We start from the raw sequence: 57,671 nt of genomic DNA, 5'->3' as shown, positions 1-57,671 counted from the left end.
TTGGCGCTGCCGTGCTGCGGACTCGCCGCGGTGTCGGCGGCCGAGCTCCCCGCCGAGTCGTCCCCGGCACCGGCCCCGACACCGCCCTGCACGACGAGCCAGCCCATGCCCACGACGACCGTGGCGGCCGCGGCGGCGACGAGGCCGCGCAGGGCCAGGGAGAGGGGCCGGGGGCGGTTGCGGCGCGCGGCCAGCGAACGGACTCCGGCCTCCTGCCCGGGCAGCGAACCGGTACCAGTCGCCTGGCCATGCCGCGAACGGACATCAGTCCCCGGCCCAGGCTTCGGCCCGTCCTCCTGGCCCCGCACGGGCAGCGCCTTCACCGACGCGTCGGCGGCCGCCCCCGGCCCGGCGCCGTGCGCGGCAGCCCGCGGGCCTGCTGTGGGCCCGGCCGCCACGGTTCGCCCCGCCGGGTCTGCCGCTTCCCCCGGAGTCTCAAGCCGGGCCTCGTCGCCGTGCGCCAGCGTGTCCCCCAGCAGCGTGAGCTGCTCCCGCAGCAGGGCGACGTCGGTCGCGGCCGCGCGGTGGGCCGCCATGTAGTCGGCGTCCCGGCGGGCGCCCTCCGGCACGGGGTCGCCGACGATCGCCGCCATCAGCGCGTCCATGCCGTCGTACTCGGCACCGCCACAACCGTCACTGCCGTCACGCCCGGCGGCATCGTTCTCGTTGTTCTCGTTGTTCTCGTTGGTCTCGTTCCGGGCGGTCATGTCACACCACCTCGTCCTCGTGCAGGCGGACGCGCAGAGCCCGTACCGCCGTGTGCAACCTGCTCTTGACCGTGCCCTCCGGGACGCCGAGCTGCTCGGCGATGGACCGCACCGGCAGATCGGCGTAGAAGCGCAGGACGACGACCTGACGCTGGGCGTCGGGCAGCTCGTCCAGGCCCTGGGCGACGGCGACGGACAGCACGCTGGTGTCCTCGCCGGAGGGGTGCGCCGCCGGCTGGCGCAGGGCGGCCAGCCGCTCCCCGAGCCGCTCCTGGCGGCGCTTGGCCCGGTGCCAGTCCATGGCCAGGTTGGAGGCGACGACCGCCGCCCACGCCGAGACGTCCCGCGGCGCCTCCCGCCCGCTCGCGGCCCGCTCCAGCAGCCGCAGGCGGACCTGCTGCACCCCGTCCGGCAGGTCCGCCTGCGGCACCCCGCCCAGCGCGAGCACCGCCCGCACCCGGCGTTCCTGTGCCGCGTCCAGCGGATCAGCCGCGCTCCGCGGATCGTCGCCGGTATCGGCCCGCGGTGTCTCCCGGCCCCGCCGGGCCCTTCCGCGCAGCAGCACAAGCCACCCCCTCGCCGTGTTTCTCCTACGACGCCGGCCCGGCCCGGAACGTTCGGTCGTCCTCCGAAGGATTTCCGGCAGGGCGACAGAGGTATACGTCACACTCCCGTGTGGCGGAGGAAGGGAGGGGCAGGTGAGCTTGCGGCGCACGACCCCTGTCGAACGAATTTCTCCAGCTCAGAGCGGTTGACACCGCAGGTCCGCAACCGAGGAGCGGGACATGTCGTCCCACTCACCGGACTGCCGGGGGAAAGAAGTGGACAGATGGGCCGTGGTCGGCCGCATGATGGAAAAGCCTCGGCCAAGCAACGAGCATGTGAAGAGACGCAGGAGAGGGAGTCACCGTGAGGGTCGGAATCGTCGGAGCCACCGGACAGGTCGGCACGGTCATGCGCAGGATCCTCAAGGAGCGGAACTTCCCGGTCACCGAGCTGCGCCTGTTCGCCTCGGCCCGCTCGGCGGGCTCGGAGCTGGACGGTGTGACGGTGGAGGACGCGGCGACCGCCGACTACACCGGCCTGGACATCGTGCTGTTCTCCGCGGGCGGTGCCACCTCCAAGGCGCTGGCCGAAAAGGTCGCCTCCCAGGGCGCCGTCGTGATCGACAACTCCTCCGCGTGGCGCAAGCACCCCGAGGTGCCCCTGGTCGTCTCCGAGGTGAACCCGCACGCGATCAAGGACCGCCCCAAGGGCATCATCGCCAACCCGAACTGCACGACGATGGCCGCGATGCCGGTCCTGCGTCCGCTGCACGACGAGGCGGGCCTGGAGGCCCTGGTCGTCGCCACGTACCAGGCGGTCTCCGGTTCCGGTCTCGCGGGCGTGGCCGAGCTGCACGGCCAGACGCAGAAGGTCGTCGCCGACGCCGACCAGCTCACCCATGACGGCGCGGCGGTCGACTTCCCCGAGCCGGGCGTCTACAAGCGCCCCATCGCCTTCAACGTGCTGCCCCTCGCGGGCAACATCGTCGACGACGGTCTGAACGAGACCGACGAGGAGCAGAAGCTCCGCAACGAGTCCCGCAAGATCCTGGAGATCCCCGAGCTGAAGGTCTCCGGCACCTGCGTGCGCGTCCCGGTCTTCTCCGGCCACTCCCTCCAGGTCAACGCCCGCTTCGCCCGGCCGATCTCCCCCGAGCGGGCGACGGAGCTGCTGGCGGACGCCCCGGGCGTCGTCGTCACCGACATCCCCACCCCCCTCCAGGCCGCCGGCCAGGACCCCTCCTACGTCGGCCGCATCCGGCGCGACGAGACGGTGGACAACGGCCTGGCCCTCTTCCTCTCCAACGACAACCTCCGCAAGGGCGCGGCCCTGAACGCGATCCAGATCGCGGAGCTGGTGGCGGCGGAGCTGAAGGGCTAGCTAGGGCCTGCGCACCTCGTAGTAGAAGCAGCCGTACTCGACGGCCCGGACGTGGACCAGCTCCACGGCCGGGTCGTCGAATGCTTCCCTGAAGGCCTCGTCGAAGGCGGCGGGGTCCCCGACGACCAGCCGACCGCCCAGGATGCGCCCCGCGGCCGAGTAGCGGCGGACCGTGCGGTGGCTGTTGGTGAAGGGCAGGGCGTCGGTGTCCGGCCCCCCGCACTCCTCGGCGTGGATGAAGACCGGGCCCTGTTCGTCGTAGGCGCCCGGGTCGACGTCCTGCTCCGACGCCCAGCGGCGCAGCGGGGCGTACGAGACCAGGGCGATGCGCTCGCCCGGTTCGGCGCGGCGCAGGCAGCAGCGGAGCGGTGCTCCGCCCTCGGCGTCGGTGAACGGGGTGGTGGGTCGGCCCGCGTCGTCCGTCGTGCGGAGGTCCTTGAGGGCGCGCGGGGTGATGGGCAGTGCGCTGTAGTTCGTCGTCGTCATACTCATCAGGCTCGCTCGCGCGGGCCCGGAGGACCGGCGGATTCCGGACGTCGCCCTCCCCCGGTGCGCCCGGCCCGTACGGCTGCCCGTGCGGCCGCCGGTTCGGTGCGGGACCGGGGCGGGGAGACGGCGGCGGTACGGGAGTTCGCCCGTACCCGCTCGAGGGGTTGTGAGCTGTTGGCGGTTGAGTGCATCGGAAGGCGCGCCCTCGGGCACCCGATCCGGCGACGGACGGCACCGCCCCATGACGACCGGAGCGATCGTCATGGGCATCGGACCGCCCAGGCCGGACCGGGCACCCAGGGGCGTGAGGAACCCCGCCCCCGCATTCCCGGACCACGGACACGATCCGACGACGCCGGGTGCGGAGCGAAAGCGGGGAACCAGTGTGCCCAACACCGTTCGGGGCACGTGGCTGAGCATGGGTTCTGGGAACAGGACTCACTCCCGCTCAGTCTCCAGGCACGGTATCCCTAGGAGACGCCCCAGTCGTCGCCCGATGCGAAGCTGCCGTGGAAGGATGGCGCAACCCACCCATGACGAGGAGATGACCGCGTGCCTGGCACAAACCTGACCCGCGAAGAGGCGCAGCAGCGGGCGCAGCTGCTCGCCGTTGACTCGTACGAGATCGAGCTCGATCTCTCCGGCGCGCAGGAGGGCGGCACCTACCGGTCCGTGACCACGGTGCGCTTCGATGTGACCGCCGAGAACGGTGCCGAGTCGTTCATCGACCTCGTCGCCCCGGCCGTGCACGAGGTGACCCTGAACGGGGACTCCCTCGACCCCGCCGAGGTCTTCGCGGACTCCCGGATCGCCCTGCCCGGGCTGCTCCAGGGCCGCAACATCCTCCGGGTGGTCGCCGACTGCGCGTACACCAACACCGGTGAGGGCCTGCACCGGTTCGTCGACCCGGTCGACGACCAGGCCTACCTCTACACCCAGTTCGAGGTTCCGGACGCCCGCAGGGTGTTCGCGAGCTTCGAGCAGCCGGACCTCAAGGCGACCTTCCAGTTCACCGTGAGGGCGCCGGAGGGCTGGACGGTCATCTCCAACTCGCCCACTCCGGAGCCCCAGGACAACGTCTGGGCGTTCGAGCCGACGCCGCGCATCTCGTCGTACATCACGGCGCTGATCGTCGGCCCGTACCACTCCGTGCACAGCGTGTACGAGAAGGACGGCCAGTCCGTCCCGCTCGGCATCTACTGCCGTCCCTCGCTCGCCGAGTACCTCGACTCGGACGCCATCTTCGAGGTGACCCGGCAGGGCTTCGAGTGGTTCCAGGAGAAGTTCGACTACACGTACCCGTTCGAGAAGTACGACCAGCTGTTCGTGCCGGAGTTCAACGCGGGCGCGATGGAGAACGCGGGCGCGGTGACCATCCGCGACCAGTACGTGTTCCGGTCGAAGGTGACGGACGCGGCGTACGAGGTGCGCGCGGAGACCATCCTGCACGAGCTGGCCCACATGTGGTTCGGCGACCTCGTGACGATGGAGTGGTGGAACGACCTGTGGCTGAACGAGTCGTTCGCCACGTACACGTCGATCGCCTGCCAGTCGGCCCACCCCGAGTCGCGCTGGCCGCACTCCTGGACCACCTTCGCCAACTCCATGAAGACGTGGGCGTACCGCCAGGACCAGCTGCCGTCGACGCACCCGATCATGGCCGAGATCAACGACCTGGACGACGTGCTCGTCAACTTCGACGGCATCACGTACGCCAAGGGCGCGAGCGTGCTGAAGCAGCTGGTCGCCTACGTCGGTGAGGACGAGTTCTTCCGGGGTGTGCAGGCGTACTTCAAGGCGCACGCGTTCGGCAACACGCGCCTTTCCGACCTGCTGGGCGCCCTGGAGGAGACCTCGGGGCGTGACCTGAAGGCCTGGTCGAAGGCGTGGCTGGAGACGGCCGGCATCAACGTTCTGCGCCCGCGGATCGAGACGGATGCCGACGGCGTCGTCACGTCCTTCGCCATCCGCCAGGAGGCCCCGGCCCTGCCCACGGGCGCGAAGGGCGAGCCGACCCTGCGGCCGCACCGCATCGCCGTCGGCCTGTACGAACTGGACGACGAGAGCGGCAAGCTGGTCCGCGAGGAGCGCATCGAGCTGGACGTGGACGGCGAGCTGACGGCCGTACCGCAGCTGGTGGGCAAGCGCCGCCCGGCCGTGATCCTGCTCAACGACGACGACCTGTCGTACGCGAAGGTCCGCCTGGACGAGCGGTCCCTGGCCGTCGTCACGGAGCACCTCGGCGACTTCCAGTCCTCCCTGCCGCGCGCCCTGTGCTGGGCGTCGGCCTGGGACATGACCCGCGACGCCGAACTCGCGACCCGTGACTACCTGGCCCTGGTGCTGTCCGGCATCGGCAAGGAGTCCGACATCGGCGTGGTGCAGTCGCTGCAGCGCCAGGTGAAGCTGGCGATCGACCTGTACGCCGACCCGGCCGCCCGCGAGGCGCTGCTGGCCCGCTGGACCGACGCGACGCTGGCCCATCTGCGGGCGGCGGCGCCGGGCAGCGACCACCAGCTGGCGTGGGCGCGCGCGTTCGCCGCGACGGCTCGCACGCCCGAGCAGCTGGACGTGCTGGACGCGCTGCTGGACGGCTCGCAGACCGTCGAGGGCCTGGTCGTCGACACGGAGCTGCGGTGGTCGTTCGTGCAGCGGCTCGCCGCGGTCGGCCGGTTCGACGAGGCGGAGATCGCGGGCGAGTACGACCGTGACCGTACGGCCGCCGGTGAGCGGCACGCCGCCACCGCCCGGGCGTCCCGCCCGACCGAGGAGGCCAAGGCGGAGGCGTGGGCGTCGGTCGTCGACTCCGACAAGCTGCCGAACGCCGTGCAGGAAGCGGTCATCGGCGGTTTCGTCCAGACCGACCAGCGTGAGGTGCTCGCCCCGTATGCGGACCGGTACTTCGAGGTGGTCAAGGACATCTGGGAGTCCCGCTCCCACGAGATGGCCCAGCAGATCGCCGTCGGCCTCTACCCGACCGTCCAGGTCTCCCAGGAGACCCTGGACAAGACGGACGCCTGGCTGACCGCGGCCGCCCCGAACGCGGCCCTCAGGCGCCTGGTCTCGGAGTCCCGCGCGGGCGTGGAACGCGCACTGCGGGCCCAGCAGGCGGACGCGGCGGCCGGCCAGTAGGCAGCGGGTACGGCTGAGGGGCGCCCGGCGATGTGCCGGGCGCCCCTTTTCATGTGCCGGGCGCCCGCACCCCCGTGCCGGACGCCCGCTCCCCGCCGTGCGCCGCTAGGGGCGTGCGCCAGGCTTGTTCACCACGCCCCAGGCGGCGCGGGCGCTGACCATCGCGGCGGAGTCGTAGCCGGACGGGCTGGGCAGCGTCTGCCCCCTGGTCGGTTCGATCGGCGCGGCGTGTTCGGCCTCGCCGAGGTAGGCGTAGGTCTTCGGGTCGAAGAGGATCTCTTGCGTGCCCTGGGCGCCCGACGCCGTGCGCTCGGCGTAGTGGACGCTGACGCTGATCGCCGCACGGCCGAGGGGATCCCTGACGCCCTTCGTGACGCGGGCGTCCGGGATCTTCGCCAGCGCCCGGAACAGCCCCGCCTGGACGTTGGACGGGATGAGCACGGAACGGTAGAGGACGTGGATCTCCCGCCAGTCGCGTTCCGCGGGCGTCTCGCCCTCGATGTCGCCGATGGCGTGCTCCTCACGGATGCGCCGCATCATGCGGTCCGGGTCGCCGGGCAGGGTGACGAGGAAGCGCCAGAACTGCCGCTGGGACCGGTCGTCGTAGCCCTCCTTCTTCCATTTCTCCTCCTGGTTGGGCCCGTACCAGACCTGAAGCTCGTTCGGGTCGAAGTCCGAGACGGGGCCCGACGGAGGAATGCCGGGCAGCCTGGCGTGGCCTGTGCCGTCCCAGCGGGTCCACGACTCCGCGCTCTGCGGTTTGCCCTGGACGAAGACCGTGGTCTCTTCGTACACCCACTGCTTCGGCTCGGGCTCGACGACCGGCGTCTTCTCCACGGTCGCCGCGGCCAGTTCGAGGGCGGCGGCGGAGGCCCGCGCCGACAGGAGCTGACGGCCGGCGGGGGCGTCTGCGGGGGTGTCGCCGGGGAAGGTCGCGACGATGCCGCCGGTCACGGAGAGGGCCGCGGTCGCCGCGACGCCCACCAGGACGACCCGGCGACGCGGGAGGGCATGCCGCACGCCGCCCGGGGCTTCCTCCCGGAACACCTCGGTGACCCGGACCCGAGCGGGGGCGAGGCGATCACTGTCGGGCAGAGGGGCGTCGGCGCGCAGTTCACCGAGCGCGGTCAGCTCGTTCATGCGGGGTCACCTTCGTGTACACGGGGTTCGAGGACCGGACCGTGCGCCTCCGTCACGGCGCGCAGCTTCCTGCGGGCCCGGTTGAGCCGGGACCGTACGGTTCCTACGGGGATGTCGAGGGCCTGGGCTATCTCCTGGTAGGTGAAGTCGGCCCAGGCGAACAGCAGCAGGGTGTGCCGGTCACCTGCGGACAGCTTGGCCAGGGCCTCGGCCAGGGGCCGGGACACGGCCTGTGCGGCGACGCGGTCGTCCGCGGAGTCGGTCCAGCTCTCGGCGACCGGGTCGCTGCCGGTGCGGGCAAGGATCTTCAGAGCCCTGACCTCCTCACGGCGGTGCCGACTGATCTGCTTGGCGGCGATTCCGTGCAGCCAGGGCCGCACACCGGCCCGCTCCGCGTCGAACCGCTCGCGTATCCGGAAGGCCGTCAGAAAGGTCTCCGCTGTGACGTCATCGGCCGCGTCCCGCCCGAGCCGCCGGGCGACGTACCGGTGGATGGCGGGCGCGTGCCGGTCGAAGAACACGGCGAAGCGCTCCGGTTCCTCGAGGGACGCCGCGATCAGAGCGGCGTCGTCGTCCGCGGTATCGCCTTCTGCTGAAGGGCGACACGGTGCATCAGTCATGGACGGTCCGTGGGGTGTCGTGGGTGAGAGGGTCAGCGTTCACCCGTACTTGCCCGGCGGACGGGAAAGGGTTCACGGTCCGCTCCGAGCGCATCGAGAGGCAGTGGGGGGTGTCCGGGTCGCTCAGCCCTCTTCCGCACCGCCGCGGCGACATGCCGCGGCGGCGTGGGCCGAGCCCCGATCTGCCCCGCCACCGTCGCCCCGAACGCCAGCCCCATGCCCACCAGCTGTACCGGCGTCAGCGCCTGACCGAGCGCCGCCCAGCCGACGACGGCCGCGGTCAGCGGGGAGAGCGGGCCGAGGAAGGTGACCTGGGTGGCGGTGAGGCGGCCGATGCCGCGGAACCACAGCCAGTAGGCGACCGCCGTGTTCGCGACGGCGAGGTAGAGGTAGCCGCCGGCCGCCCGGGCGTCCAGCACCGGCGGCGCGCCCTCGGCCAGGAAGGCGAGCGGTGCGATGAGCAGGCCTCCCGCGGTCAGCTGCCAGGCGGTGAGGGCGAGCGGGCCGACGCCGGCGGGGCGCCCCCACCGCTGGGTGAGGACGGTTCCGGCGGACATCGAGACGGTGGCGGCGAGGGCCGCGAGCAGGCCGAGCGCGTCCAGCGCCCCGGCCGCGCGCAGGACGACGAGGCTGACGCCGAACGCGGCCACGGCCCCGGTCAGCAGCGTGCGTACCGTCGGCCGCTGCCCGAGCAGCAGCGCCGCGAGGCCGGCCACGAAGAGCGGCCCGGCCGAGCCGACGACCGCCGCCATGCCACCGGGCAGCCGGTACGCCGAGAGGAACAGCAGCGGGAAGAAGGCGCCGATGTTCAGCGCGCCGAGCACCGCCGCCTTCCACCACCAGGCACCGCGCGGCAGCACCCGGGCGAGGGCGAGCAGCAGCAGTCCGGCGGGCAGGGCGCGCATCAGCCCGGTGAACAGGGGGCGGTCGGCCGGGAGGAACTCGGTGGTGACGGCGTAGGTCGTGCCCCAGGAGACGGGAGCGAGGGCGGTGAGGGCGATGAGCGCGGGGCGGGAGGAGGCCACGGGAGGCACCCTTCGAAGTAGGTCGGTAGAAAGTAGCTTAGCCCTAAGCAACTTTTCGTCAAGCAACTTCCCGCCAAGCTACTTTCTTGCGGGTGACCGAGCGGCGGCCGATACTCGTGCCATGAACGAACGCCCCGAGCAGCGCAGGGACCCTGTCGACGCGATCATCGACCAGTGGGGGACGGTCCGCCCCGAGCTCGACACCCGGGCGATGGAGGTCTTCGGCCGGGTCTCCCGGCTGGCCCGCGCGATGGCCGACCGCCTGGAGGACACCTACGCACGGTTCGGGGTCTCCCGCGGCGAGTTCGACGTCCTGGCGACCCTGCGCCGCTCCGGCGAGCCCTACACGCTCTCACCGCGCCGGCTGTCGGAGACGCTGATGCTCACCACGGGCGGGATGACCGGCCGCCTGGACAAGCTGGAGCGGGCCGGGTTCCTGCGCCGCTCCCCCGACCCGCACGACCGGAGGGGGCTTCAGGTGACGCTCACCGAGGAGGGGCTGCGCCTCATCGACGAGGCGGCCGTCGCGGGGCTGGCCGTCCAGACGGAGGCCCTGTCCGGCCTCGACGAGAAACAGGCCGGCCAACTGGCCGGCCTGCTGAGGGAACTGCTGGCGGGGACGGAGGGAGCAGCCGGGCGGTGACGCCCCCTCCACAACGCCCCTGATCAGGCCTTGGAGCCGGCCTCGGCCTCGGCTTTGGCCTTGGTGTTGATGTTGGAGCTGGTCGTGTCCTTCTTCTTGTGCGTCTTGTCGCCGATCACCACCAGACCGTGGATGACCAGGTACAGCACGAGGGGGGCCACGACGAAGAGGCCCAGCGTCTCGATGACGCTCAGGCCCGGGCCGGGGTCGTCACCGTCGTCGCGGCTGAGCGCGGAGGCGGGGGACGACATGAGCAGCATCATGAGCGTCGTACCGGCTGCCAGGGCGCCGGCGCGCAGGGCGTTCTTCTTGTCCACGGTGTCAAAAGTATCCAACGCCCCCGGGGGCCGCGCGCCCGGGGTGCCGTAAGAGTCGCCCTCAGCCGCCGGACGGGCCGGCCGGTTCCCGCAACACCTCGATGAGGGCGTGCAGTCGGGGCGAGGCCGCCAGTTCCTCCAGCGTCACGGGGCGTCCCCCCGCGTCCGCGATCGGGAGCCGCCAGTTCGGGTACTGGTCCCAGGTGCCCGGGAGGTTCTGCGGGCGGCGGTCGCCGACCCCGTCCGGGAGCCAGACGCCGACCATGCGGGCCGGGGTGCGCACCAGGAAGCGGTGGACGGCCTGGATCTCGGCCTCCTCCGAGGAGGTGTCGGTGCCACCGCCGGTGCCGTGCAGCAGGCCGAGGCGGGCGAGCAGGGACAGCCACTCGCCGGTGTCGGCGGCGGCCTCGGCGCGCTCCTCGTCGAGCGGGCGGGCGAGCAGGCCGAGGCTGTCGCGGAGTTCGACGTGCTCGCCGGTGAGGCGGGCTGCCGTGGACGGCAGGTCGTGGGTGGTGGCGGTGGCCAGGCAGTCGGCGCGCCAGTCATCGGGGGGCAGGGGGAGGCCGTCGCCCTCCCAGTCGCGTTCGAACCACAGCACCGACGTGCCGAGCACCCCGCGCTCGCGCAGCGCCTCGCGGACGCCGGGCTCCACGGTGCCCAGGTCCTCGCCGATCACCGGCGCCCCGGCCCGGGATGCCTCCAGGACGAGGACGGCGAGCATGGCCTCGGCGTCGTAGCGGACGTAGGTGCCCTCGGTGGGCGGCCGGCCCTGGGGGACCCACCACAGGCGGAACAGGCCCATGACGTGGTCGATGCGCAGCGCTCCGGCGTAGCGGAACAGGGCCCGCAGCAGCTCGCGGAACGGGGCGTAGCCCGAGTCGGCGAGGCGGTCGGGGCGCCACGGCGGCAGGCCCCAGTCTTGGCCGCGCGCGTTGAAGGCGTCCGGGGGCGCGCCCACCGACATGCCGGCGGCGAAGTACTCCTGCTGTGCCCAGGCGTCGGCGCCGCCGGGGTGGACGCCGACCGCGAGGTCGTGCACGATCCCGACCGGCATCCCGGCCTCGCGGCCTGCGCGCTGCGCCGCGGTCAGCTGGGTGTCGGTGAGCCAGGCGAGTCGGGACCAGAAGTCCACCCGGTCCATGAGGCCGCCCCGGGCTCGGTCGGTGTCGGCCGAGCGGGGGTCGCGCAGGCCGGTCGGCCAGCGGTGCCAGTCCGGGCCGTGCACCTCGGCGAGCGCGCACCAGGTGGCGTGGTCCTCCAGGGCCTGGCCCTGAGCGGCGAGGAAGTCGCAGTAGGCGGCGCGTCTGCCGGGGCCGAGCGGCACCTCGCACAGCAGCCCGAGCGCCTCCCGCTTGAGCTCCCACACGGCGTCCCGGTCGATCAGCGCGCCCTTCTCCAGCACGGCTTCGCGCAGCCGTCCGGATCTCTCCAGCAGCGCGCGCAGCCGCTGGGGGTCCTCGACGTAGGCGCACTCGGGGATGTCCTCGATCCTCAGGTGCACGGGGTCGGGGAAGCGGCGTGAGGAGGGGCGGTACGGGGAGGGGTCGGTGGGGACGCCGGGCACGGCCGCGTGCAGCGGGTTGACCTGGACGAACCCGGCGCCGAGCGACCGCCCGGCCCACCCGGCCAGTTCGGCGAGGTCGCCGAGGTCGCCCATGCCCCAGGAGCGGCGGGAGAGGAGGGAGTAGAGCTGGACGAGCAGTCCGTACGAGCGTCCCGGGGGCGTGGGCAGACGGGCCGGGGCGATGATCAGGTGGGCGTCCGCGGTGCGGCCGTCGGGGGCCGTGGCGGTCAGCCGGTGGACGCCGGGCGGGAGCTGCCCGGCCGAGTCGCGTGTCTCGCCCTGCTCGGTCTCGATGCGCAGCAGGGTCCCCTCGGGGAGCGCGGCCAGGGCGGTCGGGGGGCCGGTGCCCCAGCCGACCACCGTGGGCGGCAGCAGTCGTGCGCCCTGTTCCCGCTCCCGGGCGGCGAGCGCGGCGCGGACGGCGCCGGGCGTGCTCGCGTCCACGCCGAGAGCGGCCAGGGTCAGGGTGACCGCGGTGGCCGAGGCCGCGACCGTGCGGTCCGGGGACGGGCTGTAAGAGGTCGCGACGCCATGCAGCTCGGCGAGGCGGGACAAGTCCTCGGAGGGCGGTTCGGCCGGCCGCGGTGCGGTCATTGAGGCCCCTAGATCCCCGGGAAGTCCGGGATGAAGGCGGAGGGCTCGCTGGTCAGCGGGGCGGATTCGGCGAGCGGCGGCTCGCTGGTGAGGGGCTCGGCGTCAGGGAGCGGGGGCTCGCTGGTGAGCGGGGGCTCGGCGCAGGTGTTCTCAGAGCTGAAGACGCAGTAGTGGGGGTCTTCGTAGCGCGGATCGTCGTAGTGGGGGTCGAGGTCGGCGGACGTGTCCGCCACGGGTTTGGACGGGGCCGGGAGCGGAAGGAAAGTCATCGCAGCCACGGGGGCCTCCTAGTCGAGCTTGTCGGTTTCAACTTTCGATGGTTACCGCAGCCCTACCCAGTCGACGCGATGGCAGACGTCCCAGGCCGAACATCGTGCTCCTGCTCACATTCCACTCCCCTCCACTCTGTCAAGATTCCGGTAAATCGGTCACAACGGCCACTCTCGTTGACACCTTCACCAGGCGGGTGGTGGGCTCGTCGTCCCGGTCGGCACATCTGTCGGACAGCTGTCGGACACATCTGGAGGGGGCCTGTGGGACTGCGGCGTGGAAAGCGGGCAGTCGCCCTCGCGGTCGCCGTCGTCGCCGGAAGCCTCGGCGCCCCGCCCGCCGCGGTCGCGGCTCCGCCCGCCCCCGGCAAGGCCGCGACACCGACTCCCGACACGGCCGGAGCCGACCTCTCCGTCTGGCCGCGCCCGCAGTCGCTGCGCGCGAACGGCGCCCCGGTCGAGGTCACCGACGAGGTCGCGCTGCTCACGGACCCGTCGGCGGACCCCTACGCCGTAGAGGCCCTGCGCGAGCTGCTGCGGCGGGCCGGGGCCCGCCGCGTCACGGACTCCGCCGCGCCCGGCGCCCTGGTCGTGCGGGCGGGGACGGAGCCCGTCCGCCGGAACGACCGCCGCGCCCTCCCCTCCGGGGGCTACGAGCTGTCCGTCGGCCGGGGTGCCGTCTCCCTCACCGGAACAGGCGAGGACGGGCTGTTCCACGCCGTGCAGACGCTGCGGCAGCTGCTGCGTCCCGACGGCACGATCGCGGCGGCCGTCGTACGCGACTGGCCGGGCACCGCCGTACGCGGCATCACGGAGGGTTTCTACGGCACCGCCTGGACGCACCGGCAGCGGATGGCGCAGGTCGGCTTCATGGGGCGTACCAAGCAGAACCGTTACCTGTACGCCCCCGGCGACGACCTCTACCGGCAGGCCCGCTGGCGTGAGCCGTACCCGGCGAGGCAGCGGGCCGAGTTCCGGGAGCTGGCCGAGCGGGCCCGCGGCAACCACGTGAAGCTCGGCTGGGCGGTCGCCCCGGGCCAGGCGATGTGCTTCGCCTCGGACGCCGACGTGCGGGCGCTGACGCGCAAGCTCGACGCGATGTGGGCGCTGGGCTTCCGGGCCTTCCAGCTCCAGTTCCAGGACGTCAGCTACAGCGAGTGGCACTGCGAGGCGGACGCCGACCGGTTCGGCTCCGGCCCGCGGGCGGCGGCGGAGGCGCAGTCCCGGGTGGCGAACGCGGTGGCCCGGCATCTCGCGGAACGGCACCCCGGCGCCGCCGGTCTGTCGCTGATGCCGACGGAGTACTACGAGGACGGCACGACCGACTACCGGCGGGCGCTGGCGAGCGAGCTGGACAAGGCCGTCGAGGTCGCGTGGACGGGCGTCGGGGTGGTGCCCCGCACCATCACGGGCGGTGAACTGGCCGACGCGCGGGAGGCACTCGGGCACCCGCTGGTCACGATGGACAACTACCCGGTCAACGACTACGACCCCGGCCGTATCTTCCTCGGCCCCTACCAGGGCCGTGAGCCGGCCGTCGCGACCGGCTCCGCCGCCCTGCTCGCCAACGCGATGCAGCAGCCGGAGGCGTCCCGCATCCCGCTGTTCACCGCCGCCGACTACGCGTGGAACCCGCGTTCCTACAGCCCCCGGGAGTCCTGGCGCGCCGCGATCGCCGACCTGGCGGGCGGGGACCGGCGCCGCGAGCAGGCCCTGGCGGCGCTCGCCGGGAACGACGCGTCGTCGGTGCTGGACGACGAGGAGTCGGCGTATCTGCGCCCGCTGACCGAGGCGTACTGGCGTGACCGTACGTCGGGCGGTGACGCCGCGCGGCGGCTGCGCGAGGCCTTCACCGTGCTGCGCGAGCTGCCCCGGCGGCTCTCGGACACCGCCCTCGCCTCCGAGGTCACCCCCTGGTCCGAGCAGCTGGCCGGCTACGGCGAGGCGGGCACGGCCGCGCTCGACATGCTGGACGCGCAGCACGCCGGGGACACGTCGGCGGCCTGGACGGCGTACCGCAGACTGGGCGCCCTGCGGGCCGGGCTGGAGCAGGCCCGGGTCGAGGTCGGCACGGACGTCCTGGACCCCTTCCTGCGGCGGGCGCAGAAGTCGTACGCGTCCTGGGCCGGCATCGACCACGAGCCGCCCCGCAACCCCGGCGCCCCGTCGGACGACCGCACCCTGCGCTTCCCCCGCCCCCGTCCCCTGACAGCCGTGACGGTCCTCACCGACCCCGGCACCGAGGGCACGGTCGAGGCACACGTACCGGGCCGGGGCTGGCGCCCGATCGGCCGCCTGGCGGGTTCGGGCGCGACCGAGGTGCGGGTGCGGGGCCAGGGCGCCGACGGGACCGCCGGTCGGACGCCGGGACGGCAGGAGCGGGACTCCGGCTCGCCGGTGGATGCCGTCCGTGTCGCCGGCCCCGCTCCGGCCCGGGTGCGTCACCTCGTCCCCTGGTTCACGGACTCCCCCGCCACCTCGCTGGAGCTGAAGCGCGACGAGGTGGACGCGGAGACCGGGCGGGCCCTGCGGCTGACGGCCGGGCTGGGCTCGCTGCGGCCCGCCGACGCCCGGGGCAGGCTCACCGCCGAGGCGCCCGAGGGCGTGCGGGTCCGGGTGCCGAAGGGCGAGCTGACCGTGAAGCGCGGCTCGACCGTGGAAGTCCCGGTCGAGGTGACCGTCGAGCGCGGCACGCCGATCCGGTCGTACGACATCCGGCTGGGCTTCGCGGGAGCGACCCGCACGCTCACCGTCCACGCCTACCCGCCCACCGGCGGCCCCGACCTGGCCCGCACCGGCACGGCGCGTTCCTCGGCCGACGAGACGCCCGACTTCCCGGCGTCGGCGGCGAACGACGGCGACCCGGACACGCGCTGGTCGTCCCCCGTCGACGACGGCGCCTGGTGGCAGGTCGAGCTCCCCCGCCCGGCGCGGCTCGGGCAGGTCGCGCTGCGCTGGCAGGACGCCCACCCCTCGGCGTACCGCGTCCAGGTGTCGGCGGACGGCCGCCGCTGGCGCACGGCGGCGACGGTACGGGACAGCCGGGGCGGCCTGGAGAGCGTCCGCATGGACGAGCGGGACGTGCGTTTCGTACGGGTGCAGGGCGAGAAGCGGGCCACGCGGTTCGGGTATTCGCTGTGGTCGGCGGAGGCGTACGCCATCACCGAATGAGCAGCCGCGCACCCGCGGCACGCATCTTTTCGCCGAGCACTATTCACTCAGTACATGTACTCAGTACATAATGATCGGCATGAGCACCCGCCACATCCTGCTGGGCCTGCTCGCCTCGGGTCCGAGCCACGGCTACGACCTCAAGCGACGCCACGACGACCGCTTCCCGCAGGCCCGCCCCCTGGCCTACGGGCAGGTCTACACGACCCTCCAGCGCCTCGTCCGGGACGGCCTCGCCGAGGTCGAGGGCACCGACTCGGACGGCGGCCCGGAGCGGACGATGTACCGCGCGACGGACGAGGGGGCCGGTGAACTGGCCCGCTGGGCCGGGGAGATCGCACCGCCCGCCCCCTTCGTGGCGAACGAGATCTTCGCCAAGGTCGTCGTCGCGATCCTCTCGGGCGGCGACCCGGCCGGCTATCTGAGCGCCCAGCGTGCCGCCCACATGGAGCGGATGCGGGAACTGACGGCGCTCAAGGCCGCCAAGGGCGCGGACCTGGCGACCGTGCTCTCGGCGGACTACGCCGTCAACCACCTCGACGCCGACCTCCGCTGGATGACCACCACGGCGGCCCGGCTCACCACCCTGACCGCGGAGGTCGACGCATCATGAGCAGACCCGTGCCTCTCCTCACGGCCCGTGGCCTCACCAAGGCGCACGGCAGGACACCCGCCCTGCGCGGCGCGTCCGTCGAGCTGCACGCCGGCGAGATCCTCGCCGTGACCGGCGCGAGCGGCAGCGGGAAGTCGACGCTGCTGCACTGCCTCGCCGGGATCGTCCGCCCGGACGAGGGCTCGGTGACGTACGACGGACAGCGGCTGGAGGACCTGCCCGAGAAGCGGCTGAGCGAGCTGCGCCGCACCGAGTTCGGCGTGGTGTTCCAGTTCGGGCAGCTCATCCCCGAGCTGACGGTCCTGGACAACGTCGCCCTGCCGCTGCTGCTGGCCGGCACCGACCGCACCCGGGCGCGGGCCCGGGCCGGTGAGTGGCTGGAGCGGTTCGGGGTGCGCGGTCAGGAGGACCTGCGGCCGGGCGAGCTGAGCGGCGGCCAGGCACAGCGGGCCGCACTGGCCCGGGCCCTGGTCACCGGCCCGAAGGTGGTCTTCGCCGACGAACCGACGGGCGCGCTGGACTCCCTGGCGGGCGAGCAGGTCATGACGGCCCTGGTGCACACGGCCCGCGAGTCGGAGACGGCGGTCCTGCTGATCACCCACGACGCCCAGGTGGCGGCGTACGCGGACCGGGAAGTGCAGCTGCGGGACGGCAGCGTGGCGCCGACGGGGGTGGCGGCATGAGCTCCCCGCACTCACTGCGCGCCGATCTGCGCCTCGCCTGGGAGCTCACCCGTGGTTCCGACCGTGGGGAGTGGTGGCGGGTCGCGCTGACGGCGACGGGTGCGGCGCTCGCGACGGGTTTCGCGCTCGCCGCAGTCGCCCTGGCCTCGCTGCGGGGCTACCACGACGTGCCCTACGCCGCCGGCCTGCTGGACCAGCCCGGCACGCGCTCCGGCGTGATCGTCAGCCTGCTGCTCCTGCTCGTGCCGGTGCTCGGGTTCCTCGGGCAGTGCGCCCGGATCGGGGCGGTGCACCGCGACCGGCGGCTGGCCGGGCTGCGGCTGGCCGGGGCGACGCCCTGGCAGGTGCGGCGGATCGCCGCGCTGGAGACCGGGCTCGCCTGTCTGCTGGGCTCGGCGGTCGCCACCGTCTTCTCGGTGCTGCTCCTGCTGCGCCTGTGGGACCGGCCGACCGCCCTGGCCTGGGCGGGGATCGCCCTGGTCGCCGTCGGCGTACCGCTGCTGGGCGCGACGGCGGGCGCGCTGGCGCTGCGCCGGGTGGTGGCCTCGCCGCTCGGCTGGGTGCGCCGGTTCGGGCCGCGCTCCGGACGGGGGCCGGGGCTGCTGTTCCTGGGCGGCATGCTGCTCGTCGCGGCGCTGGCGCTGCTGGCCGTGTCCACCACCGCCACGCCCGCCGCCAACCGGCCGAACGGCGGACCGCCGCTGATGATGGCGGGCGCGGTCCTCGCGGTCGGCGCGGGCTCCGTGTGGCTCTCCGGGGCGGCCGCGAAGGCGACCGGGCGGCTCCTCGCGGTCCGGGCCCGGTCGGCGGCGACGCTGATCGCCGCCGAGCGGCTGCGCGACGACCCCTGGTCGGCCGCCCGCACCCACGCGGCGGTGCTGCTGGTCACGGTCGTCGGGACCGGCTTCATGGGCATCCGGCAGGTGCTGGGGGACGTGGTGCGCACCGAGAAGAACCTCGCCGAGTCCGTGTCCTACTACACCACCGGCCTCGACCTCACCGGCGCCGCCATCGCGGTCGCCTTCGCGATCACGCTGTCCGGGCTCGCCGTCGGCACCGCCGAGTCCCTGGCCACCCGCCGCCGCGGCCTCGCCGCACAGGCCGCCGCCGGAGTGCCCCGCACGGTGCTGGGCCGGGCCCTGCTGCTGGAGACCGCGCTGCCCCTGGCCCCCGCGGTGCTGCTCGCGGGCCTCGGCGGCCTGGCCATCGGCACCTGGTACGCCCTGCTCTCCGGCCGTCCGGTGCCCTGGGCGACCGCCCTGGTGCCCCTCGCCTTCTACGCCGCCTGCCTGCTGGCCGCCGCCACCTCGCTGCCCCTGCTGCGCCGCTCGGTGCGCCCGGGGGAGCTGCGGTACACGTAGGCGCCCTCCTCATGGCCGGCCCGGGGGAACGGGGGTTCCCCGGGCCGGTCGAGTCGGCCGCACGCGGCAATACGAAAGCCCGGATCGTCGTCAGGCAGGAATGCCGTCGATCCGGGCCATGGCGTCCTCCGCGCCGTACGGCTGCAAGTACGGCAGCCAGCGCGGGTCCCTGTGGCCGGTCCCGATGATGCGCCAGGCGAGACCGGAGGGCGGGGCGGGTTTGTGGCGCAGCCGCCAGCCGATCTCGAAGAGATGTCGGTCGGCCTTCACGTGGTTGCAGCGGCGGCAGGACGCCACCACGTTGTCCCAGACGTGTTTGCCCCCGCGGCTGCGCGGGATGACGTGGTCGACGCTGGTTGCGACGCCACCGCAGTACATGCACCGGCCCCCGTCACGGGCGAACAGCGCCCGGCGGGTCAGTGGAACGGGCCCCCGATAGGGAACCCGGACGAATCGCTTGAGCCGGACCACGCTGGGTGCGGGGACTGTGACGGTCGCGCTGTGCAGAAAGGCGCCGGACTCCTCGAGGCATACGGCCTTGTTCTCGAGGACGAGGACGAGCGCGCGGCGGAGCGGTACGACACCTAGCGGCTCGTACGACGCGTTGAGGACCAGGACATGCGGCACGGATGCCTCCTTGGACGCCGGCGGCGCGTGGCTCGCGCCGGGACGATTCGTAGTCAGTCTCTCCTCATGCCTGGTGGAAGCGCCACCATGTCCCGGTAACGGGCTGGGAGTGTTTTCGACCACATCTGATTCATCCCCCAGAGCATGGCCTGTTCAAGCCCAGGTGAGCACGGTCTCTCCTTCACACATTCCGAGGGAGCACACACAATGCCCCGTTAGTGTGGTGGTTCTGCCCCTTCGGTGACCCAGTCGTGACCTTGACCCCCCGAACACCCCCGAACCACCCCACCGGGGCAGACCGCTGCACCTGGAGGTACCCGCCGTGTCCATGTCCCCCGCGGACGCCGTTCTGATGGCCGCCGACCCTACGCCGTCGCCGACCCCCTCGGATACGCAGAGCCCGAGAGTGCCCTCGCTGCAGGACGCCCACGAGAGCGCGACGAACGCCGCCGGCTGGATCGAGCAGAACTGGTCGACATGGCTCGCGATCGGCCTGCGGGTGCTGCTCATCGTGGTGATAGCGGTGGTGCTGAGGGTCGTCGTACGGCGGGCGATCACCAAGCTGATTGACCGCATGAACCGGAACGTCCCGTCCCTGGACGGCGGCGCGATCGGCGGACTGCTGGTCAACGTCGAACGCCGCCGCCAGCGTTCACAGGCCATCGGCTCGGTGCTGCGCTCGGTGGCGTCGTTCCTGATCATCGGCACGGCCGCGCTGATGATCCTGGGCACCTTCCAGATCAACCTCGCCCCGCTGCTGGCCTCGGCCGGTGTCGCCGGTGTGGCGATCGGTTTCGGCGCCCGCAACCTCGTCACGGACTTCCTGTCCGGCGTCTTCATGATCCTGGAGGACCAGTACGGCGTCGGCGACACGATCGACGCGGGCGTCGCCTCCGGCGAGGTGATCGAGGTGGGCCTGCGCGTGACCAAGCTGCGCGGCGACGGCGGCGAGATCTGGTACGTCCGCAACGGCGAGGTCAAGCGCATCGGCAACCTCTCCCAGGGCTGGGCCACCGCCAACGTCGACGTCACGGTCCACTCCGGTGAGGACCTGGACAAGGTCAAGGCCACGCTGGACGAGGTCGCCGAGAAGATGGGCGCCGAGGAGCCCTGGAACGAACTGCTGTGGGGCCCGATCGAGGTCCTCGGCCTGGACAGCGTCCTGCTGGACTCCATGGTCGTGCGCGTCTCGGCCAAGACCATGCCCGGCAAGTCCCTGACCGTGGAGCGCGAGCTGCGCTGGCGCATCAAGCGGGCCTTCGACGCGGCGGGCATCCGGATCGTCGGCGGCGCCACGGCCCCGACGGAGGAGCAGATCGCCGATCCGACGGCGGGGATGGCGGCTCCGTCGGTGTACGCGAACGCCACGTCTCCGCAGTCGGCGGCGGCGTCCCCGCTCGCGCCCGCGGCGCCGACGAGCACCACGAAGTAGCGAAGCAGCGGCCTCCCGGGAGGGCGGCATCCGGCTCGGCCGGGTGCCGCCCTTTCGCATGTCCGGATAAAGACAAGGCGTCCCCTATTGACGCCCGCGCGGCGCCGGGCTTACCTTCCTCCCCACCGATAGGAAACTTTCCTAACAGTATCGGGGCAGGCCTCGAAGGGCTTCCCCTCGATGGACTTCTCCCCGCGATCACTGAAAAGCTGAGCAGCCGAAGGGCAGGTGTGGACACGCATGGCAGGAACCGCCGGTACGCCGGGCACCCCACGCGTCCTGCGCGCCATGAACGACCGGGCCGCCCTCGACCTGCTGCTGGAGCACAGACAGCTCTCCCGTACGCGGATCGGCAAGCTCACCGGCCTGTCCAAGCCGACCGCCTCGCAGCTTCTGGCCCGTCTGGAGGCGGCGGGCCTCGTCCTGGCCACCGGCACCACCGAAGGCCGGCCGGGCCCGAACGCCCAGCTCTACGAGGTCAACCCGGCCGCCGGTTACGCCGCCGGGCTCGACGTCACCCCGCAGCGGATACTCGCCGCGGTCTCCGACATCACCGGCCGCACGGTCGGCCGGCACGAACTGCCCACCCCCGGCAGGCGCACCGGCACCCCGGTCGTCCAGCAGGTCACCGACGCCCTGGACGGCGCGGTGAAGGCGGCGGGCCTCGCCCGGGACGACATCCACCGTCTCGTGATCGGCACCCCCGGCGCCTTCGACCCCACCACGGGCCGCCTGCGCTACGCCTCCCACCTCCCCGGCTGGCACTCCCCCACCCTCCTGGACGAGCTGGCCGCCGCCCTGCCGATGCCGTTCGAGTACGAGAACGACGTCAACCTGGTCGCGCTCGCCGAACAGCGGCTCGGCGCGGCCCGGGGCCACGCGGACTTCGTGCTGCTGTGGAACCAGGAGGGCCTGGGCGCCGCCCTGGTCCTCGGCGGCCGGCTGCACCGCGGCTGGAGCGGCGGCGCCGGCGAGGTCGGCTTCCTGCCGGTGCCGGGCACCCCCCTGGTCCGCCAGGTCACCAAGGCCAACAGCGGCGGCTACCAGGAGCTGGCCGGCTCCCAGGCCGTCCCCCGGCTGGCCCGTGAACTCGGCATCGAGGACGTCCCGCAGGGGCCGTACGCCGAGGCCGCGGCGGAATTGGTGGCCCGGGCCGCGGAGGCCGACGACGAACCCCACCGCCACCTCCTGCAGACCTACGCGACCCGGCTGGCCACCGGTCTGGCCTCCCTCGTCTCGGTCCTCGACCCCGAGCTCGTCGTGCTGAGCGGCGCGTCCCTCACCTCGGGCGGCGAGGCGCTGCGCGCCCTCGTCCAGGCCGAGCTGGAGGAACTGGCCGCGTCACGCCCCCGCCTGGTCGTGGGCGACGTCCGTGAACATCCCGTGCTGCGCGGCGCACTGGAGAGCGCGCTCGCGTCGACACGCGACGAGGTCTTCGACACCTCCCGCTGACCCCACCCCCCTCCCCGCATTCCCTTCCCCCTCCTTCCCTTCCCCCGTGCCTCAGGGAGCTCCACCATGCCCGGAATATCCAGAAAAACAGCCATCGCGCTCGCCGCCTCCGCCTCCCTCGCCCTCCTCGCCACCGCGTGCACCGGCCAGTCGGATTCCGCCGCGAGCGACGACGCCTCGAAGGACACGACCATCAACTTCTGGCACGCCTGGAGCGCGCCCAACGAGGTGAAGGCCGTCCAGTCCCTGGTCGACGGCTTCGAGAAGGCGCACCCCAACATCCACGTCAACGTCGTCGGCAACATGACCGACGACAAGATCAACCAGGCCCTGCGCACCGGCGGCGCCAAGGCCCCGGACGTGATCTCGTCCTTCACCACGAACAGCGTCGGAAAGTTCTGTTCCTCCGGCGCCCTGGTGGACCTCAACCCGTTCTTCGAGAAGTCCGGCGTCGACCCGGAGAAGACCTTCCCGAAGGCGATGAACGAGTACACCCAGTTCGACGGAGACCGCTGCGCGGTCCCGCTCCTCGGGGACGCGTACGGCCTCTACTACAACAAGACGGCGTTCGAGAAGGCCGGCATCGCCGGCCCGCCGAAGACCTGGTCCGAGTTCGAGCGGGTCGCCAAGAAGCTCACGATCACCCAGGGCGACACCTACAAGCAGCTCGGCTTCATGCCGAACTACCACGGCTGGGAGACCACCACCGAGCACTACCTCGGCCAGTTCTCCCCCACGTACTTCGACAAGAACGGCAAGTCGAACGTCGGCAAGGACCCCGCTTTCGAGGCCGCGTTCACCGTCCAGAAGAAGCTGGTCGACGAACTCGGCGGCTACCGCAAGCTGGAGACCTACCGCTCCAAGCTGGGCGACGAGTGGGGCCCCAAGCACCCCTTCCACACCGGCCAGGTCGCCATGCAGCTCGACGGCGAGTGGCGTCTGGGCATGGCCCTGGACACCAAGCCGAAGTTCGACATCGGCGTGGCCCCGCTGCCCGTCCCCGACGACCAGGCCGACCAGTACGGCAAGGGCTACATCACCGGCACCATCGCGGGTATCGCGGCGACCAGCAAGAAGCAGAACGCGGCCTGGGAGCTGGTGAAGTACATGACCACGAACACGGACGCGGTGGTGAACTTCTCCAACGCCATCCACAACGTCCCCTCGACGCTCGCGGCGCTGAAGTCCCCGAAGCTGAAGTACGACCCGCGCTTCAAGACGTTCCTGGAGATCGCCGCCAACCCGAACTCCACCACCGCCCCCGCCTCGATCAACGGCGGCGTCTACCTCACCACGGTCCAGGAGTTCGGCTACGACTACGAGAGCGGCAAGGCGACCGACCTCAAGGCCGGCCTGAAGAAGACGGCCGCGCAGATCGACACGGACATCGCGCAGGCGAAGTAGTCATGAGCACTCTGAGCACCGCGAGCCCTGGCGGCACCGTGAACACCTACACGCTGCGGGCGAAACACCGCCGCTCGACGCTACGCACCCTGGCCTTCCTCTCCCCCTGGCTGATCGGCTTCACGGTCTTCTTCGCCTACCCCCTGCTCTCCACCGTCTACTTCTCCTTCATGCACTACGACGGCTTCAAGCCGCCGGCCTGGTCGGGCACGAAGAACTGGACGTACGTCTTCGAGCACTACCCGTTCTTCTGGCCCGCCCTGCGCAACACCCTGTGGCTGGTGGTCATCATGGTCACGCTCCGGGTCGCCTTCGGCCTGGGCGTGGGCCTGCTGATCACCAAGATCAAGACAGCGACGGGCGTCTTCCGCACCCTCTTCTACCTGCCCTACCTGGCCCCGCCCGTGGCGGCCACCATGGCCTTCGCCTTCCTGCTCAACCCCGGCACGGGCCCGGTCAACTCCCTCCTGGAGAAGGCCGGGCTGCCCACCCCCGGCTGGTTCAACGACCCCACCTGGTCGAAGCCCGCCCTCACCCTGCTGGCCCTGTGGGGCATCGGCGACCTGATGGTCATCTTCATGGCAGCGCTGCTCGACGTACCGAAGGAGCAGTACGAGGCGGCCGAACTGGACGGCGCGACGCCCTGGCAGCGCTTCCGCTACGTCACGCTCCCGAACATCTCGCCGATCGTCATGTTCGCGGTCGTCACCGGCGTGATCCAGACGATGCAGTACTACACGCAACCGCTGATCGCCGGAAAGGTCGCGTCGGGCGTGATCCAGGGCGCGGGAACGCAGTTCCAGCCCGGCTACCCGGACAAATCCACGCTCACCCTCCCCCAACTCGTCTACAACCTGGGCTTCCAGCGCTTCGACTACGGCTCCGCCTGTGTGGTCGCCCTGGTCCTCTTCGCCCTCTCCATGGCCTTCACCGCACTCCTGATGCGCCGCAAGGGCGGCCTGATCAACGCAGGTGAACGATGACGCAACTGCTCGACAGACCCCTGGATCTGAAGGCGCCGCCTTCCCCCGCGGAACGCACGGCCCACCGAAGGGCGTTGCTGGAATGGATCGCGATCCACTCCCTGGGCATCGCGGCGGCCCTCTTCTTCACCCTCCCCTTCGTCTTCGTCTTCCTCACCTCGCTCATGAGCGACTCCCAGGCACTCAGCCGCGACCTGATCCCGCACACCTGGGAGTGGGACAACTACCGCCGGGTCTTCGACACCCCCGGCTTCCTCACCTGGTGGAAGAACACCCTGTTCTACGCGTTCCTGGGCACGGCGCTCACGGTGGTCTCCTCGATCCCGGTGGCCTACGCCCTGGCCAAGTTCCGCTTCCGAGGCCGCAATCTGGCGTTGATGCTGGTCATCTCGATGATGATGCTGCCGCCGCAGGTCATCATCATCCCGATGTACCTGTTCTGGGCGAAGCAGCTGGACCTGTCCGGCACGCTCTGGCCGCTGATCATCCCCATGGCGTTCGGCGACGCGTTCTCGATCTTCCTGCTGCGCCAGTTCCTCACCACGATCCCCGACGAGTACCTGGACGCGGCGAGGGTCGACGGCTGCGGCGATCTGCGCACCCTGCTCAAGGTCGTCCTCCCGATGGCGAAACCGGGCATAGCCGCAGTGGCCCTCTTCCAGTTCTTCTACGCGTGGAACGACTACTTCGGCCCCCAGATCTACGCCTCGGAGAGCCCGGGCGCCTGGACGCTCTCCTACGGCCTGGAGTCGTTCAAGGGCGCCCACCACACCGACTGGAACCTCACCATGGCCGCCACCGTGCTGGTCATGGCCCCCGTGATCCTCGTGTTCTTCTTCGCCCAGAAGGCGTTTGTAGAGGGTGTCACGCTCACCGGAGTAAAGGGTTAGACGCACATGAAACTCACCGTGGTCGGCGGAGGCTCGACCTACACCCCCGAACTCGTGGACGGTTTCGCCCGCCTCAGGGACACCCTGCCCATCGAGGAACTGGTCCTGATGGACCCGGCCGAAGACCGCCTGGCCCTGGTCGGCGGCCTGTCCCGCCGCATCTTCACCCGCCAGGACCACCCCGGCCGCATCACCACCACGACCGACCTCGACCGCGCGGTCGACGGCGCGGACGCGGTCCTCCTCCAGCTCCGTGTGGGCGGCCAGGCGGCCCGCGAACAGGACGAGACCTGGCCCCTCGACTGCGGCTGCGTGGGCCAGGAGACCACGGGCGCCGGCGGCCTGGCGAAGGCCCTCCGCACGGTCCCGATCGTCCTCGACATCGCGGACCGCGTACGCCGCACCAACCCCGACGCGTGGATCATCGACTTCACGAACCCGGTCGGCATCGTGACCCGCGCCCTGCTGGAGGCGGGCCACAAGGCGGTAGGCCTGTGCAACGTGGCGATCGGCCTGCAGCGCAAGTTCGCGGCGCTGCTCGGCGTCGACGCCCCGGAGATCCACCTGGACCACGTAGGCCTCAACCACCTGACCTGGGAAACGGGCGTACGCCTGGGCGGCCCGGAGGCCGATGACGTCCTGCCCGAACTCCTGACGGACCACGGCGACACGATCGCGAGCGATCTCCGCCTGCCACGCGCTCTGTTGAATGATCTGGGCGTGATCCCGTCGTACTACCTGCGCTACTACTACGCGCACGACGAGGTCGTACGAGAACTGCGGACAAAACCGTCGCGGGCGGCCGAGGTGGCGGCAATGGAGAAGGAACTGCTGACGATGTACGCGGACCCGGCCCTCTCCGAAAAGCCGGAGCTGCTCGCCAAGCGGGGCGGCGCGTACTACTCGGAGGCGGCGGTGGACCTGGCGGCGGCCCTGCTGGGCGGCGCCGGCACGCCGTACCAGGTGGTGAACACGTACAACCGGGGCACGCTCCCGTTCCTCCCCGACGACGCGGTGATCGAGGTACAGGCGGCGGTGGGCGCCAAGGGCGCGTCCCCCCTCCCCGTCGCCCCGGTGGACCCCCTCTACGCGGGCCTGATGGCGAACGTGACGGCGTACGAGCACCTGGCCCTGGAGGCGGCCCTGCACGGCGGCCGAAGGCGCGTCTTCCAAGCTCTCCTCTCCCACCCCCTCATCGCCCAGTACGAGTACGCCGGGACGCTCACGGACCGATTGATCGCACACAACCGGGAGCACCTCGCGTGGGCCTGACCGCGACCGTCCTCGCCATCGACGCCGGCAACAGCAAGACGGACGTGGCGATCGTGACGGCGGACGGAGAAGTCCTGGCCACGGCGCGTGGGGGCGGCTTCCGCCCGCCGTCGGTCGGCCTGGACACGGCAATGGGCATGCTCGCCGACGCGGTCACCCAGGCCCTCACCACCGCCGGACTCACCTCCGTCACCCACGTCTCGGCGTGCCTGGCCAACGCCGACTTCCCCGTCGAAGAGGACCAGTTGACGACGGCGCTGCACGCACGCGGCTGGGGCGAGACGGCAACAGTCCGCAACGACACGTTCGCGATCCTGCGCGCGGGGGTGACGGAACCCCGGGGCGTCGCGGTCGTCTGCGGCGCCGGCATCAATTGCGTAGGCATGCACCCCGACGGCCGCACGGCCCGCTTCCCGGCCCTCGGCAGGGTCTCCGGCGACTGGGGCGGCGGCTGGGGCCTCTCGGAGGAGGCGATGTGGCATGCGTCACGCGCGGAGGACGGCCGCGGGCCTGCCACGGCCCTGTCCCGGACGCTCCCCGCCCACTTCGGCCTCCCGACCATGTACGCGCTCATCGAGGCGCTGCATCTGGGCCAGGTAGCGCAATCCCGCCGCCACGAGCTGACGCCGGTCCTCTTCGCGACGGCGGCGGACGGCGACACCATCGCCCGCGCGATCGTCGACCGTCAGGCGGAGGAGGTGGTCTCCATGGCCGTGGTGGCCCTCACCCGCCTTGACCTGGTGGACGAACCGACCCCGGTCCTCCTGGGCGGCGGCGTCCTGGCTGCCGAGCACCCCCAACTGAACACCATGATCCAGAACTTGCTGGCCGACCGGGCCCCCAAGGCGATCCCGCAGGTGGTCACGGCCAGCCCTGTCCTCGGCGCGGCCCTCCTCGGGCTGGACAGGGTGGGGTCGAGGGAGGGGGCGCAGGGGCGGTTGCGGGCGCATTTCGGGGTGTGAGACGGGGCTGGGGGCCCTTGGTGGGCGGGCGCTCGAACAGCCTCCCGTGGACGGCCGCTGTGACTGGGGTACCCGCGGGCGCATACTGAGGCAATGACAAAGCCTTCCGCGAAGCGTCACCTGCCCACCAGCCCCTTCAAACCCCCGGTCGTGCCGGCTCCCAAGCACTTCGCCGTCGGCGACCAGGTCACCCACGACATCTATGGTCTCGGCCGGGTGGTCGGCATCGAGGAGGGAATCGCGGCGCTCGTGAACTTCGGCGGCTCGGTGGAGCAGCGGATCCTGAGCCCGTACGCGAAGATGACCAAGCTCTAGTACGACCGCAGCACCCGCTCACCGCACGCCAGGTCCCAACGGGGGGCTTGGATTCAAAGGGAGACCTCTCATCGACCTGACCTCGCCGTTCTCCGCCCCGGACGGACCGCCCAGCTGCCCTGCCACAGCATCGCCCCCGCCCGCCAGGAACCCCTTCCAGGCCCCGGACTTCGGAGAGGACGAGCCCTTTGTAGCCCCAGGCCAGGACCTCGGGCCTGTATCGGTTACCCGCCAGGGGTAACGGTCGCCTCAGATTCGGGCGCCAGGCGGGCACGTCGATCACGGCGCGATCCGTGAGGGTGACGGCGAATCCGGACGTTGCGATCGGAGACACGAGACATGTCTCCGGCTGCCCTGGCAGCCTCCCGCTGACTGCCGAACCGCTGGCACTCCGCACAGCCGCTCACGGGCTCCGGCTCGGCGAGCGGCAGCCTCCGCCCCACCGCGCTCTTGATCCTGTTCACCGGTCCCCTCCCCGACCGGCGGCACGGGACACCTGCCGATACTCCTCGTGCAGCCGGTCCCGCTCCGCACAGGGGAGGTTCAGATCGGCGCCCTCGTCGTCCATGGCACGGCGCGTCCGGCAGGTGGCGCAGGCTCGAATGCGCGCTCCAGGGCATCGAACACAAAGCCCAGGGCTACGAACTCGCCCAACGCTGGATCGACAACACAACGACGGGCCACGACCCAGCGGCGGGGCAGCACCTGAACGCCGGTGACATCGTCGTTGCGGCGGACGATGTCGAGAACGAGTCCGAGGTGCTGTGCGGTCCAGTCGGCGAGGTGGCCGGTGTAACCGCCGTCGGCCCAGATGTGTGACAGTCGTCGCAAGCGGCTCTTCGCCGCTGGCAGCAGCATCCGGGCGGCGTCCCGGTCGGTCGTGGAGGCCGGCGTGACCAGTACGGCCAGCAGGAGTCCGAGGGTGTCGGTGAGCAGGTGCCGCTTGCGTCCGTTGATCTTCTTTGCGGCGTCGTATCCCCGGGAGGCGAGGGTGACGGTGGCGTCCGCCTTCACCGACTGCGAGTCCACGATGGCCGCGCTGGGCTCCGGGCGGCGGCCCTCTGTCCAGCGGAAGGCATCGCACGCCATTTGATGCCGTTGTCGACGAGGTAGCGCACCGCGTCGATCATCTGCCGGTGGCAGTAGCCCTCCGGGGCGGCAGGTGCCCAGCGTGCGGTGCAGAGACGGTAGCCGGGTTCCTCGCCGCGCTCGGTGCACGCCTCGGTGATGTCGGTGCAGTGCGCGGCGAGCACCTCATTCACGATCGTTTCGCCCAGGCCGGGTTCGCGGCGGCGGCCGCGCTGGACGAGGGCGAGGTGGCGGCGGGCCTCGGCGAGCAGGTGACGGCGGTGGAAGCAGCCGTCCTTGTTCATCACGAACACCGTGGCGGTGACGGCGACGGCCGCCAGGGCGACATCGACCAGGGCCGTGGCCCGGGCCCGGATCGCGGCGGCCGCGGCGCTGGCCCGCCAGTCCTCCCGCAGCTGCACCAGCGAGCGAGCCCGCGGCTTGGCGGGGCGGGTCTTACGTGCGGCGACCCGGTTCAGCTTCGCCCGCGCCCGCTCAGACACGACGGGCGCGAACTTCAGGTTGCCGTCGTCGTCAGCTCGTTCGGGACGCCGGCGACTTCTTATGACCGGTCGGCGCCCGGCGGTCACAAGGATTTCCCTTTTCCTCGCTGTCACACCTTCGCTCCACCGATGAGGCCGCCGACCGCGGCGCGGAGGCCTGCGTTTTCGGTCTCCTCGGCATCCCCAGTCGCGTGTACCCGCCCGCGGGCACGCGTGGGGAATGACCCCCGCTCACACGGTGGTCCGGGGTGAGATCGAGGGAGGTTCTGGGTGCGCCAGTAGGAGGCCCCATCAGGATGGGTGACCCCCTACTGGTGTCCCGCCTCGGTTCAGCGCCTACGAGCAACGTAGATGCAGGCTGCTATGCCAGGAGCCGCCCCTACCAGACAAAGCATGGCCGTTCTTTTCTCCCCCAAAGCGAAGGCCAGGAGCAGGAGGGTGATCATCACTACTGAGTAGCCCACCATGAGCCATCTCAATGGGCGACTGGGAGACCAGTTCTGCATGCGGCGCGCTCCACGAAGCTAGTTCCTCAGCTTGACTACAGCCACGATCCCGCCGATGACTCCTGCAGTGCCTCCAATCGCGGTGCCTGCCACAGCACCCGCACCACAGCCAGGAAGGGTCGCTACAAAGAAGCCCACTCCGCAGCCGATACCGGCACCCGTCATGCCACCCGCAGTACCCGTGCCTACGACCGTCGCCACGTCCGCGGCAAAGTCATCGATGCTGTAGAGCCCACTGGGGTCGCTGTTGTTGATGAAGTCGCCTGCGGCGTACAGGTAGGGGTTGGTCTCCTGCCCCGACGGGTCGGGTTGGGTGAAGCGGGCGAGGGACGGGTCGTAGTAGCGGTGGCCCATCTTGTACAGGCCCGTCGGGTCGAGGTACGTGCCCGCGTAGCGGTACGGCTGGGGGACTGCCTCGGTGGTCGTGCCGCGCAGCTGGCCGGTGGGACCGTAGGCGTACGTGTGGGTGCGCTTGCCCGTGTCGTCGGCGAGGCCGAGGACGTTGCCCGTGGCGTCGGTGAGGTAGTAGTAGGACTTCCCCCCAGTCGTCATGGAGTTCAAGGTGCCCGCCGGTTCGCGGATGAATCCGGTGTCGACGCCGTTCGTGGTCGTGGAGGCCAGGCCGAGTGCGGTGTGGTGGAACCACGTCGAACCCAGCTTCGTGCGCTCCGAGTTGTCCGTGCCCGCATGGACCAGGTCGTAGCTCTTGCCGCCCGTGGTGATGGAGGAGAGCTGGCTGTGGTCCGTCCACGTTTCGTTCGTGCGGGCGGTGGGGCTCGCGGCGGCGGTCTCGTTGCCGAGCTTGTCGTAGGACCAGCCCGTCGTCGAGCCGTTCTTCCCCGTCAGCTGCGAGGCGTCGTCGTAGGTGTACGTGGTGCCGCCAGGGCAGGCGTTCTTGGTGCCGTCCTGGCTGGTGAGGTTGCCGGCCTTGTCCCAGCAGTACAGCCACGACGCCTTGCGCGTGCCCGCAGAGTCGGCTTCCAGGGTGTAGCGCAGGCGGTCCTGGGAGTCGTAGTCGTAGGTGGTCTTGTACTTGGTGAGGTTGTCGGTGCGGGTGCGGATCTTGGTGGTGTCCTTGCCCGCGGTGTTCTTGTAGCCGTAGGTCAGGTCGATCAGTGTGGTCGTACCCGAGGTGGTCTTGACGGCTTCGGGGCGGCCGTTGTCGTCGATCGTCACCGACTGGGTGGTGCCGCCGGGGTAGACGGTCTTGGTGCGCTTGTCGTTGTTGTTGTGGTCGAAGTCGGTCTTCTTGCCGTCCGGGGCGATCAGGTGGTCCAGGCGGCCGGCCTTGTCCCAGGTGTAGTCGGTCCTGCCGGTCGGGTCGGTGTAGTGGTCGACCTCGCCGCCCGGGGTGTAGGCCAGCGCGGTCTGGGCGCCGTTCTGCAGGGTGCGGACGCTTTCGCGGTTGAGCTTGTCGTAGGTCCAGCCGGTGGTGCCGGAGGCGTCGGTGCGGGACTTGACGTTGCCGTCGCCGTCGTAGGAGTAGGTGACCGTGGCGTTGGTGGAGGACACCTTCGTCACGCGGTCGCGGTTGTCGTAGACGTAGACGGCCTTGATGCCGCGTCCGTCAGTGACGGTCTCCACCCGGCCGAGCGCGTCGTAGGTGTACCCCGTTTTACCCAGCGGCGCGGGCGGGGTGACGGTCTTGAGGTTGCCCTTGGCGTCGTACGCGAACGAGGTGACCTTGCCACTGCCGTCCTTGGCGGTGCAGCGCTGGCCCTCGAAGCCGCCGCAGGTCGGGGTGTCCTTGTTGTAGGTGTACTCGCGGGTGCCGCCCCCGGTGCCGGAGGTGGTCACCGACATCGTGTTGCCGTTGGCGTCGTACTTGAAGGTGTCCTTGCGCCCGTCCGCGCTGGTGAAGTCGTTGGGCAGGTCCGTGCCTGCGATCGTCTGGTACGCCGTCACCGAAGCCGTCGCCCCGAGCGGGAGCTTCTGCGAGACGGCGTTGTTGCGGCCGTCCCAGCCGTAGGTGGTGGTGTTGCCGCCCGTGCCGTCCGCTCCCGTGCCCATCGCGTCGATCGCGGTCTGCACCAGGTGGTTGGTGTACTTGGCATGGCGGGAGTGGCTCAGGGGGTCGGTGACCTTGGTGACCTCGCCGTCCGCGTTGTGGGCGTACTGCGTCTCGTCGCCGTCGGGGTCGGTGACCGTCGTGGTTCCCGCGTCGGCCGGGGTGGCGGCCGTGTAGTCGTAGCGCCAGGTCGGACCCGTGTGGCCGCCGCCGGAGGACTCGGTGGCGCGCTGCATGGAGGTGACGCGGTTGTGGTCGTCGTAGGTGAACAGGGTGACGGTGCCCTCGGGGGTGGTCACCTTGGTCAGGCGGCGTGAGGAGTCGTACGCGTAGGCGGTGGCCTTGCCGTCGGTGTCGGTGACCTTCGCCAGGTTGCCCGCCGGGTCGAGGTCGAACACCGCTGTGCGGCCCGTGTGGTCCTTGGCCTGCCACTGGCTGGCGTTGGTCTTCACCAGGTCGATCCAGCGGCCCGATCGGGTCTCGGTGAGCTTGAAGCCCTTGTGCTCACTGCCCTCGTCGTGCTGGTCGACGGTGATCGTGCCGTCGTTCTTGTCCGTGACCTTCGTCAGCGTGCCGTGCGCGTCGAAGGTGTCCTTCGTGCCGGACTTGCGGTGGGTCAGGGTGTAGGTGCCGTCCGCGTTCTTCTTCAGGTCCTTGGAGTAGCCCGTCGGCGTGGTGTAGCCGCCGGTGGACGTCTCCTTGAAGCGCAGGGCGTCGCCGGTGGCGTCGTAGACGACCACCTCACCGTCGCCGGTCTGGAGGTAGCGCTCGTACGCCTGCCACCAGCGCTGCGACACCTTCCCCCAAGGCGCCTCAAGGGAGTTGTACGTCCGTGTCAGCTGCAGCTTCTGACCGACACCGGCGATGTCGAAGTCCGTCGCGGCGAGCATCAGGTTGCCGTCGGAGACGTTCACCCGCGCCACGAGTGCGTCGTTCAAGCGCGTGTCGATGATCCGGTGCCAGGGCACCTCGCCCTGTCCCTCGGGAACGAACGGCGTGGCCTCGGCGGCGGCCGTCGCACGCTGGGCACCCGCCTTGCCGCCCGTACGGGCCTGCTGTGCCGCCCGCCACGCGGCGACCTCGGCCGACGGCTTGGCCTCAGCCTGTGACTCCGGTGCCTTCACCGACCCGGCCGGCGTCGCAGGAGCCTCCACCTTCGTCGGCTTCGTCCACGGACTCTCCGGCTCCGGCAGCTCCGGCTTCGGTGCAGCCGCCAGACCCGGCGTCGCGGCGATCACCACGGCGGCCGTGATGATCGCCGCGGTAAGAGCGGTTCTGTGTGTTCTTCGGGCACGCCAGAGCGACGTGCTCTTCGCACGTGAATGCATCAGCTTCCCCCCACAGGAAGTCAGACAGACAGTCAGAACCGGTGATCCACACGGTCACCTCGGCCACACAAGCTGCCAGAAGAAGCGCACAAACGAGCGGGCGGTGCCCCGCAACACCCATCCCATACGGCCCGGAATCAGCCTCACCGCTTCGACTGGGCGAAAGTGGACACGACGGAACAACCCACCACCACTCAACGAGGGAATTGTCCATTCCGTAACCAATCCGGACGGGCACACTGACCGAAATCCTGCGACCGCATCTCAATCAGTGCGTCCTGACCGGCTACTGACTACTTTTCGGTCAGGTTCAGACCTGGCCGAGGAGTGCGCAGAGAGCGCTTACCAGCTTTTGAACGCGAAACCACACCGGCACAACTTGTCTCAGAGCCAGCGGCTAGCTGGCGGGGTTGCTACAGGCACAACCGCACTCCATGCACACTGACGGCGTCCGGCACCTTCCGACATTGTCCACGCCCTTGTGAAGGACTCCCCCGCGATGAGTGAACCGGGCAGAACCCTGCCCTCCTCCCGCACCCACCCCGCCTCCGACCGGCTCACCCGAGGTGTCCCGCACGCCAGCCGCCTCACATGCTGGAGCCTGGCCACGGGAATGGCCACAGCCGCCACTGACCTGATCCTCGAACCACAGACCCCTTGGTGGTCCGCGCTCTGGCTCATCCCCTGGTACCTCACCGGCCTGTTCATCCCACTCTGGGCGGTCCTGCGCGCCCGCGAGAAGGCCGCTCAGCAATCCGACCAGGGCGACGACGAGCCACCCCGGCACTGGGACAAAGCCGCCTGACCCACCAGATCCGCCGGGGCCACGAGGACGTCCAGATCGCGATGCCGGCCCCGGCCAAGCAGACACTCGACGAGCAGCGCACCGCGCGAGTCCAGGACATTCGGCGCGCGGCCTACGCCGACTTCCTGATGGCCGCCGATCATGTATACGCCGAACGCAAGGCCCAGGCCGTATACGGCCCGCAGCCAGAGCGGCCTGAGCGTCTCCTTCTGTCGAAGTCCTTCAGCAGCAAGCAAGGCGGTTGGGCGATCCCGCGACCCCAGTACAAGCAGCGACGCCTGACGGCACCTGTTGACGGCATCGTGCAAGAACGCGGTGCTCAGACGGCCGAGGATATCCGTGGACAGGATCGGGAAAGCCGGACCGACGCCAAGGTCCCCGCCCCGGCCGACATCGCTACGCGGCTGGGCATCGCCGAGGGCGACCTGTGCGTCAGAGTTCCTGGCGGACGGCAGGCCGGTGCAACTGTCGACGAGTTGGGAGCCGTACGACCTCACCGCAGGGACTCTCGTAGTTCTCCCCGAGGGAGGCCCGCACGCCGGGGCCGGTGTCGTGAACCGCATGGCCGCGATCGGCGTCACCGTCAGCCACGCCGTGGAGCAACCGGAGCCAAGGCAGGCCACCGCCGAGGAGGCCTCTCTTCTGGGAATCCAGAAGGCCGCGCTCGTCACGCACATCCGGCGGACGTACTACAGCGACGACGGGCGCCCCGTCGAGACAGCGGACATCGTGGTGCCCGCCGATCGCTGCGAGATCGTTTACGAGATCCCGATCAACCGGTAGGCGCGTCTTTCGCGGGCGGGCTGCGGTTAGCGCTTCGGGAGCATCTGCGTCTATCGAGCGGTGCGAACGGTCTGCCGTGCCATTCACCTAGCAAGGCGGCCCACTCCGATGAGGGCTGCCCCAAGCGATCACCCCTGGGCCGTCCCTGGGCCGTGCGAGGGTGCCCGAGGCCGACCAAAGGCGACCGACAGTGGCAGTCGCCCAGCAGTCGGCATCCGAGAAAAGCCTGGTCAGCCGCCCACAGCCATACGCGTTTCCGCCCAGGGGTGGCGGTACGGCAAGATGGGGTGTATCTGCCCACTGCCAGTTTCAAGCTGCCGGACGGTTTCTCTTGGCTGAGTTCATTTACACCATGCGCAAGGCGCGCAAAGCGCACGGCGACAAGGTGATCCTCGACGACGTGACGACGAGCTTCTACCCGGGAGCGAAGATCGGCGTCGTCGGCCCGAACGGCGCCGGCAAGTCGACGATCCTGAAGATCATGGCGGGTCTGGAGCAGCCGTCCAACGGTGACGCCTTCCTCACCCCTGGTTACACCGTCGGCATCCTGCTGCAGGAGCCGCCGCTGACCGAGGACAAGACCGTCCTGGAGAACGTCCAGGAGGGTGTCGCCGAGGTCAAGGGCAAGCTCGACCGGTTCAACGAGATCGCCGAGCAGATGGCGACCGACTACACCGACGCGCTCATGGACGAGATGGGCAAGCTCCAGGAGGAGCTCGACCACGCCAACGCCTGGGACCTCGAGGCGCAGCTTGAGCAGGCCATGGACGCGCTGGGCTGCCCGCCCGGCGACTGGCCCGTCACCAACCTGTCCGGTGGTGAGCGCCGCCGTGTCGCGCTGTGCAAGCTGCTGCTGGAGCAGCCCGACCTGCTGCTGCTCGACGAGCCCACCAACCACCTCGACGCCGAGTCGGTGAACTGGCTGGAGCAGCACCTGGCCAAGTACCCGGGCACCGTCGTAGCGGTCACTCACGACCGGTACTTCCTCGACAACGTCGCCCAGTGGATCTGCGAGATCGACCGCGGCCGCCTCTACCCCTACGAGGGCAACTACTCGAAGTACCTGGAGACCAAGGCCGCGCGCCTCAAGGTCGAGGGCCAGAAGGACGCCAAGCGGCAGAAGCGTCTGAAGGAAGAGCTCGAGTGGGTGCGGTCCAACGCCAAGGGACGTCAGGTCAAGTCCAAGGCGCGTCTGGCCCGCTACGAGGAGATGGCCGCCGAGGCCGAGAAGATGCGGAAGCTGGACTTCGAGGAGATCCAGATCCCGCCGGGCCCGCGTCTGGGCAGTGTCGTCGTCGAGATCAACAACCTCAGCAAGGCCTTCGGCGAGAAGGTCCTCATCGACGACCTCAGCTTCACGCTCCCGCGGAACGGCATCGTCGGCATCATCGGCCCGAACGGCGCCGGTAAGACGACCCTGTTCAAGATGATCCAGGGCCTGGAGGAACCGGACTCCGGTTCCATCAAGGTCGGCGACACCGTCAAGATCTCGTACGTCGACCAGAGCCGCGAGAACATCGACCCGAAGAAGACCCTGTGGGCCGTTGTCTCCGACGAGCTCGACTACATCAACGTCGGCCAGGTCGAGATGCCCAGCCGTGCCTACGTCTCCGCCTTCGGCTTCAAGGGCCCGGACCAGCAGAAGCCGGCCGGGGTGCTCTCCGGCGGTGAGCGCAACCGGCTGAACCTCGCGCTCACCCTCAAGCAGGGCGGCAACCTGCTGCTCCTCGACGAGCCGACCAACGACCTGGACGTCGAGACGCTCAGCAGCCTGGAGAACGCGCTGCTCGAGTTCCCCGGCTGCGCCGTGGTCGTCTCCCACGACCGGTGGTTCCTGGACCGAGTCGCCACGCACATCCTCGCCTACGAGGGCGAGTCCAAGTGGTTCTGGTTCGAGGGCAACTTCGAGTCGTACGAGAAGCACAAGATCGAGCGGCTCGGCCCGGACGCCACCCGTCCGCACCGCGCCACCTACAAGAAGCTGACCCGGGGCTGATCGATCTTGCGGCACATCTACCGCTGCCCGCTGCGTTGGTCGGACATGGACGCGTACGGCCATGTCAACAACGCGGTCTTCGTGCGCTACCTGGAGGAAGCCCGTATCGACTTCCTCTTCCGGCCGGAGAAGGATTTCCAGCAGGGGTCCGTGGTGGCACGCCATGAGATCGACTACAAGCGGCAGCTCGTCCACCGGCACCACCCGGTGGACATCGAGCTGTGGATCACCGAGATCAGGGCCGCGTCCTTCACCATCACCTACGAGGTGAAGGACGACGACGTGGTCTACGTACGGGCCTCGACGGTGGTCGTGCCGTTCGACTTCGAGGCACAGCGTCCGCGCCGGATCACCGCGGAGGAACGGGAGTTCCTCCAGGAGTACACGGATGACGCCGAGGAGGAGGCCGTCGCCGCATGACGGTCCTGCACCTCGTCGACGAGGGGGAGGCGGCGGATCTCGCGGCCTTCCTCTCCCGGCTGCTCCACTACGACCGTGGAGCCGCGGTGCGCCTGCAGGCGGCGGGCACCGCACTGGCCGTCTTCGGACGGCCGCCCTCCTTCGAGGTGCTGGCCGTGCGCGCGGTGCGGCTGGCGAAGCCGTACGAGAACGGGCTGGACGTCACGCTCGACGTCACCGTGTCCGCCGGTGAGCTGCTGGAGTCGGTGGACGAGACGGCTGCCACGGCTGTCGTGCCGGGTGCCGTGACCGGTCCGCCGTGGGCCGGTGTGCTGCCGCCGCGCGGCGGCTGGCGGCCCGAGCCGGGGCTGCCCGCGCCGGACGCCCTGCGGTCGCTGGTCGCCGCCGTGGTCGCCGAGTTCCGGTCCCGTACGCAGGAGTTGCCGTCCGAGCGGCGCACCAGGGCCGAGCTGGACGGGATCGGGCGGGACATCTGGTCCCGTACGGTCGGCGACACCGGCCTCCCCGTGCGGGTCGTGCACGCCGCGCAGTCGCTGGGCTTCCTGCGGCCGGGGGTACCCCTGGGGCTGTTCTCCTCGGGCGCGTGGCTCCGGCTGCGCACGCCGTACGGATCGGTTGCCGTACGACGTGCCGGGCTCGGGGCGCTGGACGTCAGCGTCCGCTGAACCCACCGCCGTCCCTCACCCTCAGCCCGGCGCGTTCACCATCGAGGCGGCCGCGTACGTCAGGTAGTTCCACAGCGTGTGCTCGTGCTCCTCGGACAGCCCGAGTTCGTCGACGGCGACCCGCATGTGCTTCAGCCAGGCGTCGTGCGCCGCACGGTCGACCGTGAACGGCGCGTGCCGCATCCGCAGGCGGGGATGGCCGCGGTTGTCGCTGTACGTCGTCGGGCCGCCCCAGTACTGGATGAGGAACAGCACCAGGCGCTCCTCGGCCGGGCCCAGGTCCTCCTCGGGGTACATGGGCCGCAGCAGCGGGTCCTCGGCGACTCCCTCGTAGAAACGGTGAACGAGCCGGCGGAAGGTCTCCTCCCCGCCGACCTGCTCGTAGAAGGTCTGCTCCTGAAGCGTGCCGCGCCGAATCTCATTCACGCCCTCCATGCTCTCAGACGCGGGGACATAGGACTCAAGGCCTAGGACCGCCCCCGCTGCCCTTACTGTGGGGGTATGGGCGGGCATGCTCCCGACAGGGAACCGGAACCGGACGGGCTCGCCGCCTCCGCGCGGGCGGCACTGGTACGCCGGATCGACGCGAGCGGGGCCTGGGCCGCCGACCCGCTGTGGCGCGAGGCGTTCGCGGCGGTCCCCCGTCATCTCTTCGTGCCGTACTACTACGTCGGCGTCGCCGGCGGCTACGAACGACGCTGGGGCGAGAGCCCCGACCCTCGGGCGCGTGAACGGTGGGTGCTCGGTGCCTACGAGGACACCCCGCTGGCGACCCGGCTGCGCGACGGCGAACTGCTCTCCTCCAGCAGCCAGCCCTCCCTGATGGCGGACATGCTGGCCGCGCTGTGCGTGACGGACGGGGACACGGTCCTGGAGATCGGCGCCGGCACCGGCTACAACGCCGCGCTGCTCGCCCACCGGCTGGGCGACGACAAGGTGACCACCGTCGATCTCGACCCGGAGATCACCGAGTCGGCCCGCCGGCACCTGGCCGCGGCCGGATACCGGCCGGTCGTCGTCACCGGCGACGGCGCCCGGGGCGTGCCCGAGCGTGCGCCGTTCGACCGGATCATCGCCACCTGCGCCCTGAACACCGTGCCGCGCGCCTGGCTCGCGCAGAGCCGTCCCGGCGGCCGGATCCTCATGCCGCTCGGCACCGGCCTGATCGTCCTCACGGTGAGCGACGCCGGGCATGCCGAGGGGCGGTTCCTGCACACGCCCGCCTACTTCGTGCCGCTGCGCGGAGGGAACCGGCCCTGGGGCGAACCCGCCCAGTTGGGCGGGGTGCCGCGCAGGGCCCGGGAGGACGACCTGTTCCGCTTCCTGCTGACGCTGACCCGCGGCAGCCTCGATCCGCAGGAGGCGCACGCGCTGTGGGAGCAGGAGGGCATGCCGCAGCGGGAGCGCTACGGCATCACGGTCAGCGGCGACCATGAGTGGGCCTGGCTGGACGACCCGGAGGGGCCGTACGCCTGGCCCCTCCCGTCCTGATCCGGAAGGGCTCGCTCAGCCCCGGCGGATCGTGATCGTCGTCCAGGCGCCCACGTGCACCCGGTCGCCGTCCTGCAGCGGGACGGGGACGAACGGCTGGATCGGTTCGTCCGAGCCGTTGACCGTCGTGCCGTTCGTCGAGTTCTGGTCGACGACCGCCCAACTGCCGTCCGGCTGCTGGACCAGCACCGCGTGCTGGTGCGAGACGCCCGGGTCCTCCGGCGGCACCGCCAGATCGACGTCGGGGGTGTCGCCGGTGGAGTGCCGGCGGCGGCCGATCGTGATCTGGTTGCCGGTGAGCGTGCGCTGCTGCTCGGGCGAGTACGCGGGCAGGTTGAGGCCCGCGGCCTCGGGGCCGGAGCGCTGCATCATCGCCATGAAGTAGTCGCGGTCCGGGCCGATGGTCGCGGTCCAGGTCGACGGTCCCTGCGGCGCCTGGGGCTGCTGCGGGAAGCCGCCCTGACCCGGACCGGGAGGAGCCTGCGTCGCGCCCGGCTGCGGGTAGCCGTAGCCACCGCCCTGACCGGGACCGGGAGGGGCCTGGGTGGCGCCGGGCTGCGGGTAGCCGTAGCCGCCCTGCCCCGGACCGGGAGGGGCCTGCGTCGCGCCGGACTGGGGGAAGCCGTAGCCGCCGCCCTGACCGGGGCCGGGGCCGCCGGGGCCGCCCGGACCACCAGGACCGCCCGGGCCGGAGGTCGGCGGGGAGATCACCCAGTCGTCCTCACCGCCGCCGAACGGACCGCCCTGCCGCGGCGGCCGCTGGGTCTCCTGCGGGAATCCGGGCGGGGCCGGCGGGCCGGACTGCTGGAAGGCCTGCGGAGCGCCGGGCGCACCGGGGCCGCCGGGACCACCGGGGCCACCAGGTCCACCGGGGCCGGGCGGCGGCGGGACCGGCCGCGAGGGGTCGGCTCCGAATCCGGGCGGGCCGGGGGGACCACCGGGTCCGGGGTGACCGCCAGGGCCGGGAGGACCACCAGGTCCGGGAGGACCACCAGGACCGGGAGGACCACCAGGACCGGGAGGACCACCAGGACCGGGAGGACCACCAGGACCGGGGTAGCCGCTGGGGCCACCGGGTCCGCCGGGACCACCGGGTCCGCCCGGTCCGGGGAAACCGCCGCCGGGAGGAGGCGGAGGGCCCGAGGGATCGCTGCCGAACGGCGGGATCGGCTCGGCCGGGCGGTTCATCTGCGACGGGCGGGAGCCCTGGTAGTCGTACGAGTCACCGCCGCCGTAGGACGGACCCGACGGGCCGGGACCGGGCTGGCCGGGAGGCTGGAAACGTACGCCCGGGCCGGGCGCCTGCGGGGGCGGGGCGGCGGGGGTGTACGAGGTCGCCGTGTTCGTCAGGAAGTTCCACCGGCACTCCTCGCAGAAGGGCGCGCCGCCCTCACGCGGCGTACGGCACTGCGGGCAGAGCTCCGGCTCGGCGTTCGGCACGGCGGACAGGTGCGGAGGGCGTCCACCGGGACCACCGGGCGGGCCACCAGGGCCACCGGGTCCACCGGGTCCACCCGGACCGCCGGGGGGCGGGAAGCCGTAGCCGCCGGGCGGGGGCGGTGGAGGGGGCGGAGGCACGGCACCCGCCATGCGGTGACCGCAGACCTCGCACCAGTCGTCGGAACCCGACTGGTGTCCGTTCGGGCAGGTCGGCATGTCGGCCCGTCCCTCCTTCGATCTCTTCTAGGTCACTTCTTTACACGAACGGTCTTGGTGGACCGGGTCTCGAGCGTCATCTCGTCGGCCTCCTGAACCTTCGCCTTCAGTCGCACAGTACCGGTCGCGGCATCGACCACGTCCACCACCTTCGCAAGCAGTTTCGCAGTATCGGCGTTCCCGGAGGCACTCGCGAGCTGAACGGCCCGGCCCAGTTTGGCCGTTGCTCCGTCCATATCCCCCGCTTTGCGAAGGTCCAGCCCATGCTGGATGGCCTGTGCCAGTTCGGCCTGGCCGGTGTAGTGGGCGACCTGGGGGTTGATCGACGTCGAGGCGACCATGTCGTCGGTCCACACGGCCCTCACCAGGCCCTGCGCGCCGAGGTTCTGGACGCTGCCGTCGGGCTGCGGAATGACCAGCGAGATCCGGGCCGCCAGCATCTCCTGCCCGATGTGCGCGGCCGGGACCTCGACACAGACGTGGTAGTCACGGGACTCATCGCCCCAGGAACCAAGGGGGTAGTCGCCCGCGCGGGGGCCCGCCTCGGTACGCCTGCCGGTCAGCTCCTCGACCGTCGGCGCGACCTGCTTGACGAACTTCACGGTGGTGTCGACCGGGGTCCACAGCCGCAGGGAGACGTCCGCGACCTCCTTACCCATCGCCGTCTCCATCATCTGCGTGAAGTCGGCGGCGAGCCCGGCCGGATCGGCGACGATGTCGGCGGTGCCGAGCAGGGCGGAGGCGATCCCTGTGACTTCTTTCACTTCCCAGTCGGTGCCCACGCCACGCGCGTCACAGGTGAAGCGCCCGGCGCACGCGTCGAGCGCGGCCTTCAGGTCCTCGGGCGATTCGTGCTCATTGCGGCCGTCGGTGAGCAGGATGCCGTGCCGGATGGCGACGTCCGCGGAGGAGAGCAGGCGGTCGGCGAGTTTCAGCCAGGTGCCGATGGCCGTGCCGCCGCCCGCGCTGAGCGAGCGCAGCGCCTGCTTGGCCTGCTCGCGCGTGGTGGCGTCGGCGACCGCGACGCGCCCGCCGCCCGGGTAGACCTCCTTGGCCACGTGCGTCCCGCCGATCACCGCGAAGTGCACGCCGTCGCGCAGGGTGTCGATCGCGGCGGCCGTGGCGTCCCGGGCGTTGCGCATCTTGGTCGGCGGGTAGTCCATCGACCCCGAGCAGTCGACCATGACCGCCACGGCCGCGGACGGGCCCTCGCCGGGCGAGTAGAGGTGGGGTGCCGCGACCGCGCTGCCGATCGTGCCGCCGCCGGTCGCCGTCACCGTGACGATGGCGTTGACCTCGCCCGCGCCTTCCGGCAGGTACTCGTTCTGGTACACGTCCACCGAGAACTGCGGCACGTTCGACTTCGAGAAAATGGCCATGCCTGCTTCGATCCCCCTCGAAAGCCCCCACCGGAGCGGGGTGATGACGGTAGGCGGACCGGTCCCCTCCGGTCCGCCGAGGCGTCCCCGTACGTGGCCTCAGGCCGATCCTGCCCCCTGGGGCACGGCGGGGAACGGCACGAGGGCCACTGTTACGTTGTCGTGGCCCCCACCGTCCAGGGCGTGGCCGACGAGCACCCGGGCGCTGTGCAGCGGATGCGCGGCGGCGTCGAGCGGGAGGACCCGGGCCAGCTCCTCGGCCGCCTCCGCGTAATTCCACAGGCCGTCCGTGCAGACCACCACCACGCCCGGCCGGTCCGGCTTGAACGCGGCGGTGTGCGGTTCCAGCTCGTAGGCGTCCGCGCCGAGCCAGCCGGTGATCGCGTGGGCGCGCTCGTCGGCGTAGGCCTCGGCCTCGTTCATGAGGCCCGCGGCGACCATCTGCGCGGCCCACGAGTCGTCCTCGGTGAGCCGGGCGGGGGGAGCGCTCCGGTCGACCGGGACCCAGTAGGCGCGGCTGTCGCCGACCCAGCCGACGATCAGCAGGCCCGACGTCACCACGGCGCCGACGATGGTGCACGCGGGGGCGTTCTGGTGCGGGGCCTGCTCCAGGGCCGTGGCGGGCTCGGCGGCGAGCGAGTTGACGGCGCGTGAGGCGGCGACGATCGCGTCGTGCATCGCCTGCTGCGGGTGCGCACCGCGCGGCAGGGCGGCCAGCACCGCCTCGCTCGCGGCCCGCGACGCCGCCTGGGAGGCGTCGTCGGGACGGGTCGCCGAGGAGACTCCGTCGCAGACGATCGCCACAGAAGCGGGGGTGCCGTCGGGCAGCGCGGTGGTGCCGATGGCGAACGCGTCCTCGTTGCGGTGGTGGCGCAGGCCGCGGTCGCTGACCGCGGCCACCGGGCCGGACTCCTGCTCCATGTGGTCCCGTTCACGCGGCTGGGCGTGGCCGCAGTTCTCGCAGTAGCCGTCGTCGTCCACGCGGCCGGCACGGCAGGCCACGCAGACCTTGCCGCCGGATCCGGCGGCCGGGGCCGCGGGCTCGGCGGACACCCGTGGGTCCGGTGCCTGGAGGAGGTACTCGTCGGGCTGCATCTGATCGGGCTGGGGTTGATCGGGCTGGGTCTGATACGTCTCCGGCGGCGCGGCATGTCCGTCGGGCTGCGGCCTCCGGTCGAACCGCACGCCGGAGGCCGGGGGCGACTCCGGCGGCATGGGGCCGCCCGTGGCCGGGACTTGAGGGGCCGCCGGTCCCGATGCCGGCCAGGGCGCGCCGGCGGGTGGCGCCGGCGGGCGCTCGGGATACTCACCGGCCGGAGCGCCCTGGCCGGGCACCGAGCCGTTCATGGTGATGGTCGGGTTGTCCTGCGGCCGTTCGGGCACGGCGGACAGGTCATATCCGCACGCGCCGCAGAAACGGTCACCCGATTCGAGGGGTTCCTCGCAACTCGGGCAGGCGGACAACTGGGGCATCTGCGACATCAACTACACCCACGTCCGGGGGCGGTAACGATTGGCACGTTCCACCAGGTCGATCCTCTCCTCGCCGCCCCGCGCCAGCCGGGCCAGCGTGCGGTACGAGCGTTCCAGGCCGAAACGCAGGCCCCGCTCGTCCAGGCCGCTGCCGAGCAGCGTCCGTCCCCCGGCGGCGGGAGGGACGGAACCCTGGCCCCCGGAGAGTACCCAGTCCAGGGCACTGCCGAGGACTTCGGCCGACAGTTGTTCCCGCCGCGCCGGATCCAGACCGTACGCCTCCAGCGCTTCGACCTGCGCCGCGGCGGCCGTGAGATCCTCCAGGAACGGTACGTCGGAGGCGGCCGCCGTGCGTTGCCTCAGCCGCGCCCGTACGGCCGCCACGCGCGCGGCCGTGTAGTGGATGGAGGACTCCGGGACCGACTCCAGCGTCCGTACGGCGCTGCGCCGGTCCCCGCTCGCCAGTTGTACACGGGCCAGCCCGAACGCGGCGCTCACATAGCTCGGGTCGGTCGACCACACCAGCCGGTAGTACTCGGCGGCGTTGTCGAGCTGGCCCAGCACCTCCGCGCACAGGCCCAGCGCCAGCTTGGGCGCGATCTCGCCGGGGAAGGCGTCGTAGATCGCGTCGAAGGCGAGCGCGGCGCCCTCGTCGTCGCCGGTGACCAGCGCGGCCACGCCCCGGTACCAGACCACCCGCCAGTCGTCGGGCCGCTCGCCCTCCAGCGTGACCAGTGCCTCCAGCGCGGCGGCCGGCTCGCCGGTCTCCAGCCAGGCCCGGATCTGCCGCAGCCGCGTCTCGGTCGACGGGGCCGGGGCCGCCGCGAGGGCTCCGAGCAGCTCGGCAGGCGCGGAGGTCATCAGGCCCGCCAGGAAGCCGGCGTTGGGGTCGGACGGGTCGACCCGGGGGACGGGCAGGGCGAGGGCTGCGGCGGGGGCGTCGACGGGTCTGACGAGGCCGGCGGGAAGGGGGACGTGGGATTGCCCGCCGCCTGCCGGGAGCTGAGCCGCGGCCGGTCCCTGCACCCCGCCGGCGGGCAACTGGGCGACGGCCGGTCCGGAAGCGGTGGCGGCGGGCAGCGCGGCGGCGGTCGGGGAACCGCGCCGCGTCCGCACCACCCGGGCCCCCAGCCGGGACACCTCACCGTCCAGCCGCGGGAACAGCTCCGTGTCCGTGACCCGCAGCTCGGGTCCGAACAGGGTGGACAGGGCGGGCCGGGCGCGGCCCGTCTGCAGGGAGACGACCTCCCGCAGGACGCCGGTCAGCTGCTCGGTCATCTCCTGCGCGGAGGCGAACCGGCGGGCCGGATCGGGGTCGGTGGCGCGGACCAGCAGGCGGTAGAACGACTCGTACTGCCGGAAGACCTCGATGTGGTCCGGGTCGGGCAGGGAGTCCGCGTAGACGTTCGTGTAGCCCTGGAAGTCGAAGGTCAGGACGGCGAGCGTGCGGGCGACGGTGAAGAGGTCGCTCGCCACCGACGGGCCGGCCTCGGCCACCTCCGGCGCCTGATAGCCCACCGTGCCGTAGATGGCCGACTCCTCGTCGTCCATCCTGCGGACCGCGCCCATGTCGATCAGCTTGAGCTGGTCCTCGGTCTGGATCGCGTTGTCGACCTTGAAGTCGCAGTACAGCAGGTTGCGGCTGTGCAGATGGCCGAGCGCCTCCAGCGCCTCGATGCCGTACGCGCAGGCCTGCTCCACCGGCAGCGGATCGCGCCTGCCCTGCGCGGTGCGGCGGCCGTTGGCGATCTCCTTCAGCGACTTGCCGCCGACGTACTCCATGACGATGTAGCCGTCGAGGGAGCCCGTGCGCTGGTCCAGGTGCTCGACGAAGTTGTAGATCCGCACGATGTTGGCGTGCTCGATCTCCGCGAGGAAGCGACGTTCGGAGATCGCCGCGGCCATCGCGTCCTGGTCGCCGGTGTCCAGCAGGCCCTTGAGGACCACCCAGCGGTCCGAGACCGCCCGGTCGACGGCCAGGTAGATCCAGCCCAGACCGCCGTGCGCGAGGCAGCCGACCACCTCGTACTGGCCGTGCACGACGTCACCGGACTTCAGCTTCGGCACGAACGAGTACGGGTGGCCGCACTTGGTGCAGAACCCCTCCGTGCGCCCCGGCCGGTCACCGCGCGCCCGGCCCACCTGGGCTCCGCAGTCGGAGCGCGAGCAGAACCGCTTCCGCTCGGGCACCTCGGGGTTGTCCAGGACCATCTCGCGCGGGTCGGGCCGCGGGATCGGCGGCACCTCCACCAGCCCGGCACCCAGCCGGCCCCGGGACGAGGAACCGGAGCCGGAGCCGGAGCTGCGCACCGACACCGAGCGGCTCGTCGACTTGCCCGACAGGGACCGCGAGAGGCGTCCCGACACCGAGCGGCGGGACTTCGACGACTGGGACGACGTACGGGAACTGCGGCTGCTGGAGCGGGAGCTGCCGCCGGCGCCCGAGCCGCGCGAGCCTCCCTTGCCGCCGGCGGTGATGCCGGTGGGGGGCGAGGCGACCATGCCTCCCCCAGAGGGGGGACCCCCAGCCGCGACGACCGGGGCGAGGCCGCAGGTGTCGCAGTACAGTTCGCCGGCGCCCACGTCTTCGTAGGTGCCCGTGCAGGTGGGGCGTTGACATGTGCGTGCCTCGGTCATGGACTCCCCCTTGTCGCTCATGCGCCCGGCCCCCTCCGGTCGTCCTCGACTGCGCCCTGGTCCGGCACCCTCGGGCCGCCGAGCAGCTCCAGGGCAGCCTGCTGGTAGCGCAGCACGGCTCCTTCGGCGGCGCGCAGATCACAGGGTGCGCTCCACAGCATGCGGCGCGCCTTCTCGTACCGCTCCACCAGCAGCGCGTCCTCCGCGAAGCCGTGCCGCGCGACCTTCGCCTTGTACGCGTCGAGCCGGCCGCGCAGCTCGGCCCGGACCGCCAGGGGCGCGGTGACCGCGGTCAACGACTCGCGGGCGCGCAGCAGTTCGTCCTCGGCCTTCTGCTCCAGCGACTCCAGCAGCGGGGACAGCCGGTGCCACTGCCCCTGCCTGCGGTACTCCGCGGCCGCCGCCACCTGCTCCTGCAACACCGTCGGCGGTCCGCTGACGACCGGCACCTCCGTCGCCGCGAGCTTCGCGAGGACCTCGCCGCGGGCGATGCGCGCCTCGGCCAGCGTGCGGTCCGCGCGGCTGAGGATGTCCCGCAGCCTGACGATCCGCTTCTCGGCGTCCTGCCGGACCGTCAAGACCGCGTCGATCTCCCGGCGTACGTCCTCCAGGGCGCGCGCCTCACGGTCGTACACCGTCGTGTCCGGCCGGCCGCCGCCCGGAGCCGAACTGCCCTCCGCCGACAGCCAGAACTCCAGCGGGTCCGAGATCACCTGCTCGCGCAGCTTCGTCAGCGTGCGCGTGATGCGCTCCAGGTCGTCGCCCGCCGGGTGCTCTCCGGGGCGCACACCCACCGAGTGCGCGAGCCTGCGGGTGCGCTGGAGTTCGGCCGCCAGCAGGTCGATCCGGGCGGGCAGGGCCGACCAGACCGCGTCGGCGGCGACGACCATGTCCAGGCTCGTCGCGTACAGCTCGTTCATCCGGTCGACGAGGGTGATGAGCGAGTAGCGCTCGCTGAGCTTGTTCGCGGCGCCGTGCAGGGTGGGGGCGTTGGCCGTCGCGGTGGCGCTGCCCGCGACGGTGACGGACTCGCCGGTCAGCAGTTCCGTCAGCTCCACCAGGTCCTCGCGGCTGGACCAGCGGCGGCGGGAGCGGATGTCGCGGGCGGTGCGCAGGGCGTCCGTGTACGCGTCGAAGTAGGTCCACAGCAGCGTGATCGACGCCTCCGTGGACGTCCAGCGCTCCTGGGTGACACCGGTGAGCTCCGCGCCCTCCAGGAGTCTGCGGCCCGCGTGGTCCTGCAGGGCGAGGAGCGAGGTCTCGATCGCCTCGTGCTCCGCGCCGAGCCGCGCCAGCGCACGGTCCACCTCGTCCCGGTCCATCACCGGCCCGGTGGATCCCGTGACGCCCATCGATCACCTCTCGCTGCGGTAGTGCCGGTTGGCTTGGCGGTTGGATTGGCGGTTGGGTTTGGGTCGGCTTGCCGGTCGGGGATTCGGTCGGGTTGTGGGGCCGGGTGTCGGTCGAGCGGTCAGGTGCTGCGGAGATACTGCGGAGCCGGTGGTTCCGACTTCTTCGCATCCTTGCCCAGTGTCGCCGACAGCCATTTCTCGTACGAGGCCTGCCAGCCGTTCGCGGTGTCCTTGCGGTAGTCCACCAGGATCTGGTTGACCCGGCGTACCAGATCGTCGGCGTCCTTCTTCATCGCCACGCCGTAGTACTCGGCAGTGAAGGCGTCACCCTTGAGCTGGACCGTCGGATCCTGTGCCGCCTGGCTCGCGGCGAGGGCGCCGTCGGTGACCACGGCGTCGACCTCACCGAGCTGGAGCCTTACCAGGCAGTCGAGTTGGTTCGGGACGGTCGTGGAGATGTCGGTGGTGGCGGGGAGTTTGCCGTCCTTCTGGTCGGCCTCCAGCGTGGAGTACGCCGTCGAGCCGGCCGCCGTGCAGACCTTGCGGTTCGCGAGCGTGTCGTCGTAGCCCTTGACGGGTGAGGACTTCGGGGCGAGGACCTGCTGTCCCGTCTTGAAGTAGGGCGCGGAGAAGGCCACGTCCGCGATGCGATCGCAGTTGATCGTCATCGTGCGGACGACCATGTCCACGCGGCCGTCCTGGATCGCCGGGATGCGCTGGTCGGTGGGGATCGCCTTGAACTGGACGGCGTCCGGGTCGCCGAGTATGTCCTCGGCGATGCGGTGGACCAGGTCGATGTCGAAGCCCTCGAGCTCCGCGGTCTCGCCGCTGTTGGGGTCGCGGTAGCCCCAGCGGTAGCTGTTCTGGTCGACGCCGACGATCAGCTTGCGCTTCTCGCCCTCGCGGTCCTTGATCGCCTGGATGGTGTCGCCGTCGGCGGAGGAGGGGGACAGCGTCTGCTTCTCGGGGGCCTCGCAGTCCTCTTCGGCCTTCTCGACCGTGGCCTGGGAGGCTTGGGTGACGGCCCGGCCGTCGCCGATGCCCGGTCCGGACAGCGGGACGCACAGCGCGAAGACCGCCACCAGGGCGCAGACGACCGCCATCGTGGCCACCCCGCCCCAGCCCTTCAGGCTGGCCCGCAGACGTCGTGCTCGCATGCTCGCGCCCCCTTTCACGTCTCCCCTTGTATCCCGTGCCCCGTTCATCGGTACTCCGACAGCCTGCGGCCGATGCCCAGCACCGCGCCCGCGGCGCCCAGGACCGCGAGGACGGCCGCGCCCGCCGACAGGCCCGTCAGGGCGTCCCGGCCGTCGTCGGCCGCGCGCTTGAACTCGATCTCCTCGTGCGCGAGTGCCGTGCGCAGGTTCTCGTCGACGCTGTCGAAGCACTCGCCGGTCGCGTCCCGGGTGCCGATGACCCTGTCCAGCGCCTGCTGGTAGTTGCCGTTCTCGTCCTGCTCGCGGGCGGCGGTGTGGCGCTTCTTCCACTCCGTCATGTTGCCGACGGCGGCGGTGACGGGCTGTTCGCCCGAGGTGTCGTCGGCGAGGTTCGCGGCGTCCGCCAGGTACTTGCCGAGGTCGGCCATGTCCGTGCGGAAGTCGTAGTCGTAGGCGTCGAAGGTCCGCGCGCCGACCTTCTTCGTCTCGGCGCCGCGGGCCACCAGGGTCAGGTTCTCGTTGCCACGTGCCTTGAGGGAGGCGATGCGGGCGTCGTGCAGCACGTTCAGGGAGCGGACGCCGTGGTCGTAGGAGTCGTTCAGGCCCGCGCGGGCGACGCTGTGGCCGACGACCAGCCAGAGCAGGACCACCGTCGCGGTGGCGGTGGCGGCGACCAGGCCCTGGTTCAACACCCGGTTCGTACGTCGGTAGTTGCGGTGCTGGGCCCAGGCGAGGGCGGCCAGGGCGGCGAGGCCGAGGGCGATGGCCGCCCAGGGGTAGGGCGTGGCGTCCGCGTAGTCCGCGCGCAGGCGCTGGTTCTCCTTCTTGTACAGGTCCTCCGCCGCCGGGAGCATCTGCTGTTGCATCTTCTCGTTGGCGTAGCGGAGATAGGCGCCGCCGACCGGGAAGCCCTGGCGGTTGTAGGTGCGGGCGCGTTCGACCAGGCCCTTGTACTCCGGGAGGAGCTTGTTGAGCTTGGCGATCGTCGCGGTGGACGGGGAGTCCGGGTCGGCGTTGGCGGCCGCGTTGACGAGTTTGTCGGCGGCCGTGCGGATGTCCTTCTCGTAGCGGTCGCGGGAGGCGGCCGTTTCCTGGCCGCCGGCGAGGAAGCCGCTGGAGGCGGCGGTGTTGGCGTCCGCGAGGGAGCGGTAGATGTCGGCCGCGTCCGAGCTGAGGGGCTGGCTGCTGGTGAGGACGTCGTCCGCGGCGGCCGCGCGGTCGGTCATCTGCCAGGCGGTGACGGCGCCGAAGGCGACGACGAGCAGGGCCAGGAGGGCGCCGATGATGCGCAGGCGGCCGGGCTCGGTGGTGGCGGCGGCGCGGAGTTGGTCGAGGCCCTCGGCGAAGGCGGTGCGGCGGGGCGCAGGGGGTGGGGATGCGGCGGGGCCGCTGCCCGGAGGCCGAGCCGGCGTTGGTGGTGCCGGCTGCGCCGGAACTGCCGGGAGAATGGGCAGGCTCGGGCCCGGTGGTGGTGGGCTGCTCTTCGGCAGGTGTGTCACTGTGACCTCCCCCATGGTCATCCGTCACCGCAAGTATCTCTGCCGGCACTGACATCCGCACCGGCCTTGCCTCGATCTTGATCGGATCGCAGCGTGAACCACCACCCCTGCACAGGAACACGTCAGGGCGATCGGTTCGGTTCCGCGTGCGGATGCGCGCGGCTGGTGAATGCGCGCGGCTATTCGACGTAGCGGCGAAACCCTTGCGCCAGGGCCTTGAAGCCGCACGCTTCGTAGAAGCTGTGGACGTAGGCGTCGTCCGCCGCGAGCAACTGCACCTTGTAACAGCCGGCGGACTCCCCCAGCCGCACGACCGCCTCCATCAGCTGCCGTCCGACGCCACGCCGCTGGAAGCGATCGGCGACCACGACGTTCTCCACGAACAGGATGGCCCGGCCCCCGCGCGTGAGGTTCGGCATGACGACACAGTCGGCAGTCCCGGCGACAGCGCCGTCGGCATCAGCCACCAGAACGGTCCGCCCCTGCTGCCCGGATATGGCCGCCCATATCTCATCTGCGGCCGCTTCGGACAACGGCGCGTCGTCCGGGTTCAGTTCCCGGTAGAGGACCAACAGTGCAGACAGGTCCGTGTCGGTTGCTGGTCGCACCGTGATCTTCATGGGCTGAGCCTATGGCGAGCACAGCTCCGAGCCGCCACAGGCCCCTCCGGCCCCGTCAGTCGTTCGTCGGTGTCGCCTTGCGTCGGAGGACGATCAGGGTCGCTCCGCCGATGACGACGAGGGTGAGGGCGATGCCCGCGATCAGCGGGGTGACGCCGGTGGAGCCGGTTTCGGCGAGGTTGGTGTCGGAGGCCGTGCCGCCCACCGTGGCCGGGCTCGGTTCGCTGAGGGTCTGCGTGGCCGTGCCCGTCTCGCTGCTCCGGGTCTGGCAGTCCAGCATGCCGGTGAAGCGCTGGGTGAAGCCGCCTGGGCCGTGGATCGTGAAGTCGTACGCCTGGTCCTCCTGGAGCGGGACCGTCACCGTCCTGGTCTCGCCCGCGGCGATGGTGTGCTCAAGTCCGGCCAGTTCGAAGGTGAACGGCTCGTCGCCCTTGTTGGACGCGATGATGTCCACGCCGCCCTTGGCGCAGTTCTTCGCTGCCGACAGTGCCGGTATCGCACCCTGCTTCGCCCAGGTCGCCCCGGCCGTCGCGGACACCGTCGACTCGCTGGAGCCGGCCAGGATCTGCGTCTGGCTCCGGCTCTCGGAGGCGAAGGCCCGGCCGACCGGCACGCTGGTCGAGGCCTGCACGGTCAGTTCGGCCGTACCGGCCGGCGCGTCCTCGGGAACGTCGAAGAACACCTGCCCGCCGTCGGCCGCGGACGTGATGGCCCTGCCCTGCTTGTCGACGATCCGCACCCCGCTCGTGGCGGCGTCCGCGGGCGGCGCCACCGTCACGCCGCTCGCGTTGGTGTGCACCGTGACCGGGCCGAGCCGCTCGCCCGGCCGGCCGGAGACCGCGGGCGGGTCGAGGGTGAGCGAGGCGCGGGGCTCCGGCAGATTCCGGGCGTTCTTCTCCAGGAAGTCCGCGAGCTGTTCGGCCTGCGGGTCGAGGGCGTCGACGGCCACGTCGTCCGAGTAGCGCCAGATCGCCACCTGCGTGCCGGCCGCCGCGTCCTGCTCGGTCAGCGCACCGCGCACGCCCGCCTTCCGCGCGAGCGCCGCGAGGTTGTTCACCTGCGGGTAGGAGTTCTGCAGTATCCAGCGGATCCGGCCGGCGTCCTTGTTGGCGCCCAGGGACGTGCCACCCCAGGGCGTCTCGTGGTACTTGGCGTCCCGCTGCGTGGGGTTGTGGAGGTCGACGCAGTACGTCTGCAGCATGCCGCCGCCCTCGACGGACATCTCGAACAGACCCGCCGACACCTGCTGGTCCCCGGTGCCACCGTGTATCACCGCGGTGCCGTACGTCTTGAGTCCGGCTATGGTCGCGGTCGCCCCGCCCTCACTCTGTGTCGTCTCGTCGGCGGCCGCCTGGCCGGCACCGGCCAGCACGCCCGCGGCGACGAGCCCGGACACCAGCGTCGCGGCGCCGAGGCGGGCCGCCCCTCGCCTGCGTACGAACACCGCCGAGAACGAAGCAAACACCAAATTTCCTTTCGAGCAGGACCCGTTGACGTGGGGGGTACGGTCCCACCAGCAGAAATCAGAAGCCTCACAGGCATCGAGAGCCCCGAGAGCCATGTCCCGGCATCCTAGGGAGGCGTCGGACCCGGCCCGCCGGTCAGACGGTCGGATGAGTGATCCGACTCGGAATCGTTATCGCCAAGATCCCCTGCGGGCAGGTCTTATCGACAAATCCACCCCTGGTCGTACGGTGCGCACTCGCCGATAAGCCGCAGTCCGGACAGGGCGATGGTGACTGACGTCACGTCAGCACGGCTGACTCTGGCTGTCGTTGAGCCGGTGCGTCTGCGGGCTGCGCTGAATCGTCCGGCGGCGTTTCCCAGTTGGGCTCCGGTGATGCCGGCATGACCGCCGTCTCCGGCTTGCCTCCGCGCCGGAAGGCCGAGGTGCCCCAGGCGAGATCGTGGCCGATCGCGACCGCGTCGAGGTCCGCCGAGGTCCAGCTCTGGCCCTCGCGCACATCGGTCCGCACCTTCAGCCTGCCCTGCACGATCACGGGCTCGCCCACCGTCAGCGACGCCGCCGTGTTCGTGGCGAGCTGGCGGTTGGCCCACACCGTGAAGAAGTTGGTGTGCCCGTCCGTCCACGTGTTCTTCTCGCGGTCCCAGTAGCGCGCGGTCACCGCCAGCCGGAACCTCGCCGACGGGCCGGACGCCATCTCCCGGTACACCGGCTGCGTCGCCACCCTGCCGACCGCGCAGACCATCGTCTCGTTCATCGCGAACCCCCTCCCTCGCCCGGACTCCGACACCGGGCCGAGCCCCGTACGGGCCCGTCCCGTACGGCTGTGTCCGCCAGACTGCCGCGACCGGGCCGAGCCCGCTGAGCGCTGTGGACCACCGCCCACCTGTGGAAAACTCCGCCACCCCGACGGGTGACGCCGAGCCACACGTCCATTCACACGTGCAGAGCCACACGCCCGGCCACACGTCCAGCCACACACAGACGCGGCGAGGGCGACGCCCGACCGGACGCCGCCCTCGCCGTACCCGCGCACGCGGCCCGTCACAGCCGCCACGCCCCCGCCGTCATCGCCCGGCCCCCACCACCCTCCCGTACTGCTCCCGCACCTCCAGGTACCGCAGCAGCTCCGCTGCCACCGGATCCAGCACCCGGGCCCTTCCGCACCCGGCCGCCGCCTTGCGTAGTCGGCGTTCCGCCTCCAGTCCGTAGCGGCGGGCCGGGCCGCGGGCCGCCATCCGGCAGCTCCACTCGACCAGCGGACCGCCGACGATGCCGATCACCATCAGCAGCACCGGCACGCCCAGGTTCGGCGACATGATCTGGAAGATCTGGCCCAGCAGCCACAGGCCGCCCAGGAACTGAAGGATCGTCATGGAGGCCTGGGACAGCACGGCCACCGGCCACCACCCCGGCCGCGGCGGCCGCCCCGTCGGCACCCCCGCGCGCACGGTCAGCTCGTCCAGCGCCTCGGGCAGCCCCTGGGAGCCGCGGACGGCCGCCTCGCGCACCGCCTGCGCCCAGGGCGCGGGCAGCCCGGCCGAGGCCCGGTCGGCCACCGTACGGACCGCCTGCTCGACCCGCTGCCTGGCGGTCGCCTCCTCGTCGGCCTGCGTACGCGAGGGCAGCCGGCCCGTGGTGGGCTCGCCGTGGTCCTGGTACCAGCGCCACAACCGCAGCCAGGGCGTACCGCACGCGCGGTTGGCGTTGCGCAGCCACGCCCGTTCGGCCGCCTCCCCCGCCGCCGTGGCGCCCACCGCGTCGGCGAGCCGGTCCGCGAACTCCTCCCGGGCCTGTTCGCTGAGCCCCGTCCGGCGCCGGGTGGCGTAGACGGGCCACAGCCGCGCCGCCGCGATGTCCACATCGGCCGAGACACGACGGGCCGGCGCCCCGCGCTCCCCTACGAACTGGCCGAGCGCCTCGCGCAGGTCCGCGATGCCGTCCCCGGTGAGCGCGGACACCGGGAGCACGGTCGTACCCGGTTCGCCGTACTCCCCGAGGGCGATGCCGTCCTCGTCCAGGAGTCGCCGCAGATCGTCGAGGACCTGGTCGGCGGCCTCCCCGGGCAGCCGGTCGATCTGGTTGAGGACGACGAACATGACCTCCGCGTGGGCCGCCATCGGCCGCAGATAGCGCTCATGGAGGACGGCGTCGGCGTACTTCTCCGGGTCGACGACCCAGATGACCGCGTCGACGAGCGCCAGAATGCGGTCCACGTGCTCGCGGTGCTGTACGGCCGCCGAGTCGTGGTCGGGCAGGTCGATCAGGACGAGCCCCTGCAGCCGGGACTCCGCGTCCCCGGTCGGCAGCGGCCGTCGGCGCAGCCGGGGCGGGATGCCGAGCCGTTCGATGAGGCTCGCCGCCCCGTCGCTCCAGCTGCACGCGATGGGCGCCGCGGTGGTGGGACGGCGCACTCCGGTCTCCGAGATGGCCACGCCGGCGAGCGCGTTGAACAGCTGTGACTTGCCGCTGCCGGTGGCGCCCGCGATGGCGACGACGGTGTGCTGCCCGGAGAGCCTGCGCCGCGCGGACGCCTCGTCGAGCACCCGGCCCGCCTCCGCCAGCGTCCTGCTGTCGAGCCGGGTACGGGAGAGCCCGACCAGTTCGCGCAGCGCCTCGAGGCGGGAGCGCAACGCCCCGTCGTACACCAGTGGTCTCATCGCGGGCGGGGCGGCGGAACGGCTGTCCACGGCGGCGAACTGACTTCCGTCCGTCGTCTCGTTGACGCGGCGCGCGATGAGCCCGTCGTCCCAGGCGCCCGTGGAGTCCGTACGGGCGTCCTGCACGCGCGCGTGGGAGCCGTTCTGGGCAGCCTGAGAGGGCTGTGCCGAGGCACTCCCGGCGGACCCTCCGGCGGACCCTGCCTTGTCCCCGTCGTCCGGCTGATCGGCGTGCTCGGTGTGGTCCTGGTCAGTGACGGCGGTCACCGGTCACCTCTCCTTCTGCAGTACGGACAGCGCGGCGATGAGTTCGGCCTGGTGCTCGGGGTGGACGTCGAGCGCGTCGAGCGGAGCGAGCCGGCGCTCACGTTCGGCGTACAGGACCCGGTCGACGTGCTGGGTGAGCAGCCGTCCGGCCCGGTCGCGGAGCCGCAGTGCGCCGTGGGCGCCGATCCGCTCGGCGAGCCCCTCCCCCGCCATCCGTCCCCGGCGGCCGCCCAGCAGGCCGGTGGCGACCAGGGCGGCGACCAGCTCGGGGTCGGGCGCGACGTTCCGTTCGAGCTCGCTCACCTCGTCCTCGGCGTACTCCTCGAGCTCCCGCCGCCACCGCCGTACGGCCAGGCCGATCCGGTGCTCGACGCTCTCGGCCGCGGAATCGCCGGGCGCGAGCTCCGGGGCGGCCGCCGCCGGTTCGCGCCGCCAGGCGTCGTCCACGCGCTCGTCGGCGGCGGTGACGGCGCACAGAAGCACCGCGCTGAGGCTCTCCACGAGCGCGTCGAGGAGTTCACCGGCGGTGCAGTCCAGTGGGAAGGCGCGCCACCGTTTGAGCGCGTCCCCGGCGAGCACCGCCCCGGTCTGCAACCGGCCCCGCACGCGCTTGTGCTCGCTGTCGTACGCCCCCTCGACGGCGCTGGTGAGCCGCAGCGCGGCCGAGTACTGCGCCGCGGCGGCGCCGGCCAGCTCGGGCATCCGGGACTTGAGCGAGTCGAGAACGCCGTACGCCGTACGGGCCAGGACCTGCTGGCGGGCCGCCGGCTCCTGGGCCTGGTGGATCAGCCAGGTGCGCAGCTGGGCGACGGCGGTGAGCGGCAGCAGGCCGCCGCCGAAGGCCGACTCGGGCAGTTCGGGCACGGTGAAGCGCGGCACGTGTCCGAGACCGGCCTTGGTGAGCAGGGCCCCGTACTGCCGCGACACCTCGGAGACCACCTGGTGGGGCACCCGGTCGAGCACGGTGACGAGGGTGACGTCGTACTCCTTGGCGGTGCGCAGCATGTGCCAGGGCACGGCGTCGGCGTAGCGGGCGGCCGTGGTGACCATGACCCAGATGTCGGCCGCGCAGATGAGCTCGGCGGCCAGGACGCGGTTGTCGGAGACCAGGGAGTCGATGTCGGGCGCGTCGAGCAGGGCGAGGCCGGGCGGCAGCGTGTCGGCGCTCTCGACACGCAGCACGCGCGCGGGATCCTCGCCGGGGAGCAGCAGGTCGTCCGTGTCGTTCTGCTGGGGCGCCCACACGCGCGTGAGATCGGGCAGCACCCTCATCCCGCCGAACCAGTGATGGTCCTCCGGATGGCAGACGAGCACGGGGGTGCGTGTCGTCGGCCGCAGCACGCCCGCCTCGCTGACCCGACGCCCTACGAGGGAGTTGACCAGCGTCGACTTGCCGGCTCCGGTCGATCCGCCCACGACGGCCAGAAGCGGCGCTTCAGGCTCCCGCAACCGGGGCACCAAGTAGTCGTCGAGCTGCGCGAGCAGTTCGTCGCGGTTGGCACGCGCGCGTGGGGCCCCCGCCAGGGGCAGCGGGAAGCGTGCGGCGGCGACACGGTCGCGCAGGGCGGAGAGTGCGTCGAGCAGCTGAGGCCTTACGTCCAAGGTCACCACATGTGAAGAATGCCCAATTTTAGGGGAATTCTGAAGCATATGAGCATGTCTGCGCGCCGACAGGACACAAGGGATGGAAGGGGCGACTGGGACACAGGCACACTCCAGGCATAACGAGTGCACAACACCCGATGCCTCTGACGCCAAAAGCGGTGCACGATTCGTACCTGCCTGCGATTATCAGGACCGCTTCACCGAACCTCCACATCGAGCCACGGAGGCGAGGCAACAGGGGCAAGGACGCGGGAGCCCTATCCTTGTCCCCGGCAACGTCACGGATCAGCCCACACCAGGGCACCACGACAGAGGCCACCACACCGGCCCCCGTAGCTCAGTGGATAGAGCAGGCGCCTTCTAAGCGCTTGGCCGCAGGTTCGAGTCCTGCCGGGGGCGCAAGTCTCCGCCCTCCCATTTGGGAGGGCTTTTTGCTGGCCAGGGCACATGCCAGGCGGCATGGCGAAGCCCCGGACGCCCCCTTGGTGATCAAGGGCGGGCTCCGGGGCTGTCCGGCTGTTACCGGGTTTTTGCGGGTAGCCGTGTCGAAGTTCTGGGCCGAGGGGTCAGCCGGCGGATGGCCGTCGCTCAGGGAGATCTCCGGCAGCTTCGAGCCGCCTCTTCGGGTCGGGCAGCTGGCCCTCGACACAGCGGGCGTAGGTCGCCAGGAGCACGGCAACGCTGTTCCCGGCCCACTCGGCCACCTGGGCGGGCGGGATCCCGTCGTTCAGCCACTT

The 57,671-nt window shown here is 71.4% G+C and carries 45 protein-coding genes, 1 tRNA gene and 5 pseudogenes (2 of these 51 running past the window's edge); 24 read left to right on the top strand and 27 right to left on the bottom strand.

Annotated features, from left to right (window positions below; all coding sequences use genetic code 11):
• Positions 1–707, bottom strand: partial view of a hypothetical protein gene (locus ACZ58V_RS14530; RefSeq protein WP_471290222.1) — the 5' portion only. 328 nt of this gene lie to the left of the window's left edge; 707 of the gene's 1,035 nt are visible here — the first part of the coding sequence; its start codon is at positions 705–707; the stop codon falls past the left edge of the window.
• A gap of 1 nt (position 708) precedes the next feature.
• A complete protein-coding gene (locus ACZ58V_RS14525) occupies positions 709–1,269 on the bottom strand; it encodes a sigma-70 family RNA polymerase sigma factor (RefSeq protein WP_471290686.1) in 561 nt (186 codons plus the stop codon).
• A gap of 347 nt (positions 1,270–1,616) precedes the next feature.
• On the opposite strand from ACZ58V_RS14525, the gene ACZ58V_RS14520 reads away from it, so the two are divergent.
• Positions 1,617–2,633 carry an aspartate-semialdehyde dehydrogenase gene (locus ACZ58V_RS14520; RefSeq protein WP_399024032.1) on the top strand — a complete coding sequence of 339 codons (1,017 nt, stop codon included), beginning with the start codon at positions 1,617–1,619 and terminating at the stop codon, positions 2,631–2,633.
• Here the strand turns inward: ACZ58V_RS14520 and ACZ58V_RS14515 are convergent, their stop codons facing one another.
• Positions 2,634–3,119, bottom strand: a complete 486-nt coding sequence (locus ACZ58V_RS14515) for a DUF1203 domain-containing protein (protein WP_468189838.1) — start codon at positions 3,117–3,119, stop codon at positions 2,634–2,636.
• A gap of 186 nt (positions 3,120–3,305) precedes the next feature.
• Between ACZ58V_RS14515 and ACZ58V_RS14510 the strand changes: the two are divergent.
• Together ACZ58V_RS14510 and pepN are read left to right on the top strand one after the other, a co-directional pair.
• Positions 3,306–3,596 (top strand): annotated as a pseudogene (locus ACZ58V_RS14510) (hypothetical protein); the annotation flags it as partial.
• A gap of 78 nt (positions 3,597–3,674) precedes the next feature.
• A complete protein-coding gene (gene pepN, locus ACZ58V_RS14505; RefSeq protein ID WP_471290221.1) occupies positions 3,675–6,254 on the top strand; it encodes an aminopeptidase N in 2,580 nt (859 codons plus the stop codon).
• A 105-nt stretch (positions 6,255–6,359) separates the two neighbouring features.
• Here the strand turns inward: pepN and ACZ58V_RS14500 are convergent, their stop codons facing one another.
• The 3 genes from ACZ58V_RS14500 to ACZ58V_RS14490 are packed head-to-tail and all read right to left on the bottom strand — an operon-like array spanning position 6,360 to position 9,039.
• Complete coding sequence (locus ACZ58V_RS14500) at positions 6,360–7,394, bottom strand: CU044_5270 family protein (protein WP_189723683.1); 1,035 nt, start codon at positions 7,392–7,394, stop codon at positions 6,360–6,362.
• Positions 7,391–8,014, bottom strand: a complete 624-nt coding sequence (locus tag ACZ58V_RS14495; RefSeq protein ID WP_189723684.1) for an RNA polymerase sigma factor — start codon at positions 8,012–8,014, stop codon at positions 7,391–7,393. The genes ACZ58V_RS14500 and ACZ58V_RS14495 overlap by 4 nt, the downstream gene beginning before the upstream one ends.
• Before the next feature lie 32 nt (positions 8,015–8,046).
• Positions 8,047–9,039, bottom strand: a complete 993-nt coding sequence (locus ACZ58V_RS14490; protein ID WP_471290220.1) for an EamA family transporter — start codon at positions 9,037–9,039, stop codon at positions 8,047–8,049.
• Between the two features lie 121 nt (positions 9,040–9,160).
• Between ACZ58V_RS14490 and ACZ58V_RS14485 the strand changes: the two genes are divergently transcribed.
• Positions 9,161–9,682: a MarR family winged helix-turn-helix transcriptional regulator gene (locus ACZ58V_RS14485; RefSeq protein WP_471290219.1), complete on the top strand. Its 522-nt coding sequence runs from the start codon at positions 9,161–9,163 to the stop codon at positions 9,680–9,682.
• A gap of 23 nt (positions 9,683–9,705) precedes the next feature.
• Here ACZ58V_RS14485 and ACZ58V_RS14480 read toward each other — a convergent pair whose 3' ends face one another.
• The 3 genes from ACZ58V_RS14480 to ACZ58V_RS14470 form a co-directional block, all read right to left on the bottom strand.
• On the bottom strand, positions 9,706–9,999 hold the full coding sequence (locus ACZ58V_RS14480) for a hypothetical protein (protein ID WP_471290218.1): 294 nt from the start codon (positions 9,997–9,999) through the stop codon (positions 9,706–9,708).
• Between the two features lie 61 nt (positions 10,000–10,060).
• Entirely contained in the window at positions 10,061–12,157 is a 2,097-nt protein-coding gene (gene malQ, locus ACZ58V_RS14475) for a 4-alpha-glucanotransferase (RefSeq protein WP_468189848.1), read from the bottom strand.
• Between the two features lie 8 nt (positions 12,158–12,165).
• Positions 12,166–12,435 (bottom strand): hypothetical protein, encoded by a 270-nt coding sequence (locus tag ACZ58V_RS14470; protein ID WP_311125744.1) that lies wholly within the window; start codon positions 12,433–12,435, stop codon positions 12,166–12,168.
• 255 nt (positions 12,436–12,690) lie between these two features.
• On the opposite strand from ACZ58V_RS14470, the gene ACZ58V_RS14465 reads away from it, so the two are divergent.
• The 4 genes from ACZ58V_RS14465 to ACZ58V_RS14450 all read left to right on the top strand — a co-directional run bounded on the left by ACZ58V_RS14465 (position 12,691) and on the right by ACZ58V_RS14450 (position 18,254).
• Positions 12,691–15,597 (top strand): beta-N-acetylglucosaminidase domain-containing protein, encoded by a 2,907-nt coding sequence (locus ACZ58V_RS14465; protein ID WP_471290217.1) that lies wholly within the window; start codon positions 12,691–12,693, stop codon positions 15,595–15,597.
• A 79-nt stretch (positions 15,598–15,676) separates the two neighbouring features.
• Entirely contained in the window at positions 15,677–16,210 is a 534-nt protein-coding gene (locus ACZ58V_RS14460) for a PadR family transcriptional regulator (RefSeq protein ID WP_382826716.1), read from the top strand.
• Positions 16,207–16,893 carry an ABC transporter ATP-binding protein gene (locus ACZ58V_RS14455; protein WP_468189853.1) on the top strand — a complete coding sequence of 229 codons (687 nt, stop codon included), beginning with the start codon at positions 16,207–16,209 and terminating at the stop codon, positions 16,891–16,893. The genes ACZ58V_RS14460 and ACZ58V_RS14455 overlap by 4 nt, the downstream gene beginning before the upstream one ends.
• Positions 16,890–18,254 carry an FtsX-like permease family protein gene (locus ACZ58V_RS14450; RefSeq protein ID WP_471290216.1) on the top strand — a complete coding sequence of 455 codons (1,365 nt, stop codon included), beginning with the start codon at positions 16,890–16,892 and terminating at the stop codon, positions 18,252–18,254. Before ACZ58V_RS14455 ends, ACZ58V_RS14450 begins: the two co-directional genes overlap by 4 nt.
• 90 nt (positions 18,255–18,344) lie before the next feature.
• Here the strand turns inward: ACZ58V_RS14450 and ACZ58V_RS14445 are convergent, their stop codons facing one another.
• On the bottom strand, positions 18,345–18,881 hold the full coding sequence (locus ACZ58V_RS14445) for an HNH endonuclease (protein WP_189723698.1): 537 nt from the start codon (positions 18,879–18,881) through the stop codon (positions 18,345–18,347).
• 328 nt (positions 18,882–19,209) lie between these two features.
• Between ACZ58V_RS14445 and ACZ58V_RS14440 the strand changes: the two genes are divergently transcribed.
• The 9 genes and pseudogenes from ACZ58V_RS14440 to ACZ58V_RS14400 form a co-directional block, all read left to right on the top strand.
• Complete coding sequence (locus ACZ58V_RS14440; protein WP_471290685.1) at positions 19,210–20,313, top strand: mechanosensitive ion channel family protein; 1,104 nt, start codon at positions 19,210–19,212, stop codon at positions 20,311–20,313.
• A gap of 240 nt (positions 20,314–20,553) precedes the next feature.
• Positions 20,554–21,765 (top strand): ROK family transcriptional regulator, encoded by a 1,212-nt coding sequence (locus tag ACZ58V_RS14435; RefSeq protein WP_471290215.1) that lies wholly within the window; start codon positions 20,554–20,556, stop codon positions 21,763–21,765.
• A 66-nt stretch (positions 21,766–21,831) separates the two neighbouring features.
• Entirely contained in the window at positions 21,832–23,169 is a 1,338-nt protein-coding gene (locus ACZ58V_RS14430) for an ABC transporter substrate-binding protein (protein WP_471290214.1), read from the top strand.
• Between the two features lie 38 nt (positions 23,170–23,207).
• Positions 23,208–24,152, top strand: coding sequence for a carbohydrate ABC transporter permease (locus ACZ58V_RS14425; protein WP_468190506.1), 945 nt, complete (start codon positions 23,208–23,210; stop codon positions 24,150–24,152).
• Complete coding sequence (locus ACZ58V_RS14420) at positions 24,149–25,042, top strand: carbohydrate ABC transporter permease (protein WP_468189862.1); 894 nt, start codon at positions 24,149–24,151, stop codon at positions 25,040–25,042. Before ACZ58V_RS14425 ends, ACZ58V_RS14420 begins: the two co-directional genes overlap by 4 nt.
• Before the next feature lie 6 nt (positions 25,043–25,048).
• Entirely contained in the window at positions 25,049–26,314 is a 1,266-nt protein-coding gene (locus ACZ58V_RS14415; RefSeq protein ID WP_471290212.1) for a 6-phospho-beta-glucosidase, read from the top strand.
• Entirely contained in the window at positions 26,305–27,276 is a 972-nt protein-coding gene (locus ACZ58V_RS14410) for an N-acetylglucosamine kinase (protein ID WP_471290211.1), read from the top strand. Before ACZ58V_RS14415 ends, ACZ58V_RS14410 begins: the two co-directional genes overlap by 10 nt.
• A 93-nt stretch (positions 27,277–27,369) precedes the next feature.
• On the top strand, positions 27,370–27,591 hold the full coding sequence (locus tag ACZ58V_RS14405) for a hypothetical protein (RefSeq protein WP_189723705.1): 222 nt from the start codon (positions 27,370–27,372) through the stop codon (positions 27,589–27,591).
• Positions 27,592–28,185: 594 nt separating this feature from the next.
• Positions 28,186–28,410, top strand: a pseudogene (locus ACZ58V_RS14400) (hypothetical protein); the annotation flags it as partial.
• Here the strand turns inward: ACZ58V_RS14400 and ACZ58V_RS14395 are convergent.
• The 3 genes and pseudogenes from ACZ58V_RS14395 to ACZ58V_RS14385 form a co-directional block, all read right to left on the bottom strand.
• A pseudogene (locus ACZ58V_RS14395) lies at positions 28,333–28,680 on the bottom strand (transposase); the annotation flags it as partial. The pseudogenes ACZ58V_RS14400 and ACZ58V_RS14395 overlap by 78 nt on opposite strands.
• Positions 28,602–29,162, bottom strand: coding sequence for a hypothetical protein (locus ACZ58V_RS14390; protein ID WP_471290210.1), 561 nt, complete (start codon positions 29,160–29,162; stop codon positions 28,602–28,604). The gene ACZ58V_RS14390 and the pseudogene ACZ58V_RS14395, both read right to left, overlap by 79 nt.
• Positions 29,163–29,686: 524 nt before the next feature.
• Entirely contained in the window at positions 29,687–32,917 is a 3,231-nt protein-coding gene (locus ACZ58V_RS14385; RefSeq protein WP_471290209.1) for an RHS repeat-associated core domain-containing protein, read from the bottom strand.
• Between the two features lie 586 nt (positions 32,918–33,503).
• On the opposite strand from ACZ58V_RS14385, the gene ACZ58V_RS14380 reads away from it, so the two are divergent.
• The 5 genes and pseudogenes from ACZ58V_RS14380 to ACZ58V_RS14360 all read left to right on the top strand — a co-directional run bounded on the left by ACZ58V_RS14380 (position 33,504) and on the right by ACZ58V_RS14360 (position 37,673).
• Positions 33,504–33,809, top strand: a complete 306-nt coding sequence (locus ACZ58V_RS14380; protein ID WP_471290207.1) for a hypothetical protein — start codon at positions 33,504–33,506, stop codon at positions 33,807–33,809.
• A gap of 344 nt (positions 33,810–34,153) precedes the next feature.
• Positions 34,154–34,592 (top strand): annotated as a pseudogene (locus ACZ58V_RS14375) (UTRA domain-containing protein); the annotation flags it as partial.
• A gap of 331 nt (positions 34,593–34,923) precedes the next feature.
• Complete coding sequence (ettA, locus tag ACZ58V_RS14370; RefSeq protein WP_382826692.1) at positions 34,924–36,588, top strand: energy-dependent translational throttle protein EttA; 1,665 nt, start codon at positions 34,924–34,926, stop codon at positions 36,586–36,588.
• Positions 36,589–36,594: 6 nt separating this feature from the next.
• Complete coding sequence (locus tag ACZ58V_RS14365; protein ID WP_184592777.1) at positions 36,595–37,008, top strand: acyl-CoA thioesterase; 414 nt, start codon at positions 36,595–36,597, stop codon at positions 37,006–37,008.
• Positions 37,005–37,673, top strand: coding sequence for a DUF8185 domain-containing protein (locus tag ACZ58V_RS14360; protein WP_468189875.1), 669 nt, complete (start codon positions 37,005–37,007; stop codon positions 37,671–37,673). Before ACZ58V_RS14365 ends, ACZ58V_RS14360 begins: the two co-directional genes overlap by 4 nt.
• A gap of 21 nt (positions 37,674–37,694) precedes the next feature.
• Here the strand turns inward: ACZ58V_RS14360 and ACZ58V_RS14355 are convergent, their stop codons facing one another.
• Positions 37,695–38,108 carry a globin gene (locus ACZ58V_RS14355; protein WP_184592781.1) on the bottom strand — a complete coding sequence of 138 codons (414 nt, stop codon included), beginning with the start codon at positions 38,106–38,108 and terminating at the stop codon, positions 37,695–37,697.
• Between the two features lie 66 nt (positions 38,109–38,174).
• Here ACZ58V_RS14355 and ACZ58V_RS14350 point away from each other — a divergent pair, with 66 nt between their 5' ends.
• Positions 38,175–39,164, top strand: a complete 990-nt coding sequence (locus ACZ58V_RS14350) for a methyltransferase domain-containing protein (RefSeq protein ID WP_471290205.1) — start codon at positions 38,175–38,177, stop codon at positions 39,162–39,164.
• Positions 39,165–39,179: 15 nt separating this feature from the next.
• Here ACZ58V_RS14350 and ACZ58V_RS14345 read toward each other — a convergent pair whose 3' ends face one another.
• The 12 genes from ACZ58V_RS14345 to ACZ58V_RS14290 form a co-directional block, all read right to left on the bottom strand.
• Positions 39,180–40,820 carry an FHA domain-containing protein gene (locus ACZ58V_RS14345; RefSeq protein ID WP_471290204.1) on the bottom strand — a complete coding sequence of 547 codons (1,641 nt, stop codon included), beginning with the start codon at positions 40,818–40,820 and terminating at the stop codon, positions 39,180–39,182.
• A gap of 32 nt (positions 40,821–40,852) precedes the next feature.
• Complete coding sequence (locus tag ACZ58V_RS14340) at positions 40,853–42,199, bottom strand: vWA domain-containing protein (RefSeq protein WP_432960440.1); 1,347 nt, start codon at positions 42,197–42,199, stop codon at positions 40,853–40,855.
• Positions 42,200–42,298: 99 nt separating this feature from the next.
• Complete coding sequence (locus ACZ58V_RS14335; protein ID WP_471290203.1) at positions 42,299–43,681, bottom strand: PP2C family serine/threonine-protein phosphatase; 1,383 nt, start codon at positions 43,679–43,681, stop codon at positions 42,299–42,301.
• 3 nt (positions 43,682–43,684) lie between these two features.
• Positions 43,685–46,309: a serine/threonine-protein kinase gene (locus tag ACZ58V_RS14330; protein ID WP_468190508.1), complete on the bottom strand. Its 2,625-nt coding sequence runs from the start codon at positions 46,307–46,309 to the stop codon at positions 43,685–43,687.
• Positions 46,310–46,326: 17 nt separating this feature from the next.
• The gene (locus tag ACZ58V_RS14325; protein ID WP_468189884.1) at positions 46,327–47,661 is read right to left on the bottom strand and encodes a hypothetical protein; all 1,335 of its coding nucleotides are present in this window, start codon (positions 47,659–47,661) and stop codon (positions 46,327–46,329) included.
• A gap of 119 nt (positions 47,662–47,780) precedes the next feature.
• Positions 47,781–48,818, bottom strand: a complete 1,038-nt coding sequence (locus ACZ58V_RS14320; protein WP_468189886.1) for a glutamate ABC transporter substrate-binding protein — start codon at positions 48,816–48,818, stop codon at positions 47,781–47,783.
• Positions 48,819–48,862: 44 nt separating this feature from the next.
• The gene (locus ACZ58V_RS14315) at positions 48,863–50,317 is read right to left on the bottom strand and encodes a hypothetical protein (RefSeq protein WP_471290202.1); all 1,455 of its coding nucleotides are present in this window, start codon (positions 50,315–50,317) and stop codon (positions 48,863–48,865) included.
• A 179-nt stretch (positions 50,318–50,496) separates the two neighbouring features.
• A complete protein-coding gene (locus ACZ58V_RS14310) occupies positions 50,497–50,937 on the bottom strand; it encodes a GNAT family N-acetyltransferase (RefSeq protein WP_471290201.1) in 441 nt (146 codons plus the stop codon).
• Positions 50,938–50,992: 55 nt separating this feature from the next.
• Positions 50,993–52,402, bottom strand: coding sequence for a Cys-Gln thioester bond-forming surface protein (locus ACZ58V_RS14305; RefSeq protein ID WP_468189892.1), 1,410 nt, complete (start codon positions 52,400–52,402; stop codon positions 50,993–50,995).
• Positions 52,403–52,682: 280 nt separating this feature from the next.
• On the bottom strand, positions 52,683–53,159 hold the full coding sequence (locus ACZ58V_RS14300; RefSeq protein WP_471290199.1) for a single-stranded DNA-binding protein: 477 nt from the start codon (positions 53,157–53,159) through the stop codon (positions 52,683–52,685).
• Positions 53,160–53,469: 310 nt separating this feature from the next.
• Positions 53,470–55,329 (bottom strand): YfjP family GTPase, encoded by a 1,860-nt coding sequence (locus tag ACZ58V_RS14295; RefSeq protein WP_471290197.1) that lies wholly within the window; start codon positions 55,327–55,329, stop codon positions 53,470–53,472.
• Positions 55,330–55,332: 3 nt separating this feature from the next.
• Complete coding sequence (locus ACZ58V_RS14290) at positions 55,333–56,940, bottom strand: dynamin family protein (RefSeq protein WP_468189898.1); 1,608 nt, start codon at positions 56,938–56,940, stop codon at positions 55,333–55,335.
• 320 nt (positions 56,941–57,260) lie between these two features.
• Here ACZ58V_RS14290 and ACZ58V_RS14285 point away from each other — a divergent pair.
• A tRNA-Arg gene (locus ACZ58V_RS14285) sits at positions 57,261–57,333 on the top strand.
• A 167-nt stretch (positions 57,334–57,500) separates the two neighbouring features.
• On the opposite strand, the pseudogene ACZ58V_RS14280 reads toward ACZ58V_RS14285, so the two are convergent.
• Positions 57,501–57,671, bottom strand: a pseudogene (locus tag ACZ58V_RS14280) (tyrosine-type recombinase/integrase); its annotated part runs 996 nt beyond the window's last position; the annotation flags it as partial.

The sequence above is a fragment of the Streptomyces sp. NPDC040589 genome, assembly GCF_055594445.1.
Note: the sequence above shows the minus strand (reverse complement) of the source record. Positions and strands in the feature narration are given on the sequence as shown.

Bases quoted from the DNA above. Each gene is read 5' to 3' on its own strand.
- ACZ58V_RS14515 (WP_468189838.1), bottom strand. From the start codon at position 3,119: ATGACGACGACGAACTACAGCGCACTGCCCATCACCCCGCGCGCCCTC.
- ACZ58V_RS14500 (WP_189723683.1), bottom strand. From the start codon at position 7,394: ATGAACGAGCTGACCGCGCTCGGTGAACTGCGCGCCGACGCCCCTCTG.
- ACZ58V_RS14495 (WP_189723684.1), bottom strand. From the start codon at position 8,014: ATGACTGATGCACCGTGTCGCCCTTCAGCAGAAGGCGATACCGCGGAC.
- ACZ58V_RS14485 (WP_471290219.1), top strand. From the start codon at position 9,161: ATGAACGAACGCCCCGAGCAGCGCAGGGACCCTGTCGACGCGATCATC.
- malQ (WP_468189848.1), bottom strand. From the start codon at position 12,157: ATGACCGCACCGCGGCCGGCCGAACCGCCCTCCGAGGACTTGTCCCGC.
- ACZ58V_RS14460 (WP_382826716.1), top strand. From the start codon at position 15,677: ATGAGCACCCGCCACATCCTGCTGGGCCTGCTCGCCTCGGGTCCGAGC.
- ACZ58V_RS14455 (WP_468189853.1), top strand. From the start codon at position 16,207: ATGAGCAGACCCGTGCCTCTCCTCACGGCCCGTGGCCTCACCAAGGCG.
- ACZ58V_RS14450 (WP_471290216.1), top strand. From the start codon at position 16,890: ATGAGCTCCCCGCACTCACTGCGCGCCGATCTGCGCCTCGCCTGGGAG.
- ACZ58V_RS14440 (WP_471290685.1), top strand. From the start codon at position 19,210: ATGTCCCCCGCGGACGCCGTTCTGATGGCCGCCGACCCTACGCCGTCG.
- ACZ58V_RS14435 (WP_471290215.1), top strand. From the start codon at position 20,554: ATGGCAGGAACCGCCGGTACGCCGGGCACCCCACGCGTCCTGCGCGCC.
- ACZ58V_RS14430 (WP_471290214.1), top strand. From the start codon at position 21,832: ATGCCCGGAATATCCAGAAAAACAGCCATCGCGCTCGCCGCCTCCGCC.
- ACZ58V_RS14420 (WP_468189862.1), top strand. From the start codon at position 24,149: ATGACGCAACTGCTCGACAGACCCCTGGATCTGAAGGCGCCGCCTTCC.
- ACZ58V_RS14415 (WP_471290212.1), top strand. From the start codon at position 25,049: ATGAAACTCACCGTGGTCGGCGGAGGCTCGACCTACACCCCCGAACTC.
- ACZ58V_RS14405 (WP_189723705.1), top strand. From the start codon at position 27,370: ATGACAAAGCCTTCCGCGAAGCGTCACCTGCCCACCAGCCCCTTCAAA.
- ACZ58V_RS14380 (WP_471290207.1), top strand. From the start codon at position 33,504: ATGAGTGAACCGGGCAGAACCCTGCCCTCCTCCCGCACCCACCCCGCC.
- ACZ58V_RS14360 (WP_468189875.1), top strand. From the start codon at position 37,005: ATGACGGTCCTGCACCTCGTCGACGAGGGGGAGGCGGCGGATCTCGCG.
- ACZ58V_RS14355 (WP_184592781.1), bottom strand. From the start codon at position 38,108: ATGGAGGGCGTGAATGAGATTCGGCGCGGCACGCTTCAGGAGCAGACC.
- ACZ58V_RS14350 (WP_471290205.1), top strand. From the start codon at position 38,175: ATGGGCGGGCATGCTCCCGACAGGGAACCGGAACCGGACGGGCTCGCC.
- ACZ58V_RS14345 (WP_471290204.1), bottom strand. From the start codon at position 40,820: ATGCCGACCTGCCCGAACGGACACCAGTCGGGTTCCGACGACTGGTGC.
- ACZ58V_RS14340 (WP_432960440.1), bottom strand. From the start codon at position 42,199: ATGGCCATTTTCTCGAAGTCGAACGTGCCGCAGTTCTCGGTGGACGTG.
- ACZ58V_RS14335 (WP_471290203.1), bottom strand. From the start codon at position 43,681: ATGTCGCAGATGCCCCAGTTGTCCGCCTGCCCGAGTTGCGAGGAACCC.
- ACZ58V_RS14330 (WP_468190508.1), bottom strand. From the start codon at position 46,309: ATGACCGAGGCACGCACATGTCAACGCCCCACCTGCACGGGCACCTAC.
- ACZ58V_RS14325 (WP_468189884.1), bottom strand. From the start codon at position 47,661: ATGGGCGTCACGGGATCCACCGGGCCGGTGATGGACCGGGACGAGGTG.
- ACZ58V_RS14320 (WP_468189886.1), bottom strand. From the start codon at position 48,818: ATGCGAGCACGACGTCTGCGGGCCAGCCTGAAGGGCTGGGGCGGGGTG.
- ACZ58V_RS14310 (WP_471290201.1), bottom strand. From the start codon at position 50,937: ATGAAGATCACGGTGCGACCAGCAACCGACACGGACCTGTCTGCACTG.
- ACZ58V_RS14300 (WP_471290199.1), bottom strand. From the start codon at position 53,159: ATGAACGAGACGATGGTCTGCGCGGTCGGCAGGGTGGCGACGCAGCCG.